Origin of the sequence: Rothia nasimurium, assembly GCF_004569295.1 — a bacterium.
GTDB classification, from domain to species: Bacteria; Actinomycetota; Actinomycetes; order Actinomycetales; family Micrococcaceae; genus Rothia; species Rothia nasimurium_B.
The window spans coordinates 1-50696 of record NZ_SPQC01000020.1 but is presented as its reverse complement, the minus strand read 5'-3'; the positions used below and the strand labels follow the sequence as shown (position 1 = coordinate 50696).

The following is a 50696-nucleotide window of genomic DNA, read 5'->3' as shown; positions in this document are numbered from 1 at the left end:
CTCCCGGCCCCTGAATCAGAGCGGTTTCACGTAGGCTGACACCGCGGAACTTCACCCGCATGGGCAGAGCCACTACACGGGTTGCCGACAAGATTTCTTCAAGCGGAGGCAGGGAAATATTAAGGGGCAGGGCGCTAGCTGTCATACCTTCTAATCTACTCTTCTACCGCTTCTGCGGGGCTGTGTGCAGGTGCTCGCGCAACATTAGGGGTTCTCTCAGGAAAGTCCCATGTGAGTTTGTCACAATAGCAGTGCAGGCTGAGCCTGTCAGCTCCTAGCAGGGTCTAGGGCTGAAATAGCAGGCAGGGGTTGGTAGGCTCGTTGAGGTGTCTACACGCGGCAGAAAGGTCTTTGGCGATAACTGTGAGTTTTGAAAAGCGCGATTCTAACGCTGTTTCTGGCACACCCGACGATGCCACCGAGGTGCTAACGCCCCAGGCCTACGACGACCGCACGGTCGCTCTGCCGGTGAGCCCCGGTGAAGACGCTACCGAGGTGCTTCCCGCTTCTCAGGCCCGCGCCGCTTTTACGGACGATGACGCCACCGTGGTGCTCCCTGCCTCTGTACGGTCGCAGTCTGCCCAGCTGCACCCGGTGACTCAGCCACTGACTAGGACCGTGTCCGCTCCCTCGGCTGACCCCGACCGCACCCAGCTTTTAGAGGCCCAGCCTGCCGTGCCTTCTGCACCCCAGGGTGAGGCCATCAAAGCTAAGTTGCAGGCCGGTCCCGCCAGCGGGCTGGCAGCAGCTAAGACCGGTTTTGCCGCCGCGCAGGCAGCGGCCCAGGAGGCAGCCAGCCGGGTAAAAAAGGAGCGTGCCGCCCGCGCCGCTACCAAGGCCCGTGCCCAGGCCGCGGCCCCGCGTCCGGACGCCGTCAGCGCCCACCGGGCCCCACAGGCCGCCTACAGCGCCCCCGCCTCTGCTAGGCAAGGACGGCCTGCCCCCGGCTGCCCTGCCCAAAATTATCGTGCCCCGGGGCAGCAGGCTCCGGGCTACGGCCGAACCCCCTATGGTAGCCAGGCTCACTCTGGCGAAGATTCCCCCTCGGGCCGTCTGCATATGCTCACCCCCTCGCATATTAGGCAGACCCGCCCCTCCCTCTGGACCCTGATTCAGCACTTCTTTGCGGCAGGCACCCTTTTCTGCCTTCTGGTGGCGGCCTTTATTTTCTTTATTACAACGCCAACCGGCCAGGAGCTCGACGAGATTTCCTTCCAGGAGTTCTCCTACCAGTTCATGACCTATACCGAGCAGACCTCTACTCTGCTTGACTTCATCCCCACCGCCGCCGGTATTACCGCGGCTATCGGTATTCTCTTTGTGCTGCTGTGGAAGCACCGCTTTGTGCCTGCCCTGGTAGGTGTGGCCATTGCCGCCGGTGCTAATCTCACCACCCAGCTGCTGAAGAACTACATCATCGTCAAGCCCAACCTGGGTATTCAGGAGGCCCTGGGCAACTCAGCGCCGTCCGGCCACACGACTTTCGCGGCTGCTGCGGGCCTGGCCCTCTTCCTGGCCTCCCCCAAGCGTTTCCGTCCCACTGTGGCCCTGATCAGCATGGTCTTTACGGTAGCGGCAGGCTATTCCACCGTAGTCAACGGCTGGCACCGCCCAGCCGATGTGGTCACAGCTATTCTGGTCACCGGTCTCTGGGGTGTGCTGGGGCTCGTGATTCTGCGCTTCATGCGCTCAGAGGAACTTGATATGAGCGATACCCAGCGGTCAGGGCTGATTCTGGTTCCTCTGCTTTCTATCTCAGGGTTCTTCTCGGGTTTCTGCGCTCTGGCCCTCTACTGGGTCACCTACACCAACCCGATTCCCGGCTCTGCCTTTATGGCAGCGATCTGCCTCATCGGGGCGGTAGCGGCCCTGACTACCAGCACCCAGGTCGCCCTGCTGCGCCCCCAGAACAAGAAGCGCAGCGCCTACCGGAAGGTCTGGGCCTACTAGGCCCTCAGGGCCTTTAGCCCTGACCCAGGGTAATGGGGCCGGTGAGGCCGGACGCGGCGTCCCCCTCGAAGGTGACGGTTGAGAGCCCCTGCCCCTCAGCCTCACAGGCTTCAAGCTTCATCAGGCGGTCAAGCAGAATACGGGTGGACCCGCCCGAATAGGGTAGCTGGTACATGGAGGCTGTAGTGGCCCCCTTGACCTTCTTCAGGGCGGAGTCAGCAATTTTCTGAACGGCATCTTCCATGGTGTCGGCCATACGCTCGATAAAGGTGCTCTCCACCGGGGTGCCGTGCCCGGGAACGAAGATACGGTAGCGGTCGAGCCCTGCCAGGGTGCGTAGGGTGCTGACCCACAGTTCGGGGTAGGAGTCGTCGAAGGCAGGGTCTGAGCCCTGCTCGATGATGTCACCGGCAAACAGGACGTCGTCTACGCCTACCAGCACGTCCCCGTCAGTATGGGCTAGGCCCAGGTACATGAGGGTCACGGCCCGCTGGCCTAGCTCTACGCGGGTAAAGGCCGGGCGGGTGCCGTCACCGGGCAGGAAGCGGGTGGGCACCACAAGCTCGGTGTTGGGGCCAGCCTGGTGAGCCATCTCGGGTTCTAGCACCTCAACATAAAGACGCTGGCGGTCGCCGTAGCTTTCGATAGCGCGGGCTGCGCGGGGGTGGGCCCAGATATCGGTGACCCCGTCGGCGGCGAACACAGCATTGCCCATAAAGCGGTCGAAGTGCGCGTGGGTGTTGACCGCGACCAAGGGGAGGTCGGTGACCCGGCGGACCGCTCTTAGAATCTCAGCGCCCTGACGAGGCCCGGCACCGGTATCAATCACCATAGCCTTCTCTACGCCCACAATCAGGCCGGAGTTAAGACGGTAGTTATCCGTTGAGATCTGATAGATACCATCGGCAATTTCAAGAGTTCTAGCCATACTCTCTAAGGTACTGGACTCAGGCAGGTGAGCAGCCTGTTTAAACCCCACTTGCGGGGTTATTTCTTGCCACACTGCACTTTTTGACAGCTCTCTGCCTACTCAGCGCAACCTTCTGTCATATTGCAGAAGCCTGTGAGCTACTAGACTAGAGGGGTGATGTCTTCTACTTCCTCCCCCGCTTCGCCCCCGTCCGCTCCCCTGCCCTGCGGCCGCTATGCGCCTTCCCCTTCCGGTGACCTGCACCTAGGTAACCTGCGTACCGCTCTGCTGGCCTGGATGATGGCCCGTACCGCGGGAGACCGGTTTGTGATGCGGGTGGAGGATTTAGACCGGGTCAAGAAGGGGGCGGCAGAGCGTCAGCTGGCCGACCTTGCCGCCCTGGGCATCGACTGGGATGGAGAGGCGCTCTACCAGTCCACCCGCCTAGATGCCTACGCGAACGCCCTGATCCGCCTGCGCGAGGCAGGGCTGGTCTACGAGTGCTACTGCACCCGCAAAGAAATTCAGGAGGCCTCCAGCGCCCCGCACGGCGCCCCCGGCGCCTACCCCGGCACCTGCCGCAACCTTACCGAGGCTGAACGGGCCGAGCGCAGGCAGCTGAGGCCGGCGTCCTTGCGCCTCAAAGCCCAGGTGAGCGAATGGACTGTCACCGACCGTTTCGCCGGGGAATACACCGACGCGGTCGACGACTTTGTGCTGGTGCGGGCCGACGGGGTCTACGCCTACAACCTGGTATGTGTGGTTGATGACGACTACCAGGGGGTCACCGAGGTGGTGCGCGGCGACGATCTGCTGCCCTCGGCTCCCCGCCAGGCCTATCTAGCTCACCTATTGGGGTTGCAGGTGCCCACCTACGCCCATGTCCCCCTGGCCCTTAATGCTGAAGGCAAGCGCCTGGCTAAACGGGACGGGGCCGTGACTCTCGCGGAGCTCACCGCTGCCGGGGTCAGCACCGACCACATCATGCGCATGATTGCTGCCTCTATTCCGTTGCCCCCGGTCACCGGGGCGAGCGCGGGCGAGAAGGGCCCCCACCTGCCCGAAACGGCTGCTGAGATGCTCTCTGTCTTTAGCCCCGACCGTATCAAACAGGCCCCCTGGACGGTGGTAGACCCACTGCTTGAAAGCACCTGCGCGCCCTGATTGCCGCTGTGGTCCTGTGGGCGCTGGTACGCCCTAACCCTCTTGCCCTGAGGCGGCGAGACCTTCCCCAGGTACTGGTCTACGGGCTGGCTACACTATCTTCTCGGCCCGCATGGGCTCAGCGTCCGCCGCGACCAGCGGCCTGCGCGGCACCACCATGTCCCTGGCTTTTTCGGCGCTCATCCAGCTTCCCCTATCGGTGCCCGCCATGGTGGGGCTAGACGCGGACGCCTGGTTCAAGCTGGCTCTCTCCGCCATCGTGGGCGTAGCCCTTGCCTATTCTGCCGATAACATCGCCGGGCAGCTTACCAGCGCCACCGTCATCGGGGTACTTTTCTCCATCGACCCTGTGGTAGGGGCCATCGTGGGTACCTTCATGCTGGGTGAGGTACTCTCTGCCTGGTCTTACCTGGGCATTGTGCTCATCGCCGCCTCCGGCGCCTACATCGTCTGGCGCACCAACAGGTCAGCCATCGCGGTAACTCTGCACACGTCGGCCCTACCCGTGATAGACCCTCGCGCTCAGGGGCACTCTTAAGAAAAGCTCACCGGTTTTGTAGGCAGATTCTAAATAGCTTCAGGCGGGGAGATAGTGTCACCCAGACCCTCAGGGTGTAAGCTAACCCACAGACCAAAACGTATGCTTCAGCAAATACCTCAAGTAATCTAAACAAGATACTTTAGAGAAACTGCACAAAAGGGAAGGTGCGCCGACGCACCCACCCCAACCCGCACGTCCTTGCCCACAACCCAAGGGGAGCTCATGAGCAACACCACCTACCAGCTGATAGCCCTGGCTATCTACTTCGCCGCCATGGTCGGCATCGGCATCTGGGCCAAGTCCAAGAACAACAACCTCGACGACTACGTGCTCGGCGGGCGCTCTCTCTCACCCACCGCAGCGGCCCTGTCAGCGGGTGCCTCGGACATGTCGGGCTGGCTCCTCATGGGCCTACCCGGCGCCCTCTACATCACCGGCCTGGCTGAAGCCTGGATTGCTATCGGCCTAACTGCCGGCGCCTGGCTCAACTGGAAGTTCGTAGCCCCCCGCCTGCGCGCCTACACCGAGGTCTCCCGCAACTCGGTGACCGTCCCCTCCTTCTTCCACAACCGCCTGCGCGACCCCCGCGGTATCATCCGCATTTTTGCCGCCCTGGTCATCCTGATTTTCTTCACCTTCTACGTCTCTTCCGGCATGGTCGCCGGTGGCGTCTTCTTCCAGTCCTCCTTCGGCGGTAACTACCACACCGGCATGCTGCTGGTCGCCGGCATCACCGTTGCCTACACCCTCTTCGGCGGCTTCCTAGGTGCAACCTACACCGACGTCGTCCAGGGCCTGCTCATGCTCACCGCCCTCATCGTCCTGCCGATTATGGCCCTGGTTTACATCGGCGGCTTCTCCGGCCTTGAAACCACCATCGAGTCCGTCAACCCTAACGCCCTCTCCCTCTTTGCGGGCACCACCGTGCTGGGTATTCTTTCCTCAGCTGCCTGGGGTCTGGGCTACTTCGGCCAGCCCCACATCATCGTGCGCTTTATGGGTCTGCGCTCAGCCCAGGACGCCACTGCCGGCCGCCGCATCGGCATCACCTGGATGATCGCCACCCTGGTCGGTGCCATGAGCGCCGGTCTCATCGGCATCGCCTACTTTGCCCGCCACCCCGAAGCCACTCTGACCGACACCACCAATGCGGAGTCGGTCTTCCTGGATATGTCCCAGATTCTGCTCCACCCCCTACTGGCCGGGTTCGTGCTGGCAGCGGTGCTGGCGGCTATCATGTCGACCCTTTCCTCCCAGCTGATTGTCTGCTCCTCAGCCCTGGCCGAAGACCTCTACAAGCTCACCAGCGGCGGTAAGGAACTCTCAGACGCCAAGGGTCTCTGGCTGGGCCGCGCGGGCGTGCTAGTTATCTCTGTCATCGCAGGTCTGCTGGCCTGGAACCCCAATTCATCTGTGCTCTCCCTGGTCTCCTTCGCCTGGGCTGGCTTCGGCGCAGCCTTCGGCCCCATCGTGATTCTCTCCCTCTACTGGCGCAAGCTCACCGCACTTGGTGCCGTAGCGGGTATGGTGGCAGGCACCGTCACTGTCTTCATCTGGGGCTACAACGAAGTGCTCTCAGGCTACATGTACGAGATTGTGCCCGGCTTCCTGGTCAACCTGCTCTTTGCCTATCTGGTGTCGGTTGCCACCTACAAGGGTGACTCCGCCACCGCCCGCGAAATCAACGAAGAGTTCGACCGCGCCGTGGAGCTCTCCCGCTAGGGGTAGCGTCCGCTAAATGTCGTCGAAAGTTTCATCTGCGCGTGCATTGAACGCGCAGATGAAACTTTCAATTACATACAAGGAACCAGCCCGGGGCACCCCTGGGTAGACTGGTGGCTATGACTAACGAACTGCCTGCCAAGGTTTCTGACATTTTCGACCCCCACCAGTGGCGCCTGGTTGAGGGCTTTGAAGACCTGACCGACATCACCTACCACCGCCAGGTGGAACGCAACGAGGCCGGTGAGATTCTGCGAGATCTGCCAACCGTCCGTATCGCTTTTGACCGGCCCGAGGTGCGCAACGCCTTCCGTCCGCACACCGTCGATGAGCTCTACCGGGTGCTGGATCACGCCCGCATGACTTCCAACGTGGGCACCGTGCTGCTGACCGGCAACGGCCCCTCTGCCAAGGACGGCGGCTGGGCCTTCTGCTCCGGCGGCGACCAGCGCATTCGCGGCCGCGACGGCTACCGCTACGCCGAGGGTGAGACCCACGATTCGATTGACCCGGCCTGCGCAGGCCGCCTGCACATTCTGGAGGTGCAGCGCCTGATTCGCACCATGCCCAAGGTAGTCATCGCCCTGGTCTCGGGCTGGGCAGCCGGTGGCGGCCACTCCCTACACGTGGTGGCCGACCTGACCATTGCCTCTGAGGAGTATGGCAAGTTCAAGCAGACCGATGCAACCGTGGGGTCCTTTGATGCCGGCTACGGCTCTGCCTTACTGGCCCGCCAGGTGGGCCAGAAGTTTGCCCGCGAGATTTTCTTCCTGGCTAAGGAGTACGACGCTCAGCGCATGTACGAGATGGGCGCTGTGAATGACGTGGTGCCCCACGCCGAGCTGGAGACCAAGGGCCTGGAGTACGCAGCCCACATTGCCCGCCAGTCTCCCCAGGCGATTCGCATGCTCAAGTTCGCTTTCAACCTTCCGGACGACGGCATGGTCGGCCAGCAGGTCTTTGCCGGCGAGGCCACCCGTATGGCCTACATGACCGACGAGGCCGTCGAGGGCCGCGACGCTTTCCTTGAGAAGCGCGACCCCAACTGGGAGAACTACCCCTACTACTTCTAGCCGCCCACCGGCGTCCGCGCGCCCAGCTCAGAGCCGCGCAGGCTAAGTGCCCACCAGACTCTCGTACTGCCCACAGGGAAGGTGGGCAGTACGAGAGTCTGGTGGGCATCTGTTGGGGTCTTGCCCCATAGACGCTCCACAACGAATTGCGTATGCCTCTTCAGTATTCGCTCTGCTGCGATGGTTTAGAGTTGATACACAGTCACCATTACCACGCACTTTCTTCGAAGAGTTCCATATCAACCGCCCCTCGCTCACCCAAAAACCTACGAAGCGATATACAAGCCCTCCGAGAAATCGCCGTCACCCTCGTCATCGCCAACCACTTCTGGCCGAACTTCATCACCGGCGGATATATCGGGGTAGATATATTCTTCGTTATCTCGGGCTACCTCATCACGCTTCATCTTCTCAAAGAGCTCAGACAACGCAATACCGTCAGTTTTAAACACTTTTACGCGAACCGGGCTCGACGTCTGCTCCCAGCCGCGGTTTTCGTCGGTGCAGTTTCTTTTATCACAACGCTGGCACTTGCACCTGTAAGTTATTGGGGTCGCACCGCTTGGGACTTCTTTGCAGATTGGTAGCAAGTACAGTCATGGTTAGGCTCCCTTGTCGGTGTTACCTGTGGCATTCTCGCCCAGGCCCAGGCGCTTACGAATCACCCGAATCTCGGTCTTATTTTTCTTGTGAAACCCCAGCAGCACTACGAAGAAGAGCACCAGCAGGGCCAGGTACAGTAACAAAAGCGCGATTTCAACGCCGGTTACCTCAAGCATGGGATGGCTCCTATCTCGACCTTGAGAAGCAGAAGGTGTCACCCACAAGATTACCAAGTAGGCGTACTAACTGGCAATTATCACCAGGCGTAGACTAAAAAGAGCCATGACACTAGATTCCTTCATACCTCTCCCCTCACCCGCCCTGCCCGGGCCGGGAAGCGCCGTCCGTGTCGGAGCAGATCAGCCCGCCAGCCCCGCCCAGCAGGTTACCGAAGCCCTGCACACTTTCAGCACCCGCTTTGCAGAGCTAGAGAGAGGGCAGGACGCCCCCGCCCTGGTGGTCACGACCAGCGGCTCCACCGGCGCCCCCAAGCAGACGGTACTCGCGTCTTCGGCGCTACGTGCGTCGGCTCAGGGCACAGAAACAGCTACCGGGATAAACAGCGCCCAGTGGCTCCTGGCTCTGCCCCTGCAGTACGTTGCCGGGGCGCAGGTAGTGGCCAGGTCTGCCCTGGCAGGTACCACCCCCGTCCTGACCGATTCAGTCAGCGAGGGTACCCGCTTCACGGCTCAGGATTTCGTCAGCTCCGCTGAAAAGCTCTCAGTCCCGCACCGGCTGGTCTCCCTGGTACCCACCCAGCTACACCGCCTGCTCGAAACTCCGGAGGGCTCCCTCCACGAAGAAACCCTCGCTGCCCTGCGCTCTTTCTCCGCAATTCTGCTGGGCGGGGCGCCGGCCAGCGCCGACCTCATCGCGACCGCCCGCGCCCTGGAGCTCCCTGTAGTGCGCACCTACGGGTCGGCTGAAACCGCCGGGGGTTGTGTCTACGAGGGCAAGCCGCTGCCGGGCGTCCGCGTGCAGATAGAAGCCGATGCCGCCGACCCGCAAGCCCCCGGGCGCATCTGGCTGGGCGGGCCAACCATTGCCATCGGCTACGCCAAGGACCCGCAGCGCACCGCCGCCCACTTCTTTGTAGACGGTCAGGGAACCCGCTGGTACCGCACCGACGATCTGGGCACCCTTGACTCGCATACCGGAACCCTCACCGTAGCGGGCCGCGCCGACGACGTGCTGATTTCCGGCGGTATCAAAACCAGCGCGGCAGCCGTAGCTACCGCCCTCGAAAGCCACCCGACCGTGCGTGAGGCCCTGGTGGCAGGCCTTCCAGATGCCCGCTGGGGTACCGCTATCGCCGCCGCCGTCACCCTGGTGGTAAGCAACAGCGCATGCGCTTCTGAGCTTGCGGACGCCCTCCCCCAGCTGGTGGCAGAAAAGCTGGGAGCAGCGTCCGCCCCCAAACTCGTTGAGGTGCTCCCTGAGCTGCCGACTCTGCCCACCGGCAAGCCTGACCGGCGGGCCGTCCAGGCGCTCCTTGCAAAAGCCTGGAAAGCCCAGTTAGCAAATCGGGATAGGTCACGCGACCACTAGCGGGCGCCCACCACTAAAAAGTGAGAAAATGGTGTGTATTTGTGGCGTAGCGACGCCACATCGAAACTTGGGTTGATAAGGAGCACAACAGTGGCAACGGTTGCACAGTGGATTGAAGGGGCGCGTCTGCGCACGCTCCCCTTGGCGGCAGCTCCTATCATTGCTGGTTCTGCGGCCGCCTACGAGGTGCACCAGTTCAAACCCGGCCGCGCCCTACTGGCCTTTCTCGTGGCCTTCTTCCTGCAGGTAGGCGTCAACTACGCCAACGACTACTCCGATGGAATTAAGGGCACGGACGAGGTCCGCGTGGGCCCCCTGCGCCTGGTCGGCTCGGGCGTAGCCAAGCCCTCCCACGTGAAAATGGCTGCCTTTATCTGCTTCGGGCTGGCCGGTTTGAGCGGGCTGGCCCTGATTATGCTCTCGCAGCAGTGGTGGTTCCTGGCCATCGGCGCCTCGGCTGTGCTGGCTGCCTGGGGCTACACCGGCGGCAAGCACCCCTACGGCTACATGGGCCTGGGCGATGTTTTCGTCTTTATCTACTTTGGCCTGGTCGCCACCCTAGGCACCATGTTTACCCAGAGCAACCAGCTGACCCTGAGCTCCTGGGTCTTCGCTGTAGCCCTGGGGCTTTTCTCCTGTGCCCTGCTGATGGCTAATAACGTACGCGATATTCCCACCGACATTGATGCGGGTAAGAAAACCCTGGCGGTACGTCTGGGCGACCGAGCTTCGCGCATCACCTACGCCGTAGAGATGGGCCTGGGTCTGGCTCTGACCGCCCTGCTGGTTCCGCAGAACCCCTGGTACACCCTGGCCTTTATTCTGATTGGGCCGGTCGTTCATTCGGCCCTGGTGGTGCTCTCGGGCGCCCTGGGCCGCGACCTGATTCCGGTGCTTAAGCAGGCTGGCATCATTGCCCTGATTTATTCACTGCTCATTGCCCTCGCGGTAGCCCTGCACCCGCTTGAAATCTTTGCTGAGCGGGCCACCGTCTTTACCGGCTACTAAAGGCCCTGGCTGCGGCGGGCTGCTTCGTCCAGCTCGTCTTCAATCGCCTGGTTCTCGTCTTCAACGGTCGTTTTCTTGGGCTTGTTCTTGCGGCGGATTATCCGGTTAAAGTCGGCAGCTGCGGCGTCGTGCAGGCGGGGGAAGGCCAGGTAGCAGATGGCAAAGCCAATGAGCGCGCCGAAGATGATGGCCAGGATAAAGCCCACGCCAAAGTAGTAGGAGGCGAAGAAGGCGGCAGCTGAGAACAGCAGGCGGAGCAGGGAGTACTTCAGAAAATTCACCCCTCCATTCTACCCAACCCACTGCGGGCAAGGTCTGCACGGCGAGCGCCTGCTCAGCTGGCACGCTGTGAGCGCACAAAGCGGGGCGGGCGGGCCTGTTCATGGAAAAATGGGGGTATGGGTAGAGCTATTTTGATTATTGGCGGCGCCGCCCTCCTGCTGGGCGTGTGGATTTATTCGATTCTGGATGCTGCCCAGACCGACCGTTTGCGCGTTCGCACCCTGCCCAAGGGGGCCTGGCTTGCTGTGCTGGTGCTCTTTCCGCTGCTGGGGTCGATACTTTGGTTCTGGCTGGGGCGGCCGCGCGGGTCGCGCCACGGGTCTTTTGGGGCGCCTGTTGCTAAGCCGCCGGTAGCTCCCGATGATGACGCTGAGTTTTTGAAGTTCCTTGAGGCCCGGGCCCGGCGCGAGCGCCAGGACGCCGAGTGGCAGCAGCGCAAGAACCGTAAGGACGCCGGTGGGCAGGGCCCTGCCCCTGGCAAGCAGGCCCCCGGGCAGGGCGACGATGCTACCGGCCCCACAGACGATAAGGATCGCCCAGCGTCAGAATGAGCTGGACTGCGCTTTCGCCTGGCGGTAGGCCCGGTAGTGCCTTCTGGTTTCAAGTACACCCCCGATGACAATGACAACTAAGAGTGGCAGGCGCCAGGTCAAGCTAGCGTAGTCATCAGTCGTGTAAAGTCCGTAGCCCCATATACCGAATATTGCGAGCATAAGTAGGGAGTGCAGATAGAGACGGTAGGGCTTGACCTTCTTTTGTTCTGAGAGGGAACGGGCATAGGCTACCGGGTGGCCGAATTCTTCGAGGTAGCTACTTCCGGTGTTTTGGGTGTACTCCTGCACCCGGTTTATTTCTTCCTTTACTCGATTATCGCTGATATCTCCCCGAGCTCGGAGAGCCTGAACAAATGCATCCTTCCACTCAACGTTATCGCTGAAATCTACGCTAGAGGCATGGGCATAGTTGGACTCAGGCAGTAATCGGTGAGCTAGGTAGGCAAGGGCGAAGCTGGCAGCTCCTGCAACGGGTAACATCCACCATACTGAGTAACGCCCCGTATTCTCTGAGAACCATGCAAAGAGCAGGGCAAGGCAACAGGCTATAGCTCCAATAACGAGGCCAGTCAGCCCTATAGCAGCTACGAAACCAAAGCGGCGCTGAGACCTCTGGAAAGTGTACTGACTGCTGGATATCGCTAGCCCCAGCAGGATAATCCCTAGTAGCAGTCCCAGGTGGGCAGTATCAGGCCTATTGCTGGGCAATGCATACACCAGCATGAAGAAAATAGAAAATATCCCGCCTGCTGTCAGCCCATAGGTAATAACCGTTTTCAGGTTGAGAGGTTCGCTCTCTTCAAAGGCCTGGGTTCCCTTTTCCTTCCAGCCCGCTATTTTGCTGTAGGCCCACCCCTCTGGATTACCGTAGAGGTCCGTGGCGCTTTCGCCGCTTTCTGCAACCTGTCTAATGACGCGGTTGATAGTGCTTTCGCTGGTGAATGCTTTGACACCGTTCGTAGCGAGGGTCGCAAAGGCAGTTTGTACCCAGTCTTTGTCTGCCGGGTTGTCGCTGGCTTCTTCGATTGCGACGGTCAGGCGTTCGTAGGGGCTGCTTGTCATGTCTCCTCCTTGAGTCATGTTGAAACGGTTCGGGTGGGTTTAGGCTCCGAGGGCGCTAGTGAGCCGGGCCAGGGTGGCGCGCTCGTTGGCGAGCTGGCGGGCACCTGCGTCCGCCAGCCGGTACTGACGGCGGGCAGGGCCGTTCTCCCCTTCCGTCCAGCTGGTGGTGACGTACCCGGCTTCTTCGAGCTTGGAGAGGGCCGGGTAGAGGGAGCCGCCGCGCAGGCGTCCGTAGCCCATCTCTTCCAGGCGGGTAGCCAGGCCGTAGCCGTGCAGGTTTTCTTGAGCCAGGCAGGCTAGGACGGCGGTGGGTAGGGTTGCCCGCACCAGGGCCGGCGGGTAGGTGGTGGGGTTCATGAGCACCTCCTTCTGTACCTAAGTACAACATCTACCTAGATAGGTTTCAAGACTTTTGTCGATTATTACCGAATAACATCTACACAGAAGCCCCCGCACACAATGTGCGGGGGCTTTTTTGAACCTGTGGAAAAGCGTCAGCGATAAACCGGTTTACAGACCCGAGTAGGAGTGCAGGCCCGAGAAGTACACGTTGACCACGGTGAAGTTGAAGATGATGCAGAGGTAGCCTGCGATGGAGAGCCAGGCGCTGGGCGGGCCTGACCAGCCGCGGGTGGCGCGGGCGTGCAGGTAGGCTGCATAGACGACCCAGATGATGAAGGTCCAGACTTCCTTGGTGTCCCAGCCCCAGTAACGGCCCCAGGCTTTCTCGGCCCAGATGGCGCCGGCGCCCAGGGTGAAGGTCCACATGGCGAAGCCTACGGTGTTGAGGCGGAAGGAGAAGTTTTCGAGGGCGGTGGATGAGGGGATGAGGCGCATGAAGCCGAGGCGGGCCAGGGAGCTGTCGTTACCTTCGATGATGTGGCGTTCGCGGGAGGTTTGTACCAGCTGCAGGATTGCCATGGCGAAGGTGATGGTGAAGATAGCCGAGGCGAGCACTGCAATGGACACGTGGATGACCAGCCAGTAGGACTGCAGGGCGGGCACCAGCTGGCCTACGGGAGTGGGGTAGGCGATGGTGGCTGCGGTCATCATGGTCAGGGCGAGGCCAGAGACCAGGGTGCCTACAAAGCGCAGGTCGCGGAAGATGAGGAAGCCCAGGTAGACCCCTACGACGAGCAGGGCGCCGGTGGTGCAGAACTCGTACATGTTGCCCCAGGGCACGCGGTTAGCGGCGAAGGCGCGGGAGAGCACACCGGCTAGGTGGATGAGGCAGCCCAGGGCCAGGATGACCACACCGGCGCGGGCGGCGGGGCGGCGTTCGCCGGTGCCGTAGCGCATTTCTGAGTCGGCAACGTGGCCGGAGATTTTAGCGGCAGCTGACCGCTTGTAGCCCATGCCGCGGGCACCGGTGCCCTGTTCGGTACCGGTGATGCGGGCAGATCGGGCGTTCTTGACGGCTGCGCCCGCGCCCACGAGTTCCTTTTCAGGTTCGGGGGCGTTGGCTGCTTCTAGGCGCTTGGTGGTGCGGGAGTGGGAGGCGACGTCCCAGGCGAAGGCGACGAAGGCAACCATGTAGGTGATGGCTGCTAAGTACATGAAGAGTTCGCTCCAGCGGGCGAGCTCTATGTTGACTTCTGACATGGTGTTCTCACTTCACAGGTTGAGGTAGGGCGCGGACGCCGGTGCCTGGCCGGGTTGCCCCGGTGCGGGTGGTGGGTAGGTTAGGCTTCATCAAATTCTAGTCCCCACCGCTCTGCGAAGAGGTCGGTGAGTTTGTCGGCTTCGGTGGCGAGGCGGGAGTCTTCGCCGCGGGCCAGTAGGCCGTATTCGACGGTGAGTACGCGGTCTGCTCCAGTGCCGCTTTCGGTGGATCGCACCCAGACGCGACGGCGGGCAACGAAGACCGAAATGAGCAGGCCGCCAAAGAGTAGCGTCGCTGAAACCAGGGCGATAGGACGACCGGGGTCTGACCTAATCTCAATGCCAGCGTAGCGCTTAACACCCAGGAATTCGATAGTTCCGTGGCCATCGGGCAGGGTGGCGGTATTGTCGCTGGCATCGAGCACAATACCGTTACCGGCGGCCATGGTGTTGAGCGGGGTCAAGCTATCAACGTCAAGCACGTACACGTTTTGGGGCACGCCGTTATCAAGCCCAAGGTCGCCCGCGTAGCTTTGGAGCACCAGCATGGGGTTGAGTAGGTCTGAGTCGATAGAGGTGGGGGCGCTTCCGGTGGTGCGTTCGCCGGTGGGCAGGAACATGCCAACGAAGCCCAGCTGGTCGGGGTGGGCGTCCGGAACCTTCAGTACGATAGATGAGAGGTAGCTACGGCCCGAGGGCAGGCCCACCACGGGCCCCTCGTAGGCGACAGAGCCGTCAATGTTGGTGATACGGACGACCGGCGAGTAACCATTGCCCAGCAGATAGATAGAGGTTCCCTCAAAGTAGATGGGTTCATTGACCCTGAGAGTCTGCTCGCGCTGTTCACCGTCTGCACTGGTGAGGGTAAAGTCAGCTTCGTAGTTGATATCTGACCCGTAGGTGGGTGAGCCTTCCTGGCGGTCGTATTCGACGGTCAGGTTATTGAGGGTGGCTGAGTAGGGCACCAGCCAGTCGGGGTTGTAGTTGGTGCCAGGGCTGAAGGAGTCATAGGCAACCAGAGAGTTGACGAAGGTTTCGTCCTCGGTCACCACACGCTGGCCGCTGTAGCCAAAGAGGGAGCCAATCGCTACCGCAATCAGCACGCCGATCATGGCCAAGTGAAAGAGAATGTTGCCCAGTTCGCGCAGGTAGCCGCGTTCGGCGGCAACGTTCACGACTCCCGGGGCTTCTTCGCGCACCTCGATACGGTAGTGGCGCTTTTTCAGGACGGCGGCAGCGTCCTCAATAGCGCGGGCTGCCGTCAGTTCCCCGACACCGGCGTCCACGGGAATGGTGAGGGTGCGGTGCTGGGGTAGGCGGGAGAAATTCTTGGGGGTTCGGGCGGGGACAGACCGCATCGCCTGATAGTGCTTGGTAGCGCGGGGAATGACGCAGCCAATCAGGGACACAAAAAGCAGAATATAGATAGCCGCAAACCAGACCGACGAGAAGACATCAAAGAGCTGGAGCTTATCAGCGATAGGGCCCCAGGTGGGGTGCACCTCGATGTAGTCGGCTACAGCGGCGGGGTCCTGAATACGCTGGGGAAAGACCGAACCGGGCACAGCGGCGACCGCCAGCATGAGCAGCAGGAAGAGGGCGGTGTTCATCTTGGTCAGCTGCGCCCATGCCCAGCGAAGCATTTCCAGCGGGCCTAGGGCCGGGGCGTCCTGAGTCTCTGCCATGTTTTCCTTGCTATCTTCGGTTCGATGCGTGAGTGTGGGGTGTGTTTAGATGGGGAGTTCGTAGACCGGCATGCTGGCCTGGAACCAGGACATCAGCTGTGTCCAGAGGCCGGTCGCCAGAAGCAGACCGATGATGATGAGCATGATGCCGCCCAGGCGCTGGAGTAGGAGTCGGTTTCGGCGAGCCCAGTCCATGGTGTTGATACCGCGGGCAACGCCCAGGGCTACCAGCAGGAAGGGGATTCCTAGCCCCAAGCAGTAGGCCAGGGTCAGCAGCACCGCCTTAGTGTTATCGGAGCCCCCGGTGTAGACCAGGGTCTGCACGGCCGCGAAGGTCGGGCCGATACAGGGAGCCCAGCCCAGGCCAAAGGTGATGCCCAGAATCGGGGCGCCCCAGAGGCCAGCCGGGGGTTTGGCTTCAATTTTGCGGTCGCGCTGGAAGAAGTCGAAGCGGCCCATGAAGACCAGACCCATCACAATCACCAGCAGGCCCAGCACCAGGTTGACCCAGCCCTGCCCGCGCAGCCAGGGGGCCGCCCCCAGCTGGGCCAGGATCACAGACATGAGCACAAAGATAAAGGAGAAGCCCAGCACGAACAGGACAATCCCGGTCACCATACGCAGGTTGCGGCGGCGGGGGCTCATCTCTCCCCCCGATAGGCCGGTCACGTAGCCCAGGTAGCCCGGCACCAGCGGCAGCACGCAGGGGGAGGCAAACGAGACCAGGCCCGCCAGCGCCGCAAGGGGCAGGGAGAGCCAGAGGGAACCGTCGAGAACGATATTGCCGAAGCTAGGCACTGACCTGGTCTTCGAGCAGGGTGCCCAGCACAGACTTGTCGATTTGCCCCAGAATACGGGCCGCTACGCGTCCTTCAGTGTCGAGGACGACCGTGGTCGGCACCGCCTGGGCAGGCACGTACTTGCTCATGGCAAGCAGCACCTTGCCGGTCACGTCACGGAAGGAGGGGTAGGGCACGGAGAAGTTCTTCTCAAAGGCCTCAGCGGTACCTTTTTCGTCGCGCACGTTGGCCCCGTAGAAGGCGACCTTCTGACCGTAGGTGTCGTAGAGTTCGTTGAGCAGGGGGGCTTCAGCCCGGCAGGGGGCGCACCCGGCGTACCAGAAGTTCAGCAGGACGGGCTTGCCGCGCAGGTCTGCGGCGGAGACGACGGTGCCGTCGAAGAGCTCGCTTTCAAAGTCAACGGGTTCACCGCGCTCACCGGCGGGGTACTCGGTAACACTGCCGTCGCCTGCAATGTAGCCCTTGGAGTCGCCCGCATCGGCCTGGGCAGCCAGGGAGTCCTGGCTTGATGAGCAGGCAGAGAGCAGGCCAACGGCTCCCAGAGCGGCCATGCTCAGGGCCTGCTTACGGCTCACGCGGATAGGGAAAGAGGTAGACATGAATTACAGGTCTTTCAGGTCAGTGTGGTGTGCGCTTGTAGTCGGTGCCATTATGACCCCGGTAACTGAATAACACCTGAATAGAGTTCGGCAGCAGGCTCAACATAGGAGAGTTTTGGCTTGCCAGGGGAGAAAATATTGGGGAAGGTAAAGCTTGTAATGGAAGCTAAATTGCACTGACGGCTGCGCGGGTCATGCGGCAGCGCCCCGCCCTCTACAGAGGTGCGGGCCATCCAGATGGGTAGCTGGTGCGAGACGATAATCGCCTCAGCGCCGTCCCCGCCCTTTTCGTAGGCGGTGCGGGCTGCGTCCTTAATAGCCTCAGCCATGCGCTTCACCTGGTCCCGGTAGGGTTCACCCCAAGACGGACGCAGGGGGTTGAGCAGGTGCTTCCAGTGGCGGGGATTGTTCAAGAGCTCCTGCTTATTCACGTGCAGACCCTCGAAGTAGTTCCCGGCCTCAATCACGCGCTCATCGGGCTGGGCAACCAGGCCCAGCAGTTCCTCGATGGGAGCAGCCGACTCGCGGGTGCGGGTGAGCGGGGAGCAGACCAGGTGCACGATGTTGGCACCTGCGTCCGCACGGCGCTTGAACTCTTCGGCAGACAGGCGCACCATCTTCTGCCCCGTCTCAGACAGGTGGTAGTTGGGCAGACGCCCATACACGATACGGTCGGGGTTATGCACCTCGCCGTGGCGCATCAGGTGCACGGTGACAGTTGCCGAAGAAGTGTTCATATCTCTAGTCTCTCAAACCTAGTCAGTAAGCGCTAACCAGCGACCCCGCCGGTTTACTCCGCCAGTTTCTTCTCAATAATCTTCGCCAGGCGCTTGGCGTTGACCTGCCAGAAGTCCTTAACCTCACCATCAACCCGCAACACCGGAATCTCGGTGCGGTGACGCTCCAACAGGTCGGGGTGCTCTTCAACGTTGATTTCTGTGTAGGTCAGCCCGTAGCTGCCTGCCACTTGACCGGTCGTCTCCCGGGCAGCTTCGCACAGGTGGCAACCGGGCTTGGTCAGCAGTTCAATCAGTGGTGTAGCCATTGCTCCACTCTAACCCGCCGCTCCCCCGCGAGGCGAGCGGGCCCGTCCGCACCGAAAAGTCCGGTGATACAGCGCGAGCCCCGCACCGAAACAGGTGCGGGGCTCGCGGTGAAGAATTTACTTCTTGTTGCGGCGCTGGTGGCGAGTCTTGCGAAGAAGCTTGCGGTGCTTCTTCTTAGACATACGCTTGCGGCGCTTCTTGATAACTGAACCCATTGGATTCACCTCACTTATTAAATAGTGGTCGATACCCGGCCGACAGCAACCACCCGGGGACGGTCGGTCGGTAGCTATCCGGGCGCTATACCGGTATAAACGCTCCAAAGCACGCATAAAGGGCATAGCAATACCCTCGGCGTGAAAAAACGCTCTCTCCCAAGCCTACAGGCAAACAGGGCTTTTCGCCGACTGTTCACCGACAAGTGAGAGCATTTTCTCGTTTTACCTACCCTCTAGCGGTCACTGGTGGCGCACTCGTAGCCCTCGCGCAGGACCGCTGCGGCATCTTCCCCCGGGTCTTCTTCCACTGCCCTGGCAGGTTCTGCAGCGTGGGGGTCTGTCGCCCTAGCCTCTGGGCTGGCGGTAGTGCTAGCGACGCGGACGACCGGGCTCACCGTCCCCTGCCTGCGGCGGGTTGCGCTCCCTGTAGGGGGCTGAGCGCTTGCAGGAGCTGCGCCCATGGGCTGGATACGGGTGAGGGCTTCAAACAGATCAGGCTCAATGGGCCCGCCCCAGTCTTCGGGCACCAGCTCCTGGGTCTCAACCTCGATGGGTTCAAGGTTGATTCTGCCCGCTTCCCTAGTCGGGGTCTCAAAATCGACCGAGTGCCCGGCCTCAGCAAAGCGCTCTTGCAGGTTAGCCTTGAGCAGGGTCTGAGCGAGGGCAGCGTCACCAGATCGGGCAGCATCAACAATAGCCCGATACTCCATACGCAGGCGCGAAGCGGTAGCGCTCCACAGGGGAACCTGGCTGACCAACTCGAAGCGGGCCTCAATCATGGCGTCACGCAGGGTCGCCAAGAGGGCAGAAATCAGGGCGTTGCCCGAGAGCCTTCCCAGCTGGATATGGAAATCAGCTTCCAGGTCATGAAAGTCGCTCAGGCTGGTAGCGTCGCCCTGCATGGCCTCCACGATGCGGTCTAGCTCTTCGAAGGCTGACTGATCGTAGTCGGGCCCTGTGAGGGCGTGATTTTCAAGCAGCAGGCAGGTTGCCAGCAGATCCTGGCGGGGCGAGAGGGAGCTGGCCAGATAGAGGCTGATGGCTGGCCCCGCCGAGGCCGCCGGTTCCCGCACCAGCTGGGCGATAATGCTCTTTTTCCGCCCCTCGTAGAGCCTGAGCACCCCGATTTCTTCGCAGTGCTTGAGACTCTCCCGCATGTGGTTCTGACTGATACCCACCTCACGGGCCAGCACCCTGTCGTCGGGCAGGTTATCGCCCAGGTGCAGGGTCTGGTTAATCAGTTCGTTCTCGATCCAGTCGAGAAGCTGCTGATGGTGTGCCATACAGTCTTGTGATGTCCTTTGAAACTAGCGGTTGGTGGGCAAGGGCCTAGCGGGAACTGCGGCGACCCCAGCGAGTGAGCTTGGCCAACAGGCCACGGTCATCACCCTCTTCGTCACCGGCCTGCTTGTGGGCCTGTTCATCATTTGCCTTGGCCGCTGCCTCTTGGGCAACCACCTGCTCAGGGGTGGGCACCTTGAAGCTGATGGGACCTTCATCTTTTACACCCAGGCTCAGGCTCTGTGCGAGCTGGCGCACCTGGTCGCTGACGGCGTCCTGCTCCACCTCGGCAGGCGCCTGGTTCTCCGCGACCTCTTCGTCAACCCGGTTATCGAGCACGGGGGTAAAGGGGGTCAGGGGGGTGAAGGTAATACCCGCGGTGTTGGGGTGGGGCACATCGACAGCCGGAGCGGACACCTCCTCCTGCTCATCGGGAACAGAGGTGGTTTCAGGCGCAGCAGGGTTTGCCTCATGGGCAGACTCGGAGCTCTCGTTAGCAACAGAGGTAGCCTCGGCGGCAGGTACCGCTTCGAGGGCGGGGGTGGTCTCGGCTACGGGGGCAGCGAGCAGGCCGTCGACCCAGTCGGTGACGGTAGCTAGAGGCGCGGGGGCAAGGGAGTAGAAACGCTTCTGGCCTACGGCTTCGGTTTCGACCAAACCGGCAGTGCGCAGTACCTTGAGGTGCTTAGATACGGTGGGCTGGCTGACGCCCAGTTCCTCGACCAGTTCGCCAACGGCTAGTCGTTCGACGGCTAGTGCCTGGAGGATGTGTCGCCGCGTGGGGTCGGCGATAACAGCAAATACGTCGTCTTTCATACTGACATCTTTACACATATATACCCACAATTGCATGTTTGACCAGCAGAAATGGGGACGTTCTTCGTCTATGCTCAGCTAGCACTCAGGCTGGGAACCCCACAGGCAGGGCCATCTGCCGGGCCCGGTGCCCCTCCCCTATACCGGCCTAGTCATACCAGGGATCAAGCCCCCAGAGGGGGAATACTTCCTTGCGGGTGGCCATAATACTGCGGTCTACACTGCTGGCTGGGTCGTAGCCAACCTCCCAGGAGTACCACCAAAGATCCACGGGATCACCCATCATGGTGGGCACCTTGGTCCCGTACTTTTCAAGCATATAAGCCTGCCACGATTCCGGTGTGGGCATATTTATGTCGAGGGGCTGGCCGGCCGCCACCGCAATAAGGTGGCTCCAAGAGCGGGGCACAGCGTTGTAGATGGAGTAGCCCCCTCCCCCGGTGGCAATCCAGCGGCCCTCACAGAGCTCGTCCGCCAGCAAGGAGATATGGGCGGCAATTTCTCGTTGCCCGTTAATGCTGATGTTCAGGTGCGACATGTCATCGGCCAGATGGGAGTCGCAGCCGTGCTGGCTGACGATCACCTCGGGCTGAAACTGTCGCAGAAGGCTAGGGACCACCGCATCAAAGGCTCGTAGCCACCCCGAGTCGGTAGTGCTTTCGGGCATGGCGATGTTAACCGAGGTTCCGGCAGCCAACCCTTCAGGCCCCACCTCGTTAGCGAAACCGGTACCGGGGAAGAGGGTCATGCCGCTCTCGTGCAGGGAAATGGTCATCACCCGGGGCTCGTCCCAGAAGATACTTTGCGTGCCGTCCCCATGGTGGGCGTCCACATCGATATAGACGACCCGCTGCACTCCCGCTTCAAGCAGGCGGGCTATGCCCACGGCGCAGTCGTTATAGATACAAAAGCCGCTGGCGTGATCGCGTGAGGCGTGGTGCATGCCCCCGCCGAAGTTAACGGCGTGCTTGACCTTACCGCTCAAGATAGCTTCGGCGGCCTGGTAGGTGCCCCCGGCGAGTCGGGCGGACGCCTCGTGCACCCCCTCAAACCCGGGGGTATCTTCGGTACCCAGCCCACAGCTGGCGATGGTCAGTGTTGGGTCGGCACTGATTTTTTGCACCGCGTCGATATATGGGTAGTCGTGGGTCAGCATGAGCTGGTGCACGGTGGCAATTTCGGGTTCTTCAAGCTCTACCTGCGGGAGGTCAAAAATCCCAAGGTCCCGCGCTAGGGAAGCTGTTGCATCCAACCGCGAGGGGTGCATGGGGTGATAGTCGCCAAAATAGTAGTTGGCCATGGCGGGAGTCCAGAGCACACGCACGTCGGTGGGTGTGAGGCTGTCGATAATAGCCACCAGCACTACCTCCTTTTGTAAGTTGAGTCACACTTACCATTAAACACATAAAACTCTGCGGGCACCACACCCCGCTTGTATGACACGCAGACTACGCTAGAGACGGCAGAAGAAAGCGAGGTGAAGAACGTGGGCAAAATTGTGCGCAAGGTCCAAGAGCGCAAGCGGGTTCTGGACGCCATGGAACAGGGGCAGCTGGAATACCAGCAACTCCTTCAAATTGTTAAGTTTTCGGCAGCCTTCCAGGCCCGCATGGCCCACCTGCGCGACCTGGTAGACCGCCTCTTCGGGTCGTCGTCCTCGCGTATCGCCATTGCAGCCTTCTTGCTGGTCATTATTTTCTTCTCGCTCATGCTCTACACCCCCTGGGCCTCACACGATGGCCAGCAGGTGGAGTTCCACCACGCTGTTTTTACAGCGACTAGCGCCGTGACCGTCACCGGTCTCACCACGGTTTCTACCGCCGAGCAGTGGACCTTCTTTGGCCAGCTCATGATTCTCTTAGGCTCGCAGATTGGAGGACTCGGCACGCTCACCCTCACCTCCATACTGGCGCTGGCAGTGGGGCGCAAGCTGGGGTTGCGCTCCAAAATTATCGCCCAGGAATCCCTCAATATCGGACGCCTGGGTGAAGTAGGCTCAGTGCTCCGCACCGTGGCCTTTACCTCCATCGCCATTGAGGCCCTGATTGCCTTCACGCTCATTCCCCGCTTCCTGGTGCTGGGAGAGCCCCTCTGGCAGGCGATCTGGCACGGCGTATTCTATGCGGTCTCGTCCTTCAACAACGCGGGCTTCACCCCCCATTCAGACGGTATTGTGCCCTACGGCCATGACCTCTGGATCCTCTTCCCCATCGCCCTGGGCGTTATGGTCGGCTCCCTCGGCTTTCCCGTCATTCTGGTGCTGCGCAACAACCTGCGCTTTAGCAAGTGGAATCTCAACGCCAGGCTCACCATCATCGGCACGCTGGTGCTCTTCTTCCTAGGCTCCTTTGCCTGGGGTGCCCTGGAGTGGGGCAACGACCGCACCATCGGCACCATGGGCGCGGGCGATAAAATCCTCAACGCTGCCTTTGCCTCGATTATGACCCGCTCCGGCGGCTTCAACCTGGTCGACATGGCAGACATTCACCCCGTCACCATGCTGCTCACCGACGTACTCATGTTCATCGGCGGCGGCTCTGCATCAACCGCAGGCGGCATCAAAATCACCACCATCACCGTGGTCTTCCTGGCGATTCTGGCAGAAGCCCGCGGTGACCAGTTCGTCGTTGCTTTCAACCGAACCATTCCCGACGCCGTCCTGCGCATCGCCATCTCCGTGATCATGATGAGCTTCATATTCGTACTGGCTGGAACCACCGCCGTCATGCTGATTGGCAAGGTCGGCCTCGACCGGGCCCTCTTTGAGGTCATCTCAGCCTATGCCACTTGCGGCCTGTCCACCGGGCTCTCAGCCGAGCTACCGCCGTCCGGAACCTACGTACTCTCTGTCCTCATGCTCATTGGCCGTATCGGCACCATCACCGTAGCCACCGGCTTGGCAATGCGCTCCCGACGCCGCCTCTACAAGTTCCCCGAAGAAAGGCCCATCATTGGCTAGAAAAGACTTCCGCCCAGCCCACAGCGCCCCCGTGCTGGTGATTGGACTAGGACGCTTTGGCTCGGCTACCGCTGCCCAGCTGGTCCGCCAGAACAAAGAGGTGCTTGCTGTTGAGAAAGACCCGGTGCTGGTGCAGAAATGGTCAGGCGGCCTCACCCACGTGGTGGAGGCCGACGCCACCGACATGAATGCCCTGCGTCAGCTGGGGGCCCAGGACTTTACCGCCGCCGTAGTGGGTGTGGGCACCTCCGTGGAGGCCTCGGTGCTGATTACCGCCAACCTGGTGGATCTGGGCATTGAGCGCATTTGGGCTAAAGCTATCACCCCTTCTCATGGCAAGATTCTCTCCCGTATTGGAGCACACCGGGTTGTTTACCCAGAGTCGGACGCAGGGGTGCGAGCAGCCCACCTGGTCTCCGGCCGTCTACTGGACTTCATCGAGTTCGACGACGATTTCGCCATCGTCAAAATGTACCCACCCAAGGAGACCCACGGCTTCACCCTGTCCGAGTCTAATGTGCGGTCTAAATACGGGGTGACCATTGTGGGAGTGAAATCGCCGGGTGAAGAAATTACCTACGCAACACCCGATACCCGGGTTTCTTCACGCGATTTATTGATTGTCTCGGGTCAGGTAGACCTTATTGAAAGATTTGCCGCACGACCCTAACAGGTTTATGCCTACAAGAAGCGGTTGACTATACCCGATACCCACCTGAGCATAGAAACCACCCAGGTGTCTTCCGAAATAATTCGTCTTTTTTCAGATTTCAGGGTGCATAAACTTAAAAACTGGCATATAGTTATAATTACCTCTAAAGGTGCGAGTGATTACTGAACGGTCCGCGAACCCGTTCAAGTAGCTCAAAGCCTGAAAATTTCCAGATGGTTCCCCCTAATCCCATCTACTTCAGGTTGCGAGCCTTCTCTTAAAGTCGGATCCCTACCGGCAGAAGAGAAAGCTGAAGGCCAGTCCGATTCCCTACGGACTGGCCTTTAGTGTATCTAGATTCCTTGTTCAGGAAAGACAAGGCAGGCTGCCCTACCCCACTCCACAAGGAGGTTTGGTAGCACAGCATGCTCTTATAGGGCCTTCTTTTTAGGCTAGGTCTGAACTATTTTTCGGAGCTGAACTCTTCTGTCATTTCCTCGTTTCGAGCCAGGCAGGCCCGCATAGCGGTCTCGGTCAGCTCGAAGAGGCCGCCATCGATGTAGGCGGTAATGGCCTTATCGGTAGTGCCCTTGGGGCTGGTGACAGCCTTACGGAGGTCCTGGGGATTGGGGTCAACATCTAGCAGGTAGCCCGCACCGGCTACCGTAGCGGCAGCTAGCTCGGTAGCAGTTTTTTCGTCCAGCCCCAGCTTAACCCCGGCAGCGGCCATAGTTTCTGCGAGCAAGAAGGCGTATGCAGGACCTGAACCAGATACCGCGGTCACCGCTCCCATCTGCTCTTCCTCAACCTCAATCACCCGGCCGGCTGCCCCCAGAACCGAAGCGGCGGCGTCCTTAAGCTCCTCGGTGACGGTCTGCCCCACCGAGATAGCCAGCACACCCTTGCCCACCCGCGAAGGAGTATTGGGCATGCAACGGATTGCAGGCTGCCCCTCGGGCAGGGCCCGCTGTAGGGCTTCCAGGGTAATACCGGCAGCAACCGACACCACTACGGTCTTCTCGCCCAGAGCCGGTGAAATTTCGCGGGCAAAATCAAGGATGGCGTAGGGCTTGACACCCAGCACCACCACGTCGGCCCCTTCAGTGGCTTTGAGGTTAGCCTGCACGCCGTCCTCACCAGCGAGGATGGTTACGCCCTGAGCCCCCTCCCCCAGCTTCTCACGCAGGGTAGAGATGCTGGCGTGGGAGCCAACGGTCGCGCGCACAGAGGTGGGGTCGGTGCCCGCAGCAAGCAGGCCCGAGGCGATCGCTCCGTTCATGGAACCGGTTCCAATAAAAGCAACAGTAGTCACGATGTTCTCCTAGCTAGGTGGGTGCGGGCGAACTGCAGGGTCTCGTAGAGCATATCGTCGCGGGCCCCCGCGCCCTTGGCCTTGCGGGTTGATACTTCAGCGCAGACAACGCCCGCGAAATCGCTGGCTGCGATGTACTGTAGGGTTTCGGCGACGGGCTGGGTGCCGTGACCGGGAACTAGGTGTTCGTCCATGACCTTATCGCCGGAGCCGTCGGTCAGGTGCACATGCCCCAGACGGGAGCCGATGCGTTTGACGGCTTCAAGGGAGTCGTCCCCGGCTGCGGCTGCGTGGGAGAAATCCCAGGTCATCCAGTCGTAGTCGAAACGGGAGGGGTCCCAGTGGGGGGCGTACATCTCTACCGCATGGCCTTTGATGGACCAGGGGTACATGTTTTCCACGGCGATTTTGACGTTTTCGAGCTCTGATATTTCGCGCACGCCCGCAACGAAGTTCTTGGCGTAGAGCTTCTGCCAGCGGAAGGGCGGGTGGGCCACGATGACGTCCGCCCCTACCGCCTTGGTCATTTTTGCGGCCATCTGCATTTTGTTCCAGGCCCGGCCCCAGACCTGCTGGGTCAGGAGCAGGGTGGGGGCGTGAATGGCGGAGATGGGAATCTGGTATTTCTGGATCAGGTCGAGCAGGTCGTGGGGCTCTTGGGAGAGGGCCGAGTGGGTGATCATGACTTCCACGCTGTCGTAGCCCAGGTCTACGGCGGTTGAGAAGGTTTCGGGCACACCGAGCGGGAAGAGGCAGGAGGTAGAAAGCGCTACCGGTACGGGCTTGCGGACGGACGGGTTCTTGGGTGCGTCGGTGCTCATGGCTAGTCCTGCACAAATTCTGCCAGGGAGCGGGGGGCAATCATGGCTTCGGGCCCCTGCTGGGAGAGGTAGTTCAGGCGGCGCAGCACCAACCCCTCGCGCAGGGCCCAGGGGGAAACGCGCATGCGGTCTACGCCGAAGACGTCCATGGCGGTTTCTGCCGCAATAGCCCCGGCTAGCATCTGTTCGGCGCGGACATCGGATACCCCGGGTAAGTCCTCACGTTCGCTGGGGGGCATGGCTTCCATGCGGCGAGTCCACAGGCGCAGATCCTGTAGCAGCATTTCACGTTTGACGAAGGGGCCTGCCGAGTAGGGGGCTGCCCCGCAGATGCGGGCGAGGGAGCGGAAGGTTTTGGAGGTGCCCACGACCATGTTGGGCTGCCCGTAGGCCAGCAGGGTCTCGGCGACGGATTCTAGGGTTTCACGCACGTACTTGCGGAGTTTTTTGATTTCCTTGGGGGACGGCACAGGGGCGCTGAACCAGTCGCCGGTCAGGCGGGTGGCACCCAGCGGCACGGAGATTGCGTCGTCGGGGTAGGCGTCCATGCCGGTGGAGAACTCGAAGGAACCGCCGCCGATGTCGAAGTTGAGAATGCGGCCGGCGCCCCAGCCCTGCCAGTGGCGCACGGCGTGGTAGGTGATGGCGGCTTCCTGGTCGCCGGTGATTTCGGTGAGGTTGACGCCGGTCTGGTTCTGCACGTGTTGCAACACCTCGGGGCCATTTTTGGATTCGCGGATGGCGCTGGTGGCAAAGGCCAGCAGGTCTTCTGCCCCGTGTTCGATAGCGTAGAGTACCGCGGACTTCACGAAGGCAGTGAGGCGGTCACGCCCCTCGTCGGTGATGTTGCCGTCCGCATCGATGTAGCGGACCAGCTGTAGGGGCTCCTTGTGGGCTGCGGTGTAGGCTTCGGGGCGGGAGCCTAGCTGCCCCTCAATGAGAAGCAGATGGCCGGTATTTGAGCCAATATCGAGCACGCCTAGGCGCATGGGTCCCCCTTGAGTGGTGACAAAAAGTTTTCCTGCCTACCAGTGTACAAGGACGGGACCCACGCTATAACCGACTACTCGCCCGCTTTCTGAGCGGTGCTCTTCTTGGTAGCGGTCTTCTTAGCCGTGGTTTTCTTAGCCGCCGGCTTCTTGGCGGCGGTCTTGCGCTTAACCGGGCCCTTAGCTCGTTTCTCAGCGAGCAGCTCAACCGCGCGGGCGTGGGTGAGGGACTCGATGGTTTCGCTGCGGGGCACCGTAATGTTGGTGACGCCGTCGGTGATGTAGGGGCCGAAGCGGCCGTCCTTCACCACGATCTTCTTTTCAGAGACCGGGTCTACACCGAGCTCAGCCAGCGGGGGCTTGGCTACGCCGCGTCCGCGCTGCTTGGGCTGGGAGTAGATCTCCAGGGCCTGCTCCAGGGTGATGGAGAAAATCTGGTCCTCGGTCTCCAAGGAGCGGGAGTCAGTGCCCTTCTTCAGGTAGGGGCCAAAACGGCCGTTCTGGGCGGTAATTTCGATGCCCTCGGCATCAGTACCGACCACGCGAGGCAGGGCCATAATCTTGAGGGCGTCGTCCAGGGTGACGGTTGCCAGGTCCATGGACTTGAAGAGGGAGCCGGTGCGGGGCTTTTCAGCCTTGGGCTTCTTCTTGGGTTTGGGCTTGCCGTTCTTGTAGTACTCGGTGGGCTGGGCGTCCATCCAGGCGGCGATTTCTTCCTCGGTCATCTCGGGGATAACCTCGGTGACGTAGGGGCCGAAGCGGCCGTCACGGGCCACAATGGTGCGGCCGGTGGCCGGGTCAACGCCGAGTTCACGGCCGTCGTTCTTACCGGCTTCTAGCAGTTCAGCGACCTTTTCTTCGGTCAGCTCATCGGGTGCCAGGTCGGCCGGTACGTTGGCGCGGACGGGGTCCTTAATTTCGCCGGTTTCGGTGTCGATCTCACCGCCGGTCTCAAGGTAGGGGCCGAACTTACCCACGCGCAGGTTGACCCCGGGGGCGACCTCTACAGAGTTGATTGCGCGGGCGTCGATGTCGCCCAGGTTGTCAACGATGAGCTTGAGGCCGCGCTTGTCTCCCCCACCGAAGTAGAAGTGAGACAGCCACTCGGGGCGGGCCTCTTCACCGCGGGCAATGCGGTCGAGGTCTTCTTCCATTTCGGCGGTGAACTCGTAGTCCACGTACTTAGCGAAGTGCTCTTCGAGCAGGCGGACGACCGAGAAAGCGGTCCAGGAGGGCACCAGGGAGCCGGAGCGGTTATTGACGTAGCCGCGGTCCATAATGGTCGAGATGACGGCTGCGTAGGTTGAGGGGCGGCCAATACCGAGCTCGTCCATGGCCTTGACCAGGGATGCCTCGGTGTAGCGGGGCGGGGGTGAGGTTTCGTGGCGGGCAGCTTCGATATCGCTACCGCGCAGGGAGTCGCCTTCTGCCAGGTTGGGTAGGCGCTTGTCGTCCTTACCGTCTTTGGCCTCGCCCTTGCCCTCTTCGCCGCGCAGGGCGTCCTTGCCTTCTTCGTAGGCGGCGAGGAAGCCGCGGAAGGTAATGACGGTGCCGGACGCTGCGAACTCGGCATCCCGGCCGTCGGCGGCGGTTACGCCCAGGCGGACGGAGGCGGTGGAGCCCTTGGCATCAGCCATCTGGGAGGCGACGGTGCGCTTCCAAATCAGCTCGTAGAGGCGGAATTCATCGATGCTCAGCGCATTCTTGGCCTCGGCGGGGGTGCGGAAGGAATCCCCCGCAGGGCGGATTGCCTCGTGGGCTTCCTGGGCGTTCTTGGACTTGGAGGTATAGACGCGCGGGGAGGCGGGCACAAAGTCAGCGCCGTACAGTTCAGCTGCCTGCTTGCGGGCAGCCTGGGTCGCCTGGTCAGACAGGGCAACCGAGTCGGTTCGCATGTAGGTGATGTAACCGTTCTCGTAGAGGCGCTGGGCCACCTGCATGGTGGAGCGGGACGAGAAGCGGAGCTTACGGGCGGCTTCCTGCTGCAGGGTTGAGGTGGTGAAGGGGGCAGCGGGACGGCGGGTGTAGGGCTTGGTGTCGACCGAGCGGACGGCGAAAGCGGCGGACGCCAGCGCGCTCGCCAGGGAGCTGGCGGCGGCTTCGTCCAGGTGGGCAACCTTGCCGCGGGCGCTGGTCTTGAGGGTGCCGTCGTCGGCGAAGTCCTTGCCGGTAGCCACGCGGGCACCGTCAACAGCAGAGAGCTTGGCGGTAAAGGATTCAGAGGCAGAGGTGGTGAAGGTACCAGTGAGGTCCCAGTAGGTAGCTGAACGGAAGGCCATGCGTTCGCGCTCGCGCTCTACGACCAGGCGGGTTGCCACAGACTGCACGCGGCCGGCTGAAAGGCCGCGGGAGACCTTGCGCCAGAGGACCGGTGAGAGCTCGTAACCGTAGATACGGTCGAGCACGCGGCGGGTTTCCTGGGCGTCCACCAGGTTGTTATCGATGTCGCGCAGTTCATTGAAGCCGCGCTGGATCGCTTCTTTGGTGATTTCGGGGAAGGTCAGACGGTAGACGGGCACCTTGGGCTTGAGCACCTGCAACAGGTGCCAGGCAATGGCTTCACCTTCGCGGTCACCATCGGTTGCCAGGTAGAGGGCATCGGACTCTTTGAGCAGGCGCTTGAGCTCGGTGACCTTCTTTTTCTTGTCGGGGTTGACCACGTAGTAGGGCTCGAAGCCTTCTTCTACGTTGACCGCAAACTTGCCGACGGGGCTCTTTTTGAGCTCATCGGGCAACTCGGAGGGCTGGGGAAGGTCGCGAATATGCCCCATGGAGGATTCAACGATAAAGGCATCGCCCAGGTACCCGCTGATGGTTTTCACCTTCGAGGGGGATTCCACAATCAGCAGTGACTTGCCGTGCTCGGTGGTTGCCTTAGTGGGCACTGAGGGCTCCTTGGGATCGGTTTTTCGCGTGTATGCACAACAATAGCCGACTTACGGGGCTTCGTGTCTACTTAGACCGATGTGACCTTAGATCGCGGGCGCGCGGGGCCAGCGCCGGTGCTGGCCCCCTTACTCCCCTTAAAGCTCGTCGGCAGGTTCTGCCCCGATTTCGAACTCGCGCCCGCTGACGCTCACCGGCTCTACCTCAACCCAGTTGGTCTTGTAGGTCGGTGAGTAGGTGCGCAGGCCCAGGGCTTCAACCGCGTCGAGGTCGGCTTCACTGGTGAGCCAGTGGGCGTTGCCGTGCACGACAACGGAGCGGGCAGTACCGTCGATGACCTCGTCAATTTCGAAGGCGGCCTTGCGGCTGATGACGACTTCTGAAAGTTTCTGGCCGGCTGCGGTGCGGAAGTAGATTTTCTTCTCGTGCACCACGAAGTTGACGGGGTAGATATCTACCTCCCCGCCAACAGCCAGGGCCAGGCGGCCGAACTCGTAGGCAGCTAGCAGCTCCCAGCAGCGGTCTTCGGTCAGGGTTTTAATAGGATTCTCTACCATGGCCCCAGTCTAGTCGCCCTGGTCAATCCGCAAAAAGCCCTTTTCAAGCAGTTCGCGCATGTTACTGATTAATACTTGTCTGGGTTCTTCGGTTTCCCAGCCCAGCAGGGCAGCTAGGGCACCGACGATTTGGCCAGCGGTCAGTTCCCCGTCGCAGGCGGAGACAAAGCCGGAGGTCTCTGTGGTTTCTAGGATGGTACGGCGCAGCCCGGCACCTGCACGCAGCAGGATCACGGAGGGGTGCTCGGAGCCGGGGGTGGCATGGCGTTCTTCGGTCACGTCCTCGGCAACAACCAGGTATTTCTCTAACAGGTCAGCATCGCTCAGGTCCGTGACCTGATCAAAGTGCTCCACCGCCTCGGTGATAAAAGGGGCGATAGGTTGCTGGATGGGGTAGGTGATTTCTTCGAAGCGGTGCAGGCGCTCCCCTGCGGACGCCGGGTTCGGCTTACGCAGCCAGATCATGCCAAACCCGATAGAGCCAACCCCGCGGGAGGCGAAGTCGCGCAAGTAGGCGGTGTAGGCGGCTTCAAAGTGGGCGGGGTCGCGGTTTTCGCTGGCGTCGCGCAGCCAGGTTTCGGCGTACTGTTCTGGTTCAAGTACCTCGCGCTGGATGAACCAGGCTTCGGTTTCCTCCCCCACCCAGGCGCGGGGGCGGTCTGCCCAGTCGGCGGGGCCGTCCTGCCCGTCAACGGGGATTTCCCAGTTACCCAGCATCTGGGCGCGCCCACCGGGGGCGAGCACGGTGGGTAGCTGCTGCACCAGGGTTGAGACGATACCGTCCCCTGCCATGCCGCCGTCGCGGTAGGTGAATTGGTCTTCGGGGCTCTCATGGTCGCTGCGCGGGGTGATAACAAAGGGCGGGTTAGATACCACCAGGTCGAAGGTTTCACCAGCAACCGGTTCGAGCAGGGAGCCCAAGCGCAAGCTCACACGCTCTTCGAGGTTGGCCACATCAAGGTTCAGGGCGGACGCATTGAGCAGCAGGTTAAAGCGGGTAAAGACCAGGGCACGCTCAGAAATATCGGTAGCGGTCACGTAGCGGGTATGGGCCAGCAGGTGGAAGACCTGGATGCCGCAGCCGGTGCCCAAATCAAGGGCCCGGTCTACGGGGGTTCGCTCGGTTAGCTGGGCCAGGGTAAGGGAGGCATGTCCGATACCCAGCACGTGGTCCTTACGCAGGACGCCGGGGCGCTGGTGGGCGCCCAAATCGCTGGCTACAAAGAGTTCGGTTCCATCGTCTGCGGCATGCGGCCGCAGGTCTACGGCAGCCTGCACCAAGCCCTCCTCGGTGGGCTCCGCCAGCCCCAGATTCAGCAGCAGGTCCAGACTACCTGCCCCCAGGGCGTCCTCAAGGTCCCCACCGGGCAGGGCAGTACCAAAGAGGAAGAAGCGCACCAGCTGGGCCAGGTTCCGCTGGGCGGTGGTAAAGGTTTCTGATGTAGCGTCCTGCCCCAGAATCTGGCTCACCCGGTAGAGGCCGGGCACCACCTGGTCGCGGGTCATGGCCTCAAAAGCGCGGGACCCCAGCAGCTCCTCGATACCGTCGTAGGTGTAGTTAAGCTCGGTCAGGGCAGTGTGCAGGCGGGTGAGGGCGGCAGTATCGGCGCTGACGGGGGCACCGGGAACACGAGAAAAATCAGAAGTCATCACGCTCTCTATTTAACCGTATGAGCGGTACGGTAGAGACATGTTATTTGCATTCTCTGTAGCCCCCACCGGCGGCGGCGACCCGTCCGGGTCCGTGCACGACGCCGTTGCAGAAGCCGTCCAGATTGTCCGCGATTCGGGCCTGCCCCACCGCACCGACGCCATGTTTACCACCATCGAAGGTGACTGGGACGAGTGCATGGCCGTCATCAAAGCAGCCACCGAAGCCGTTGGAAAGTACGGCAACCGGGTCTCTCTCGTGCTCAAAGCCGATATTCGCCCAGGTCACGACTCAGGCGAACTCACAGGCAAACTCGACCGCCTCGAAGATGCCATCGCCCGCAGAGCTGAGGGCTAGCTTCTAGGTAGACACCTAGCTAACAGGTTCTTGAACCAAGAGATAATAATCAAGGTGATTTTTTCTAGAGGTCTAGGTTATATTTACCTTATAGCAAATGCAGAAAAAATTGCCGAACTGGAAAAGTCCATCGCTGTCTGGAAGGAAAAGGCCGCTAACGGTGGTCCCGCCTTCATCGCAGAGATTATCGAGAAGCTTGAGGCCGAACTGGTCGTAGAGCAGAACTCCTAAAGATTTTTCCCTTCGGTATTACCACACCAGTTCAACCGTTATCCAGGGGCGCGCAAGCGCACATACTTTAGAGAGAAATACCTCCCGCATATCGCACTGCGGGAGGTATTTTTTGTCTCTTTAGGCGGCCTGCGGGCTTGTTACAGCCTGCCAGAGATACATACGGTAGTTCTCGTCGGTTATTTCACCGGGCCCGTACACTTCTAGGCAGACGCCGGTAGGCTCCAGCCCCTTCGAGGGGATAAAGGTACTGGCCAGGTGGTTGAAGCCTGCCTTGATATGGGCAGGGGGGACGCCCGGGGTAATGGCCCCCTGCACCAGGACGGTAGCGTACATAGCGGCCGGTACCATCACGCCGGTCAGCCCCAGGGCCGCGACGTCCTTAATACCGCCGGGCACCATGAAACCCGCCGTGTAGGTAAAACCGGTATCGTCGGCGTCCGGCATTACGACGCCCACCTTCTGCAGCTTTTCTACCGCAGCCAGGCGCTGGGCGGCCAGGTCACCCCCGCCCGACTCAAGTGTGCTGTAGAGGCGTTCCCACCAGGAGCCGAAGTCGCTCTCTTCGGTCGCCGGGTCGGTAACACCGGCGACTATAAAGGTGCCGTACTCAATCAGAGCTGTTTCGTAGGCCGGGGTTTTCTGCTCACTCATGCTGACGTTGCCGCAGCCTCGCGCTCAGCCTCTGCCTTGGCCTGGCAGTCGGGGCACAGGAGCACTAGGTCGCGCACGCCGTCCACATCGAGGTTGACGAAGGTGTTAGCCTTAGCGCCGCAGTGTTCGCACTCGCCGATCGTGACGGTGTCGGGTGAGAAGTTCATGTGCTGGCGCTTGTCGAAGATGTAGAGTGAGCCCTCCCAGAGGCCAGAGTCGCCGTACTTTTCGCCGTAGCGCACGATGCCGCCGTCGATCTGGTAAATCTCTTTGAAGCCGCGGTTCTTCATCAGGGCCGAAAGAATTTCGCAGCGGATACCGCCGGTGCAGTAGGTAATGACGGGCTTGTCTTTGAGGTCATCGTACTTGCCCGATTCGATCTCTTGAATGAAATCGTGGGTGGTGCGCACATCGGGCACAATGGCGTTCTTGAACTTGCCGATTTTTGCTTCGAAGGCATTGCGGCCGTCGAAGAAGACGACCTCGTCGCCGCGTTCTTCAACTAGCTTGTTCACTTCTTCAGGCTTCAGGTGTACGCCGCCGCCCACCACACCGTTTTCATCGACGATGAGTTCATCGGGGGTACCGAAGGCGACGATCTCGTTGCGGGCCTTCACCGAGAGGCGGGGGAAGTCGCTAGCGCTACCGTCAGACCACTTGAGTTCGAGCTTTTCGAAGCCCGGGTACTGGCGGGTAGTCTTACCGTACTGTTTCAGGGCGTTGATGTCGCCGCCCAGGGTACCGTTGATGCCATGCTTAGAGATCAGGATGCGGCCGGTCAGGCCCAGCTTCTCGCAGAGGGCACGCTGCCACAGCATCACGGCCTTGGAGTCGGTCACAGGGGCGAAGCAGTAGTAGAGGATAATTTTTTCTTGAGACACACCCCTATTTTAGACCTTATGCCTCTCGGCCGGGCGGCAATCAACGCTCCTAGCCCAGGCGGAAGCGGCGCCCGGTCATTTTCTGCGGGGTCAGCTCCACAAACTCCAGCTTCTCGGTATCGAGCCAAGGCTCAAGGTTGAGCTTGCCAACGTAGTCAATTTCGCGGGTTTCGGTCAGCAGACGGGCGGTGGCAAAGACATTGACCGAGTAGGCGTGACTGCCCTCGGCCCGGTCGAACTGCACGGTTACTTTCTCGTTCATCAAAAGCTGGGTGAGCTTGCTACCGGAAGCGGTTCGGAAGAAAATGCGAACCCCGTCGGTCACAATGTTGAGCGGGGTGATGTGCACGTAGCCGTCCTCACCTACCGTACCCAGACGGGCAAACCGGGTGCCTTCAAGCAGCTCCCAAATCTGCTCTTCGGTGAGAACCGTGACCACAGGCTCCTGCTCGGTGGCCTTCTTACCCTGAATGTTCATTGGAATACTCATAGAGCCCATTATCCCACCCCTTATAGTGCAGGTCACAGATAATGGGGCAGAAAGAGCAAATATTTACTCCCGCCCTCGCGGTGCCATAATAGACGGGTGCCTACCGATGCCCTTCCCCCGCGCTCACACCCAGCCGGAGCCCAGTCCACTCACGCTCCTCAGCCCGGTGAGCTGGCTGTGGTGCTTGACCAGCTGGGGCTGGCTTCCTTACCTGAGCAGGTCACCCATGTGCGCACCCTACCTGTCCGGCGCGCAGAAACTGCCCCCTGGCCATCCTGGGCCCACCCGCGGGTGGTCGAGGCCTACCAGAACCTAGGGGTTGCCGAGCCCTACCTGCACCAGGTGCAGGCGGCGACGGCTGCGCACGACTCCCCCGGCAACCGGCACGTTATTCTGGCAACGGGAACCGCCTCGGGTAAGTCCCTGGCCTACCAGCTACCCGCCCTCGACGCTATCTACCGGGGTGAATTCGAAGCCCAGGCTAGCGGCTTTGATTCAGGGCGGGCAACGGCCCTCTATCTCTCCCCCACCAAGGCCCTAGCAGCAGACCAGCTGGCCTCCCTGCGCAACTTAGGACTTCCCGGGCTCGTGGCCGAGAGCTACGACGGTGACACCCCGCAGGCCGACCGCCGCTTTATTCGCGAGCGCGCCAACTTTATTCTGGCTAACCCGGATATGCTGCACCACGCTATCTTGCCCAATCATGCCCGCTGGTCTGGTTTTTTGCGCAAGCTCAAGTATGTGATTGTGGATGAGGCCCACGGCTACCGGGGCGTCTTTGGGGCCCATGTTTCTCTGCTGATGAGGCGATTGCGGCGGGTGTGCCGCTACTACGGTGCCACCCCGGTGTTTATTGGGGCATCTGCTACCAGTGCGGAGCCTGCTGAGTCTTTTGCCCGGCTGATTGGGTCGCGGCCCACCGCGGTTACTGCGGTAACTGAGAGTACCGCTCCGCGCGGTGCTACCCATGTGCTCTTGTGGGAGCCGGAGTTTACCGATGCGGCTGCGGTCAAGGATAAGCTCTCTGCCCACGCCAACGGTGTGAGCGTTCGGCCCGGTGCCCAGGGCAATGGTGCGGGTGAGAACGGGGCGCCGGTGCGTAAGTCGGTTATTACCCAGAGCGCTGAGATGCTCACTGACCTGGTGGTAAACCGTACCCGCACGATTTCCTTTATTAAGTCCCGTCGCGGGGCTGAAGCTATCGCTCAGACCGCTGGCCGCTATCTCGATGAGGTTGAGCCCGGCCTTTCTGCCCGTATCGCAGCCTACCGGGCAGGCTACCTGCCCGAGGAGCGGCGGGCTCTTGAGGCTAGCCTACGCCGGGGGGAGATTCTGGGCGTAGCCTCGACCAACGCCCTGGAGCTGGGTATTGATATTGCGGGGCTGGATGCCGTATTGGTGGGCGGATGGCCGGGGACGCGGGCGTCCTTCTACCAGCAGATAGGGCGAGCGGGCAGGGCAGGGCAGGACGCTTTTGCCGTCCTGATTGCTAGCGAAGACCCCCTCGATACCTACCTGGTGCACCACCCCGAAGATATCTTTGACCGGCCGGTTGAAAAAACCATTTTCGACCCTGAGAACCCCTATGTGCTTAGTCCGCATCTGTGTGCTGCGGCAGCTGAGATTCCCCTGCGCCGGGAGGAGCTCATGGTCTTTGGGCGCACCACCGAGGCGCTGTTGGGCCGTCTGGTGGAGCAGGGCTACCTGCGGCAGCGGGCCACCGGCTGGTTCTGGCCCCATCCCGAGTCTGCCAGTGATTTTGTGAACCTGCGTGGGGGTGGTTCTCCCCTGCAGATTATTGACTGCGAAACGGGTGCTGTGATTGGCAGTATGGACGACGGCCACGCCCACTCCCAGGGGCACCCCGGCGCTATTTACACTCACCGGGGCAAGACCTATGTGGTGGAAGATCTTGATGAGGACAACAAGGTTATTGCGGTCTCTGCGGTGAGCCCCGATTATTACACCCAGTCTCGTGATATCACCGAAGTTACCGTGCTGGGTGCTGAGGAAACGCGGCAGCAGGGGCAGGTATCGTTGAACTACGGCAGGGTGCGGGTCCGGTCCCAGGTGGTGGGCTACCAGCGGAAGTCCCTGGTGGGCCAGCAGGTTCTGGGTGATGAGCCGCTTGACCTTGCCCCGCAGGAGCTTCAGACCAGGGCTATCTGGTGGGCTATGCCAGCTACCCTGTTGCACGCTGCAGGTATTCATGAGAGGGATATCCCCGGGGCTCTGCATGCAGCTGAGCACGCTGCTATTGGCTTGCTCCCCCTGGTAGCTACCTGCGACCGGTGGGATATCGGTGGTTTATCGACCGCCTTTCATATCGATACCGAACAGCCCACGATTTTCGTCTACGACGGCCACCCTGGTGGGGCTGGCTTTGCCGAGCGGGGCTTTGAGCAGGTGGGCCACTGGTTGCGGGCCACTCTCGATACGATTTTGGCCTGCGAGTGCGAGCTGGGCTGCCCTTCGTGTGTACAGTCCCCCAAGTGCGGTAACCGGAACGAGCCCCTGCATAAGGCGGGTGCAGCCCGGCTTTTAGCTGCCCTGCTCGTTGAAGCCGATGAACTCACTGATGAAGAGCGCAGAAGACTACTCAAGCCCTTAGGCCCGGTGGTTAAAAGCCAGGTAGCTGGGGAAACAGGAGCCGAGAGTTACGCGGTGGGGCACCGGGCGGAGGGGAAACCTACCCCGGTGAGTGTAGCTGAGTCTTTGACCGGCTTCGACGTTACCGACGACCCCTTCTAGCCTTGATATAGCGAGCGGGGCTGGCCTCGGTTATCAGGAAGCAGGTGGCCCAGCCCGGGATAGACCCTCAGCAGGGCCGAGGAAGGCAAAGGGGCCAGTGATATCAACGAGGGTGCGGACGTCCACCGTCCCACCCAACCCGGAGGGCTGGCTGCAGCCACCCAGCTGAGCCCCGTTGGATTGGACAACACGCTCGGCTACCGCGCAGGGCTCCCCGGGAGCAAGGCCACGGGCTGCGTCCGCTGCGGCAAGGGCGGCTAGATCCGCTGCTGCCGCTGCTCGGTGCTGCGCGGTAATGACCCCAATGAGTCCGGCGCAGGTAGCCCCGAGAATAAGAAGAGCGCAGACCAGGCCCACCGTGGCAACGGTGCTGCTCCCCCGCTCAGAGTCGGTGGACTGCTCAGTGTCAGTGGGCCGTTTAGCCCCGGTAAACGCCATCATGGGCTGCCACCTTCTGACGCAGGGCCTTGCTCCGTGAGGGCCCGGGCATCGGCGGTAAGCGTCCAGCCGCTGACCTTTCCCATAACTCCCGGAGCCTGCCTGCTCACCGTTACGACCGTCATGTCGTCGTTCTGAGCCAGGGTGACGGTAGCTGCGGGGTCTATCTCCTGCACGATGCGGGTTACGGTCTCGGCTGTTTCCCCGCGGGCTGCTGCCCGGGCTCCCAGGCGAGCGCCCTCTTCCAGTTTGAGCTGCACGATGCCGGTTGCGGCAGCTCCCAGCACCAGGGCCAGAACGAATACAAGAGCCGGGAGTATGACCGCAAACTCGGCGGTGCTTGACCCTCTCTCATCTTCTGTTGCAGCTAGGGTCTGCACGGTATCACCACCTTATATAGTGCTGAGGGTTCCAGGGCTTTCAGGTATCGATTATGGATTTTCCTGTCTCTGTACCCGGGCAGTTCAGCCCGGGTACAGAGACAGAAGGCGGTCTATGCTCCGGTTGAGAGGGCTGTTTGCACCAGCCCCAGCAGCATCTGGCGGACTTCTTCAGATTTGAGGATGACCACGAGCAGACCTGCAAAGCCTACGGCCGCTAACATGACGATTCCGTACTCGGCGGTCGTAGCGCCCGCTTCGGGGTCGTCGAGACCGGCCTGAAAGACCTGGCCTTCTGCAAGGTCCGGGGCACTTGCCCGCTGCTGGAAGTGCTTCTCAGGTGCAAGCAGGTTCTCTCCCTGGCGGGAGAGCTTGCTGCCAACGACAGGTGATGTGGGGTGAGTGTTCGACACGGTTTCCTCCTTGATGTGGCGCTCCTCGGCAGCCTTGCCGAAGCGCTGTGTTCTTTCGGGTGAGCTCGGGTGAAGACGGGGTAAGGGGCGGGTTGAGGTAGTGAGAAAGACGCCGGGGCCTTCACCCGAGGTACCTGTAGCTTTCCAGTCGCCTGAGATGGCGTAAAGAGAAGTGTTACCTGTGGATAAAGGCAGCGGGTCTGCTCTCCTGTCTTTTTAGGTAGCAAGGCTCCCGGCCTCCGCTTCAGCGGTGCAGCCGTGACACCTTTATGACGCCTCGGAGCCCTCCACCGGGCGCCTGTGGACAACCTGTCCGTACCGCCTGCCCGCTTCTAAAAAAGCGCCGGAAACAGGGCGATGAGAACGGGCACCACTCCCAGGCAGATAAAGGACGGTAGCGAGCAAGCTCCCAGCGGCACCACCAGTTTGACGCTCAGCCGGGTAGCTGACTTCTCGTAGGCCCGTTGCCGGTGGCGGCGCTGCCGCTGGGCCAGTACCCTCACCAACTGGGCGCTCGGTGCACCCGTGCTCAGCGTCAGCCCCAGTGCCTCATATAGGCCAAGGAGCCCTGGGGCAACCGGCTGCTCCCAGGCGTCCGCCCAGCTCTTCCCCTGATAGAGGCGCTCCACCACAGCGGTCAGTTCCGCCTCGTATCTGCCTTCTTCAAGCTGGCCCAGCTGGTGCAACACCGCAGGGATCGAAAGCCCTGCCGCGAGCATGGTCGCCGCCATATCCAGGTAGAGGGCAGCATCTAGTTCAGGAGCGGACGCCCGGGGCTGCTTCTCCGCTCTCGGTAAAGCCAGCATCACTGCCCCTCTTCCGCACGGCGAATCAGGCGGGCCGTCCAGCGGTTGCCGCACCAGGCCAGCGCCAGCCCCAGGCACCCGGCAAGAGCTCCGGGAACTGAGCCTAGAAGAACCCCTAAGGGATCCGTACCCATCAGGATCCCCAGCCCCAACCCCACAAAAGGCAGCCAGGAAAGGATTCGCCCGGTAGCCCGCGGCCCGCTCAAAGCCGTCTCCCGCTGCTGGCGCAAATCAATTTCCGTCTCCAGGTAGCGGGCTAGGCGCTCAAACACCTGGGCTAGTGAGGCGCCCGTCCGCTCCCCCACCTGCCAGCAGGCTGCCACCCTGGCGGCTCCCTGTCTCACGCTCTCGCGCAGCTCAGCCTGCCCGGCAGCCTTCAGATACACACCGGCTAGGGGCAGGCCCTTCTGAGCTTGAGCGCTTGCGGTCTCAAAAAGCTGGGCCATCTGGGCCCGGGCACCTTCGAGGCCCTGCTGCTGACGCGCGGACAGCCGCAGCTTTCCCACAATTGGGAGCAGGCCGGATTTCTGTTCGGTACGCTCCTCCTGTTCTAGCCCTACCAGATAGGCCGCCACGTGGGTGCAGGCCTGCGCCGGGGAGCACCCCGCGCGCAGCAGGGCGGCAAGACGCCAGATGGCATCGGGCCATAGCTCCAGCTCTTCTAAACCCACAGAATCGCTGCGAGCCCCAAGACTTTTCAGACTATCGACCGGCATTAGGCACCCATTCCTGCGCTCTGAGGCAGCCCGGCTGCCTGCTGGAGCTCTTCACTACCGGGGTGCCAGCGCAGGTAGGTGCCACGGCGGCGCGGCTCCACGGTACAGACCGGCTCAACGGCAAGGTTGTGCCCGCCTACCAGCCGGTAAACCCCGCGTACCATACGGTGCTTACCCTCGCGTTCAAGGTGCACAATATAATCCAGTGCTGTCGCAGCCTGTAGGGCCACAGCCTGGCCACTTACCCCAGCGAGGGCCCCCATGGCGTAAAGCCGGGCAGGCACAGACCCTGCTGAGTTAGCGTGCACCGTGGTACCGCTTCCGGAGTGGCCGGTGTTCATAGCCGTCAGCATGTCCATGACCTCAGCACCGCGGCACTCACCCACCACCAGCCGACTGGGCCGCATACGAAGGGCCTGCCGAATCAGCTCGGCAAGCCCCACCTCGCCCTGGCCTTCGGCGTTAGCTGCCCGGGCCTGCAGGCTCACAGTATGCGGGTGATCTAGGCGCAGTTCAGAAGTATCTTCTACCAGCAGTAGCCGCTCACCGGCGTCCGCCTCCTGCAGCAGGGCACCCAGCAGGGTGGTCTTGCCGGTACCCGTTCCCCCGCTGACCAGCAGATTAGCCCGCGAGCGCACCAGCTGCCGCAGCACCTGCTCCAACTCGCGCCCCATCATGCCGCGCTCTTGTAGTTGCCGTAAGGACGGGCGCTGGGCCGGTTGCAGGCGCAAGGAGAGCAGGGTGCCGGAGCGGCTCAGGGGCGGAAGCAGGGCGTGGATGCGGATTCCCTGCTGGGTTTGGACGTCGGCAGCCGGGTAGGCGTCGTCCAGGCGGCCACCTGCCGATAGAATCAGCCGGGTAGCAAGTGCCCGGACGGCTTCGTCGTCGGGGAAGGTAATGGCAGCCCGGTGCAGGGTACCGGCAGTCTCGTACCAGATATCCTGGGGGCCGTTAACGAAAATATCGGTCAGCCCTTCCCTGCTCACCAGGGGTGTGAGCGGGCCCAGGTCGGTCTCGGCCGGTTCTACCGCTAAGAGCGGCACATCATCGGGTAGGTCTGTGGGGAGGGGCTCAAAGAAACGGCGCCGCGACCGGCGCACACGCATCTCAGTATCGGGCATGGCTACCTTTCAGGGTAGGCCCCTGCCCCGGCATCTTTCTCTTGCCTCTCTTTATGCCACAGAAGAAGTGCCGTGTCTAGCCCTGTGAACAGCGCAAACGGCATAATAGAAAGATGTACATCGTACTTGGCCCAGCAACCTCACCCGGCGATACGCCCCTGTGGGAGGCCATTACGCTGAACGACACCAGCTCAGGCACCCACCGGACCTTCCCCTTCACTAAGCTCCCCGACTTTGTGCGGGCGGTAGAAGCCCAAAACCCGCACCGGGTGATCCGCTGGGCCTGGGCGGACGCCCGCGAGCTCATGCCCGCCCTGCTGGCAGCTGGCGTCTCACCGGCGTCCTGCCACGACCTGCGCCTTACCCAGCGAATCCTGCTCACCGCCGCCACCCGAGCCCAAAACCGGCTGCCCTACACGCCCACCATCGACCTCACCCCCGAACCCGCGCCCCCGGCAGGAGTGCTACCCGCCAGGCTACAAATCGAGGGGCAAACCTCCCTCTTTGACGACCTAGACCCAGCCTCCCCCGAACAGCACGAGGCCGCCGGTCCAACCGCGTCCGCCCTGCTCACCGAACTCCGTACCCAGCTAGAGGCCGTCGCCGCCTGCCCAGCCCCAGCCCGGCTCTCCCTCCTACTCGCCGCAGAATCCCAGGGCGCCCTCATCGCAGCCGAAATGAAGCACTACGGCATGCCCTGGAACCGCACCATCCACGAAAAAATCCTCGAACACGCCCTCGGCCCCCGCCCCACAGGCTACGACCGCCCCTACAAGATGGAGCGCCTCGCCACCCGCATCCGCGAAGAACTCGGCGCCCCCAACCTCAACCCCGACTCACCCCAAGAAGTCCTCAAAACCCTCCAGGCAGCCGGCCACTCAGTCACCTCCACCCGCAAATGGGAACTCACCGAATGGGCCAACGCCGTCCCCCACCTGCGCGAAGAACGCTGGCAGCTCGTCCGCCCCCTGCTCGACTACAAACGCCTCGCCCGCCTCTACACCGCCAACGGCTGGAACTGGCTCGACACCTGGGTAACCAACAACCGCTTCCACCCCACCTACGAAGTCGGCTCCGCCGCCACCGGCCGCTGGGGCGGGCACGGCGGCGGCGCCATGCAAATCCCCAAGGACGTCCGCCCCGCCATCCGCGCCGAAGAGGGCATGATACTCACCGTCGCAGACGCCGCCCAAATCGAACCGCGCATCCTCGCCGTCATGAGCGGCGACCGTGCCCTCGCCGTCGCCGGACGCGGCACCGACCTCTACCTCGGCATCGCCCACATCGGCGAACGCACCGGCAGCGTGCTCAACGACCGCTCCCACGCCAAAATCGCACTGCTGGCCGCCATGTACGGAGCCACCACCGGCGAAGGCGGACAACTCATGCCCCACCTCAAAAAAATGTTCCCAGCCGCTATCGGCCTCACCGAACGCGCTGCCGACGTAGGTCTCCGCGGCGGGCAGGTCACCACCTATCTGGGGCGTACCTCCCCCGCTCCCTCCCACGCCTGGTTCCAAGCCCAACGCAACCAGGTCACCGCTGCCGACGAACGTGCCGCCCGCTCAGCAGCCCGCGCCCACAGCCGCTTCACCCGCAACTTCGTTATCCAGGGAACCGCCGCCGAATGGGCCATCATCTGGATGGCCCAAATCCGCAAACGCCTCCGCACCGAACGCCGCTTCGGCAAACGCATGCAAACCCGCCTGGTCTACTTCCTCCACGACGAAATCATGCTCTACGGGCCAGTCGGCGAATCAGCCCGCGCCGCCGAAATTGTGCGCGAATCAGCGCAAGCCGCCGCCGAACTCATCTTCGGTCCCACCGACGTCGAATTCCCCGTCACCGTGGTCACCACCGACGATTATTCACAAGCTAAGTAGGGCAGATAAGGCAGGCGGACAGGCGCAGACAGACGCGGTTCGCCAGCTGACCCTCTCGGAGCTCGCGCAGAGCGCTCGCCCCGATTCACGCCAGACCCAGCCAGCTGGCTACACCGCGCCCGTCCTACTGCCCTGGCCGGTGTAGCAGATTTTAGCTTCCAGCTTCCCGGGTGCGCTTCTTATCCCAGGGCTCTTCCCAGCCCAGCTCTTCAAAGACACGGGAGAGCAGGTTGCCGGTGAAACCCCAGATGGTAAAGGGGGCGAAGTCGCCGGTCACCTCAAAAGCCGGGGACTTGTGCCTGGTCCGGCCGCGAGTCACCGTCATGGTCAGCCGGTTAGCCGGGTTCAGAAGGTCTGCCACCGGTACACGCACCACCAGGGTTGACTCGTTCCGGTCTACTGCCTCCACCGGGGTCGGCAAATCCCACCAGCCCAGTACGGGAGTCACCCGGTAATTACTGACCGGTAAATCAACCGCCGGGAGCTGACCCAGCAGGCGCACCCCCTCAGCCTGCAGGCCGGTCTCTTCCACAGCCTCCCGCAGGGCAGCTACCTGCTGGACGGTTCGGCCGGTACGGGCTGCCTCGTCGTAGTCCTCAGGGTCAATCCGCCCACCGGGTAGGGCAGGCTGACCGGCATGGTGGCGCAGGGCATCCGACCGCACCAGCACCAAGAGGTCAAGGTCCGAAGCAACCGTGCCGCACCCGGTATTCTGCGCCGGAGCCTCATCAAGCACCCCCATCAGCACCAGCACAGCGGCCTCTTTAACGGTGCCCGGGTCCATCTGCCCAATCGGCCACGAATCCTCGGGGCGCACAACGCTCGGGGCCCGTTCCGCCAACTCCTGCAGGGCTGCTAGGGCGGAGTGCTGTCCCGCTATCTCTTCCCCTGACATCTCTTCCCTAGGCACTGAGCGTCCACCCCTCTTCCCGCAGCTGGCGACGGGTAGCGCCCTGCACAAAGCGCAGGTGCAGGCGCTCGCGCCCCGGAGCCATCTCGTACTTGAGCAGTTTTTCTGCCGCCACCGGGTCGGTTTCACCGGCACCGTAGGCCGGGCAGAGGTCCGCAACGGGGCAGGCCCCGCAGGCCGGTTTTTGGGCGTGGCAGATACGGCGGCCGTGGTAGACCAGGCGGTGGGAAAGCCGCGTCCAGTCCTTGGGTTCAAACAGCTCAGCGACGTCGTGTTCGACCTTAACGGGGTCATCTTCGGTGGTGAAGCCAAAGCGGCGGGCTAGGCGGCCGAAGTGAGTATCGACGGTAAGACCCGGCTTGCCAAAGGCATTACCCAGCACCACGAAAGCGGTTTTTCGCCCCACCCCGGGGAGCTTCACCAGCTCCTCAAGCCTGCCCGGTACCTGCCCGCGGTAATCTGCCATCAGCTGGGCTGCCAGGTTCACGATTGCCTTGGCCTTGGAGCGGTAGAAGCCCAGGGGCCGCACGATGTATTCCACGTCTTCAATCCGCGCGGACGCCAGCGCCGCCGCATCGGGGTAGCGGGCAAAAAGTTCGGGGGTGGTGGCATTCACGCGCACGTCGGTGGTTTGAGCCGAGAGGACTGTAGCTACCAGGAGCTCAAAGGGATTATCAAAGTCGAGTTCGGCAACCGCATAGGGGTAGGTCTCCCCCAAAATACGGTTAATTTTGCGGGCGCGACGGGTGAGGGCTAGGGGGCTTTCGGTCTCACCATGAGCTGCCGCGCGGGCGTGCTTTCGGGCGGACGCGCGCGCTTTGGGCTCGGGTACAGAGCGGGTTTCAAGCTGGGCGAGCTCGTCAGGGCTAAGAGGTACATCGGCATGTAGGGGCATATACCCAAGCCTACCGCCGCCCGTCCTTGCGGCGCCCCGGTTAGCTGCCACCGGCGTCCTGATTTCGCGTAACACGAACGCACAAATTTGTGACTAGCGCTACAGGGTGCGCTAAGGTGAGAAAAAGTCCATTTGTGGCGCACATCAATGACGCGCCCCACAGAACAGGAAGGCAAACCATGACCGACACCCAGGACGTCTTCGCCCCCAGCGCCGAGTTCTCAGCCCAGGCCAATGCCCAGCCCGGCATTTACGAAGAAGCCAAAGAAAAAGGCACCGACTTTTGGGCAGAACAGGCCCGTAACCTGCTCACCTGGTACAAGCCCTTCACCGAAACCCTCGACTGGTCCAACCCGCCCTTCGCCAAGTGGTTCGCAGACGGCGAGCTCAACGCCTGCTACAATGCCGTAGACCGCCACGTCGAAGCAGGCAACGGCGACCGCACCGCCATCCTTTTTGAGGGTGAGCCCGGCGACACCAAGTCCTACACCTACGCAGAACTCAAGGACGAGGTCTCCCGTGTAGCCAACGGCATCGAATCCCTGGGTATTTCTAAGGGTGACCGCGTCGCTATCTACATGCCCATGATTGCCGAAGCTGTAATCGCTATGCTGGCCTGTGCCCGCATCGGCGCTGTGCACTCCGTGGTATTCGGCGGCTTCTCAGCCGACGCGCTGCTCTCCCGCATCGAGGACGGCGAAGCCAAGCTGGTCATCACCGCCGACGGCTCCTTCCGCCGCGGCAAGCCCTCCATGCTCAAGCCCGCTGTCGACACCGCCCTGGCCAAGGGTGGCTCCTCGGTTGAAAAGGTGCTGGTCGTCAAACGCAACGGCGAAGACATCAACTGGGTTGAGGGCCGCGACGTCTGGTGGCACGAGCTGGTTGCCGAACAGTCCACCGAGCACGAGCCCTCCCGCCAGAACGCCGAAGACCCCCTCTTCATCCTCTACACCTCCGGCACCACCGGCAAGCCCAAGGGTATTCTGCACACCACCGGCGGCTACCTGACCCAGGGCGCTTTCACCCACAAGAACATCTTCGACCTCAAGCCCGAAACCGACATTTACTGGTGCACCGCCGACGTCGGCTGGGTCACAGGCCACTCCTACGTCGCCTACGGCCCCCTGATTAACGGTTCCACCCAGGTCATCTACGAAGGCACCCCCGATGCCCCGCACCGCGGCCGCTTCTGGGAAATCGTGCAGAAGTACGGGGTGACCATCATGTACACCTCCCCCACCGCTATCCGCACCATGATGAAGTGGGGCGAAGACATCCCCGCCCAGTACGACCTGTCCACCCTGCGTGTGCTCGGCACCGTGGGCGAAGCCATCAACCCCGAAGCATGGCGCTGGTTCCACCGCGTCATCGGTGGCGGCAAGTGCCCCATCGTCGATACCTGGTGGCAGACCGAGACCGGCGCGATTATGGTCTCCCAGCTGCCCGGCATCACCGCAGCCAAGCCCGGCAGCGCCCAGCAGCCCATTCCCGGCATCACCATCGACGTGGTGGACGACCTGGGCGAGTCCCTACCCAACGAGCAGTCCGGCTTTCTGACCATCCGCGAGCCTTGGCCCTCCATGCTCCGCACCATCTGGGGCGACGACGACCGCTTCGTCGACACCTACTGGTCCCGCTTCGAAAACATGTACTTCGCTGGTGACGGCGCCAAGCGCGATGCCGACGGCGACCTCTGGGTCCTGGGCCGCGTGGACGACGTCATGAACGTCTCCGGCCACCGCCTCTCCACCCCCGAAATCGAATCGGCCCTGGTCTCCCACCCCGCCGTCGCCGAGGCAGCAGTTGTTGGTGCAGCCGACGAAACCACCGGCCAGGCCGTCATGGCCTTCGTCATCCTCAACGACGAAGCCAAGGCAGCAGAGCACGACGAGACCGAGCTGGCAGAGCAGATTCGTGCTCACGTGGGCGTTGAGATTTCCCCGATTGCCAAGCCCAAGCGCGTGCTGATTGTGGATGATCTGCCCAAGACCCGCTCCGGCAAGATTATGCGTCGTCTGCTCAAGGACGTCGCCGAAGACCGCCCGGTCGGCGACACCACCACCCTGGCAGACCCCACCGTCATGGAAACCATCGAGGCTAACTTCAAGAAGGGTTAGAACGCACGACACAACAGGATGAGGCCAGTGTTTTTGATTAAACGCCCGCCCCATTGTGCTCCATCTATGGCAGCAAGCTGGAGGCGGGCGTTTTCGTGTGAAAAACTAAAAGCTATGGCAACACCACAGACTGCACCACGACATATCTCCGTGATCAACGGACCCAACCTCAACCTGCTCGGCGTACGCAAACCCGAGATTTACGGGCACACCACCCTAGCCGATATCGAAGCCACTCTGCGCGCCCAAGCCGCTGAGCTGGGCTACGAAGTGAGCTTCATGCAGTCCAACCACGAGGGCGACCTCATCGACGCAATCCAGGCAGCCCGTACCGCGTCCGCCGGTATCATCATCAACCCGGCAGCCTACACCCACACTTCTGTGGCCCTGCATGACGCCCTGGAAGCAGCCGAACTGCCGGTCGTCGAAGTACACCTCTCTAACGTGCACAAGCGGGAGCCCTTCCGCCACCACTCCTACGTATCGCCCCAGGCGATCGCTGTGATTGCCGGTGCAGGTGCCCAAGGCTACGAGCTAGCCCTCACCTTCCTAGCCCGCCACCTGGGCTAGTCGCGCCCAGACCGCGAAGCCCTAGTTAGGTACGCACTGGCCGGTGGCAACCTCGGGTGAGGCAGCGCTGACCTGGGCCAGAGCCTCAAGAATTTGCGAGGCCGGAACAGCGTAGCCGGTCTGGCTCTGGGTCGACTTGGCAAAGACCATAGCCATGACCTGCCCATCCTCGGTGAGTACAGGGCCGCCCGAGTTGCCCTGCTGGACCTGGGCAGCTAGCTGGTAGACCAGACGGGAGGGGTTGGTTTCGCCGGTCTGCGAATTGATGGTTTGGGTGTAGCCGAGCCCCTGGACGATTGCGGCCCGGCTGGTGAAGGGGCCGCCGCCCGGGTAGCCCATAAAGGCAACCTCGGTGTCCGAAGCGACCTCGGCTCCGTTGACGGTCAGGGGGGCGAGGGCCAGGTCTGGGGCGCTGATAATGGCGATATCGCGTTCGGTGTCGTAGTAGACCACATCGCCGGTGACGGCCTGGCTGTCGCGGCTCAGCAGGGTTGGGGTGCTGACTCCCGCCACCACGTGGGCATTGGTGACGACCAGGCCGCCGTCCACCACGAAGCCCGAGCCCTCAGATGTGTAATTACAGGCCTGGGCTGCGCCCACGACCTGCACTACCGACCAGCCGGCTTCTTCCAGAGCGGCTGTTTCGATGGTGCCGAGCGGGGCGGACTGCTCAGGGTAAAGCGGCTGAGAAATCTCGGGCAGGCCGGTAGCCTGCACAATCTGGCCGCGGATTTCGGTGACCTTCTCCTGGGCGGACGCCGGGGTCACCTGCATCATCCAGGTCACCACCTTAGATTCCGCGGTAAGGGCAGTCACCGCGGGGATGCCCAGGGGGCGGACGACCAGCACCACGGTCACGATGACCAGCGAAGCCAGCACCATGTTGAGAACACCGCCTGCAAGTCGCTCTAGGCCGCGCAGGGGTGTGCGGTCGCTTGCCCTACGGATTGCGCTACCCAGGGTCATGCCCAGGGTCTGCCCCAGCACCAGGCAGGCGAGCACTGTCCCCAGTCCGGCAAGAAGGTGCCACCGCGAATTGACCTGGTTAATCACCCAGGGGGTAGCATAAATAGCGGCAGCTGCGCCCAGCACGAAACCTACGAAGGTGCCGAGGGTGACAAAGAGGCCCTGCCGTATACCGGCTAAAAAGTAGAGGGCGATAATAGCGATAATGACCCAGTCAAGTACGGTCATGACTCTCCATTCAACGGGGAGGGCCGAGCGGGCCTGGCTCCGCTATCTATCGCAGCGGCAAGACACACCGAGGCAAATAGAGCGGGCCCTGCCGGTGCTCAGCCCTCACAGGAATACCACAGCCTACACTCCCAACCTGAAAAAATAGGCGGAAACTAGGGAAAAATTCTCGGTGATGCACCCTATGCCCGCAGTCTTTGGGTATCGAAAGCACCAAATATCCTGTAGGCTCGTAATAGTTGAATAAGTCACAGATAAAAGTGCTGTGTGATGAACCAGGCAAAGACTATGCTTAGAAGTCTGCCCGCCCTGTACGTACAGGGCACCGCACTCGAATCGCCCTTTAGATCCACCATTTCAGGAGTAAAAGAGAACCATGGATATTGAAGTACTACGCCGTGCTCCGCTGTTCGCTTCACTCGACGACGAAGCCTTTGCAGCACTGACCGAAGACATCACCGAAGTTGACCTTTCACGCGGCGCCACCCTCTTCTACGAAGGCGACCAGGGCGACCAGCTCTACTTCGTTATCTCAGGCAAGATGAAGCTGGGCCGCACTGCCTCTGACGGTCGTGAGAACCTGGTAGCTATCATGGGCCCCGGCGAAATCTTCGGTGAGATGGCCCTGTTTGACCCCTCACCCCGTTCAACCAGCGCAACCGCTGTCTCTGAGACCCGCCTGGCAGGCGTGAAGCACGAGTCCCTGCGCAAGGCCATGGAGAAGTCCCCCAACATCTCCGCTCAGGTTCTGCAGGCTCTGGCCCGCCGCCTGCGCCGCACCAACGAGAACCTGGCCGACCTGGTCTTCTCAGACGTTCCCGGTCGCGTTGCCAAGGCCCTGCTTGACCTGGCTGACCGCTTCGGCCGTCCTGCTACCGACGGTGTGCTGGTTGCCCACGAACTGACCCAGGAAGAGCTGGCCCAGCTGGTCGGCGCTTCCCGTGAGACCGTCAATAAGGCTCTGGCCGAGTTCGTTTCCCGCGGCTGGATCCGTCTGGAAGCTCGCGCTGTGGTCATCCTCGACCTGCAGCGTCTGCGCCAGCGCTCCCGCTAAGGTGGGGCTGGCGTCCTGACTGCTCTCAATACTCTAAAACCGGGTGGTCAGCTAGAGCTGACCACCCGGTTTTTTGCACCTGCCCGGGGGCAGGGGGCGGACGCCGGTGGTTAGCGGGTCTGCCAGGTAAGGCCGTCGGATGAGGTGATGAGGGTGGTGCTGCTTGAGGGCACCCAGGCCGGGTAGCCAACTTCGAGGGTGTAGGTTTCGTTGGTGTAGTAGGCCTCTAACAGGTAGGAGGCGGCTGGGTCTAGCTCGTGGGTGGTCCAGGTAAGCCCGTTATCGGCGCTGGTCAGCAGTGTGGCCCCTTCGGCACGGGCTTGGCAGTAGACCAGAACTGTCTCGCTGAGACGCTGATGGCCGCAGAGCTCTAGGGATTTGGCTCCAACCGTAGAGATTTTTCCACCCATGAGCCAGTGGCCCCGGTCGGGGCTGTAGGTTGCGGCGTAGATGTCGTTGCTGTTGGCCAGAACCAGGCCGAAGGTTCCGCTCTCGTCGATGTCGGTGACGTTTTCAGCCTCAACCGGGGTGAGCGGGGTGGGAG

52 protein-coding genes and 1 pseudogene are annotated in these 50696 nt (G+C 61.8%); 18 read left to right on the top strand and 35 right to left on the bottom strand.

Translation table 11 applies throughout. The features are described from left to right. A pseudogene (locus E4U03_RS06865) lies at window positions 1–145 on the bottom strand (o-succinylbenzoate synthase); the annotation flags it as partial. 218 nt (window positions 146–363) lie between these two features. On the opposite strand from E4U03_RS06865, the gene E4U03_RS06860 reads away from it, so the two are divergent. Then, window positions 364–1950: a phosphatase PAP2 family protein gene (locus E4U03_RS06860; protein WP_135012729.1), complete on the top strand. Its 1587-nt coding sequence runs from the start codon at window positions 364–366 to the stop codon at window positions 1948–1950. A 13-nt stretch (window positions 1951–1963) separates the two neighbouring features. Here E4U03_RS06860 and E4U03_RS06855 read toward each other — a convergent pair whose 3' ends face one another. After that, on the bottom strand, window positions 1964–2878 hold the full coding sequence (locus E4U03_RS06855; RefSeq protein WP_135012727.1) for an MBL fold metallo-hydrolase: 915 nt from the start codon (window positions 2876–2878) through the stop codon (window positions 1964–1966). A gap of 159 nt (window positions 2879–3037) precedes the next feature. Between E4U03_RS06855 and gluQRS the strand changes: the two genes are divergently transcribed. The 5 genes from gluQRS (at window position 3038) to E4U03_RS06830 (ending at window position 7947) form a co-directional block, all read left to right on the top strand. Continuing rightward, complete coding sequence (gene gluQRS, locus E4U03_RS06850; protein ID WP_135012725.1) at window positions 3038–4024, top strand: tRNA glutamyl-Q(34) synthetase GluQRS; 987 nt, start codon at window positions 3038–3040, stop codon at window positions 4022–4024. 97 nt (window positions 4025–4121) lie between these two features. Further along, the gene (locus E4U03_RS06845) at window positions 4122–4562 is read left to right on the top strand and encodes an EamA family transporter (RefSeq protein WP_280741492.1); all 441 of its coding nucleotides are present in this window, start codon (window positions 4122–4124) and stop codon (window positions 4560–4562) included. Window positions 4563–4787: 225 nt separating this feature from the next. Next, the gene (putP, locus tag E4U03_RS06840; protein WP_135012721.1) at window positions 4788–6287 is read left to right on the top strand and encodes a sodium/proline symporter PutP; all 1500 of its coding nucleotides are present in this window, start codon (window positions 4788–4790) and stop codon (window positions 6285–6287) included. A 119-nt stretch (window positions 6288–6406) separates the two neighbouring features. After that, window positions 6407–7360, top strand: coding sequence for a 1,4-dihydroxy-2-naphthoyl-CoA synthase (locus tag E4U03_RS06835; protein ID WP_135012720.1), 954 nt, complete (start codon window positions 6407–6409; stop codon window positions 7358–7360). A 152-nt stretch (window positions 7361–7512) separates the two neighbouring features. Then, entirely contained in the window at window positions 7513–7947 is a 435-nt protein-coding gene (locus E4U03_RS06830; protein WP_135012719.1) for an acyltransferase family protein, read from the top strand. Between the two features lie 15 nt (window positions 7948–7962). Here the strand turns inward: E4U03_RS06830 and E4U03_RS12835 are convergent, their stop codons facing one another. Beyond that, on the bottom strand, window positions 7963–8139 hold the full coding sequence (locus E4U03_RS12835; protein ID WP_167752349.1) for a hypothetical protein: 177 nt from the start codon (window positions 8137–8139) through the stop codon (window positions 7963–7965). A gap of 106 nt (window positions 8140–8245) precedes the next feature. Between E4U03_RS12835 and E4U03_RS06825 the strand changes: the two genes are divergently transcribed. Together E4U03_RS06825 and E4U03_RS06820 are read left to right on the top strand one after the other, a co-directional pair. Further along, window positions 8246–9511 (top strand): AMP-binding protein, encoded by a 1266-nt coding sequence (locus E4U03_RS06825; protein ID WP_135012718.1) that lies wholly within the window; start codon window positions 8246–8248, stop codon window positions 9509–9511. A gap of 90 nt (window positions 9512–9601) precedes the next feature. Continuing rightward, window positions 9602–10519 carry a 1,4-dihydroxy-2-naphthoate polyprenyltransferase gene (locus E4U03_RS06820; protein WP_135012717.1) on the top strand — a complete coding sequence of 306 codons (918 nt, stop codon included), beginning with the start codon at window positions 9602–9604 and terminating at the stop codon, window positions 10517–10519. Here the strand turns inward: E4U03_RS06820 and E4U03_RS06815 are convergent. After that, window positions 10516–10800, bottom strand: a complete 285-nt coding sequence (locus E4U03_RS06815) for a DUF4229 domain-containing protein (protein ID WP_135012716.1) — start codon at window positions 10798–10800, stop codon at window positions 10516–10518. The genes E4U03_RS06820 and E4U03_RS06815 overlap by 4 nt on opposite strands. Window positions 10801–10917: 117 nt before the next feature. On the opposite strand from E4U03_RS06815, the gene E4U03_RS06810 reads away from it, so the two are divergent. Continuing rightward, window positions 10918–11352 (top strand): PLD nuclease N-terminal domain-containing protein, encoded by a 435-nt coding sequence (locus E4U03_RS06810; protein ID WP_135012715.1) that lies wholly within the window; start codon window positions 10918–10920, stop codon window positions 11350–11352. Here the strand turns inward: E4U03_RS06810 and E4U03_RS06805 are convergent. The 12 genes from E4U03_RS06805 to E4U03_RS06750 form a co-directional block, all read right to left on the bottom strand. After that, entirely contained in the window at window positions 11344–12417 is a 1074-nt protein-coding gene (locus E4U03_RS06805) for a hypothetical protein (RefSeq protein ID WP_135012713.1), read from the bottom strand. The two genes, E4U03_RS06810 and E4U03_RS06805, sit on opposite strands and share 9 nt — an antisense overlap. Window positions 12418–12456: 39 nt before the next feature. Beyond that, window positions 12457–12774: a PadR family transcriptional regulator gene (locus tag E4U03_RS06800; protein WP_135012711.1), complete on the bottom strand. Its 318-nt coding sequence runs from the start codon at window positions 12772–12774 to the stop codon at window positions 12457–12459. Window positions 12775–12927: 153 nt separating this feature from the next. Continuing rightward, a complete protein-coding gene (gene ccsB / locus E4U03_RS06795) occupies window positions 12928–14019 on the bottom strand; it encodes a c-type cytochrome biogenesis protein CcsB (protein WP_167752348.1) in 1092 nt (363 codons plus the stop codon). Window positions 14020–14099: 80 nt separating this feature from the next. After that, complete coding sequence (resB, locus tag E4U03_RS06790; protein ID WP_135012709.1) at window positions 14100–15704, bottom strand: cytochrome c biogenesis protein ResB; 1605 nt, start codon at window positions 15702–15704, stop codon at window positions 14100–14102. Window positions 15705–15749: 45 nt separating this feature from the next. Continuing rightward, window positions 15750–16502, bottom strand: a complete 753-nt coding sequence (locus tag E4U03_RS06785) for a cytochrome c biogenesis CcdA family protein (RefSeq protein WP_135012707.1) — start codon at window positions 16500–16502, stop codon at window positions 15750–15752. After that, window positions 16495–17103, bottom strand: a complete 609-nt coding sequence (locus E4U03_RS06780; RefSeq protein ID WP_135012705.1) for a TlpA family protein disulfide reductase — start codon at window positions 17101–17103, stop codon at window positions 16495–16497. Before E4U03_RS06780 ends, E4U03_RS06785 begins: the two co-directional genes overlap by 8 nt. A gap of 50 nt (window positions 17104–17153) precedes the next feature. Next, window positions 17154–17840 (bottom strand): histidine phosphatase family protein, encoded by a 687-nt coding sequence (locus E4U03_RS06775; RefSeq protein ID WP_135012703.1) that lies wholly within the window; start codon window positions 17838–17840, stop codon window positions 17154–17156. A 53-nt stretch (window positions 17841–17893) separates the two neighbouring features. Next, window positions 17894–18148: a glutaredoxin family protein gene (locus tag E4U03_RS06770; protein ID WP_135012702.1), complete on the bottom strand. Its 255-nt coding sequence runs from the start codon at window positions 18146–18148 to the stop codon at window positions 17894–17896. Window positions 18149–18265: 117 nt separating this feature from the next. Continuing rightward, window positions 18266–18364: a 30S ribosomal protein bS22 gene (locus tag E4U03_RS06765; RefSeq protein ID WP_005504750.1), complete on the bottom strand. Its 99-nt coding sequence runs from the start codon at window positions 18362–18364 to the stop codon at window positions 18266–18268. A 236-nt stretch (window positions 18365–18600) separates the two neighbouring features. Next, entirely contained in the window at window positions 18601–19650 is a 1050-nt protein-coding gene (locus tag E4U03_RS06760) for a FadR/GntR family transcriptional regulator (protein WP_135012700.1), read from the bottom strand. Between the two features lie 46 nt (window positions 19651–19696). Continuing rightward, a complete protein-coding gene (locus tag E4U03_RS06755; protein WP_135012698.1) occupies window positions 19697–20464 on the bottom strand; it encodes an ArsR/SmtB family transcription factor in 768 nt (255 codons plus the stop codon). A 148-nt stretch (window positions 20465–20612) separates the two neighbouring features. Beyond that, complete coding sequence (locus tag E4U03_RS06750) at window positions 20613–21764, bottom strand: acetoin utilization protein AcuC (protein WP_135012741.1); 1152 nt, start codon at window positions 21762–21764, stop codon at window positions 20613–20615. 309 nt (window positions 21765–22073) lie between these two features. Here E4U03_RS06750 and E4U03_RS06745 point away from each other — a divergent pair, with 309 nt between their 5' ends. Next, window positions 22074–23423 (top strand): TrkH family potassium uptake protein, encoded by a 1350-nt coding sequence (locus E4U03_RS06745; protein WP_228065979.1) that lies wholly within the window; start codon window positions 22074–22076, stop codon window positions 23421–23423. Then, window positions 23416–24093, top strand: a complete 678-nt coding sequence (locus tag E4U03_RS06740) for a potassium channel family protein (protein WP_135012696.1) — start codon at window positions 23416–23418, stop codon at window positions 24091–24093. The genes E4U03_RS06745 and E4U03_RS06740 overlap by 8 nt, the downstream gene beginning before the upstream one ends. A gap of 445 nt (window positions 24094–24538) precedes the next feature. Here the strand turns inward: E4U03_RS06740 and proC are convergent, their stop codons facing one another. The 6 genes from proC to E4U03_RS06710 all read right to left on the bottom strand — a co-directional run bounded on the left by proC (window position 24539) and on the right by E4U03_RS06710 (window position 32290). Next, complete coding sequence (gene proC, locus E4U03_RS06735; protein ID WP_135012694.1) at window positions 24539–25390, bottom strand: pyrroline-5-carboxylate reductase; 852 nt, start codon at window positions 25388–25390, stop codon at window positions 24539–24541. After that, window positions 25384–26208 carry a sugar phosphate isomerase/epimerase family protein gene (locus tag E4U03_RS06730; protein WP_135012692.1) on the bottom strand — a complete coding sequence of 275 codons (825 nt, stop codon included), beginning with the start codon at window positions 26206–26208 and terminating at the stop codon, window positions 25384–25386. Before E4U03_RS06730 ends, proC begins: the two co-directional genes overlap by 7 nt. Before the next feature lie 2 nt (window positions 26209–26210). After that, complete coding sequence (locus tag E4U03_RS06725) at window positions 26211–27197, bottom strand: Ppx/GppA phosphatase family protein (RefSeq protein WP_135012690.1); 987 nt, start codon at window positions 27195–27197, stop codon at window positions 26211–26213. A 74-nt stretch (window positions 27198–27271) separates the two neighbouring features. Beyond that, window positions 27272–30082, bottom strand: a complete 2811-nt coding sequence (topA, locus tag E4U03_RS06720; protein WP_135012688.1) for a type I DNA topoisomerase — start codon at window positions 30080–30082, stop codon at window positions 27272–27274. 138 nt (window positions 30083–30220) lie between these two features. After that, on the bottom strand, window positions 30221–30640 hold the full coding sequence (locus E4U03_RS06715) for a pyridoxamine 5'-phosphate oxidase family protein (protein ID WP_135012686.1): 420 nt from the start codon (window positions 30638–30640) through the stop codon (window positions 30221–30223). A 9-nt stretch (window positions 30641–30649) separates the two neighbouring features. Beyond that, window positions 30650–32290 (bottom strand): DUF7059 domain-containing protein, encoded by a 1641-nt coding sequence (locus E4U03_RS06710; RefSeq protein ID WP_135012684.1) that lies wholly within the window; start codon window positions 32288–32290, stop codon window positions 30650–30652. Between the two features lie 40 nt (window positions 32291–32330). Here E4U03_RS06710 and E4U03_RS06705 point away from each other — a divergent pair, with 40 nt between their 5' ends. Together E4U03_RS06705 and E4U03_RS12830 are read left to right on the top strand one after the other, a co-directional pair. Continuing rightward, window positions 32331–32648 carry a thiamine-binding protein gene (locus E4U03_RS06705; protein WP_135012683.1) on the top strand — a complete coding sequence of 106 codons (318 nt, stop codon included), beginning with the start codon at window positions 32331–32333 and terminating at the stop codon, window positions 32646–32648. A 54-nt stretch (window positions 32649–32702) separates the two neighbouring features. Next, a complete protein-coding gene (locus E4U03_RS12830; RefSeq protein WP_167752347.1) occupies window positions 32703–32879 on the top strand; it encodes a hypothetical protein in 177 nt (58 codons plus the stop codon). A 120-nt stretch (window positions 32880–32999) separates the two neighbouring features. On the opposite strand, the gene E4U03_RS06700 is transcribed toward E4U03_RS12830, so the two are convergent. From E4U03_RS06700 to E4U03_RS06690, 3 genes are read right to left on the bottom strand one after another with little or no spacing between them, the layout of a single operon-like run. Continuing rightward, window positions 33000–33533 (bottom strand): GyrI-like domain-containing protein, encoded by a 534-nt coding sequence (locus tag E4U03_RS06700; protein ID WP_135012681.1) that lies wholly within the window; start codon window positions 33531–33533, stop codon window positions 33000–33002. Beyond that, window positions 33530–34414: a rhodanese-related sulfurtransferase gene (locus E4U03_RS06695; RefSeq protein ID WP_135012679.1), complete on the bottom strand. Its 885-nt coding sequence runs from the start codon at window positions 34412–34414 to the stop codon at window positions 33530–33532. Before E4U03_RS06695 ends, E4U03_RS06700 begins: the two co-directional genes overlap by 4 nt. A gap of 49 nt (window positions 34415–34463) precedes the next feature. Beyond that, window positions 34464–34904 (bottom strand): pyridoxamine 5'-phosphate oxidase family protein, encoded by a 441-nt coding sequence (locus E4U03_RS06690; protein ID WP_228065974.1) that lies wholly within the window; start codon window positions 34902–34904, stop codon window positions 34464–34466. A 177-nt stretch (window positions 34905–35081) separates the two neighbouring features. On the opposite strand from E4U03_RS06690, the gene E4U03_RS06685 reads away from it, so the two are divergent. Further along, the gene (locus tag E4U03_RS06685) at window positions 35082–37655 is read left to right on the top strand and encodes a DEAD/DEAH box helicase (protein WP_416220618.1); all 2574 of its coding nucleotides are present in this window, start codon (window positions 35082–35084) and stop codon (window positions 37653–37655) included. A gap of 33 nt (window positions 37656–37688) precedes the next feature. On the opposite strand, the gene E4U03_RS06680 is transcribed toward E4U03_RS06685, so the two are convergent. From E4U03_RS06680 to E4U03_RS06655, 6 genes are all read right to left on the bottom strand, one after another. Continuing rightward, entirely contained in the window at window positions 37689–38096 is a 408-nt protein-coding gene (locus E4U03_RS06680) for an Rv3654c family TadE-like protein (RefSeq protein WP_228065972.1), read from the bottom strand. Further along, the gene (locus E4U03_RS06675) at window positions 38093–38473 is read right to left on the bottom strand and encodes a TadE family type IV pilus minor pilin (protein ID WP_135012677.1); all 381 of its coding nucleotides are present in this window, start codon (window positions 38471–38473) and stop codon (window positions 38093–38095) included. Before E4U03_RS06675 ends, E4U03_RS06680 begins: the two co-directional genes overlap by 4 nt. A gap of 113 nt (window positions 38474–38586) precedes the next feature. Beyond that, window positions 38587–39081, bottom strand: a complete 495-nt coding sequence (locus tag E4U03_RS13740; protein ID WP_416220617.1) for a DUF4244 domain-containing protein — start codon at window positions 39079–39081, stop codon at window positions 38587–38589. 137 nt (window positions 39082–39218) lie between these two features. Further along, window positions 39219–39692 carry a type II secretion system F family protein gene (locus E4U03_RS06665; protein WP_135012675.1) on the bottom strand — a complete coding sequence of 158 codons (474 nt, stop codon included), beginning with the start codon at window positions 39690–39692 and terminating at the stop codon, window positions 39219–39221. Then, window positions 39692–40408, bottom strand: coding sequence for a type II secretion system F family protein (locus tag E4U03_RS06660; RefSeq protein WP_135012673.1), 717 nt, complete (start codon window positions 40406–40408; stop codon window positions 39692–39694). Before E4U03_RS06660 ends, E4U03_RS06665 begins: the two co-directional genes overlap by 1 nt. Beyond that, window positions 40408–41529, bottom strand: a complete 1122-nt coding sequence (locus E4U03_RS06655; protein ID WP_135012671.1) for a TadA family conjugal transfer-associated ATPase — start codon at window positions 41527–41529, stop codon at window positions 40408–40410. Before E4U03_RS06655 ends, E4U03_RS06660 begins: the two co-directional genes overlap by 1 nt. A gap of 113 nt (window positions 41530–41642) precedes the next feature. Between E4U03_RS06655 and E4U03_RS06650 the strand changes: the two genes are divergently transcribed. Further along, the gene (locus E4U03_RS06650; protein ID WP_135012669.1) at window positions 41643–43412 is read left to right on the top strand and encodes a bifunctional 3'-5' exonuclease/DNA polymerase; all 1770 of its coding nucleotides are present in this window, start codon (window positions 41643–41645) and stop codon (window positions 43410–43412) included. A 151-nt stretch (window positions 43413–43563) separates the two neighbouring features. Here the strand turns inward: E4U03_RS06650 and E4U03_RS06645 are convergent, their stop codons facing one another. Both E4U03_RS06645 and nth read right to left on the bottom strand, forming a co-directional pair. Next, complete coding sequence (locus tag E4U03_RS06645; protein ID WP_135012667.1) at window positions 43564–44307, bottom strand: NUDIX hydrolase; 744 nt, start codon at window positions 44305–44307, stop codon at window positions 43564–43566. Between the two features lie 7 nt (window positions 44308–44314). Beyond that, a complete protein-coding gene (gene nth, locus E4U03_RS06640) occupies window positions 44315–45217 on the bottom strand; it encodes an endonuclease III (RefSeq protein ID WP_135012665.1) in 903 nt (300 codons plus the stop codon). Window positions 45218–45396: 179 nt separating this feature from the next. Here nth and acs point away from each other — a divergent pair, with 179 nt between their 5' ends. Beyond that, window positions 45397–47334: an acetate--CoA ligase gene (acs, locus tag E4U03_RS06635; RefSeq protein ID WP_135012663.1), complete on the top strand. Its 1938-nt coding sequence runs from the start codon at window positions 45397–45399 to the stop codon at window positions 47332–47334. Between the two features lie 114 nt (window positions 47335–47448). Beyond that, window positions 47449–47904, top strand: coding sequence for a type II 3-dehydroquinate dehydratase (gene aroQ, locus E4U03_RS06630; protein ID WP_135012661.1), 456 nt, complete (start codon window positions 47449–47451; stop codon window positions 47902–47904). A gap of 21 nt (window positions 47905–47925) precedes the next feature. Here the strand turns inward: aroQ and E4U03_RS06625 are convergent, their stop codons facing one another. After that, the gene (locus E4U03_RS06625) at window positions 47926–49098 is read right to left on the bottom strand and encodes a MarP family serine protease (RefSeq protein ID WP_135012659.1); all 1173 of its coding nucleotides are present in this window, start codon (window positions 49096–49098) and stop codon (window positions 47926–47928) included. Between the two features lie 376 nt (window positions 49099–49474). On the opposite strand from E4U03_RS06625, the gene E4U03_RS06620 reads away from it, so the two are divergent. Continuing rightward, entirely contained in the window at window positions 49475–50152 is a 678-nt protein-coding gene (locus E4U03_RS06620) for a Crp/Fnr family transcriptional regulator (RefSeq protein WP_083091991.1), read from the top strand. Window positions 50153–50262: 110 nt separating this feature from the next. On the opposite strand, the gene E4U03_RS12825 is transcribed toward E4U03_RS06620, so the two are convergent. Continuing rightward, window positions 50263–50696, bottom strand: a 434-nt coding sequence (locus tag E4U03_RS12825) for a hypothetical protein (RefSeq protein WP_209304136.1), incomplete at its 5' end; no start/stop codon positions are given.

Excerpts from the sequence above, each read along its gene's own strand:
- E4U03_RS06715 (WP_135012686.1), bottom strand. The coding sequence starts at position 30,640 with ATGGTAGAGAATCCTATTAAAACCCTGACCGAAGACCGCTGCTGGGAG.
- E4U03_RS06625 (WP_135012659.1), bottom strand. The coding sequence starts at position 49,098 with ATGACCGTACTTGACTGGGTCATTATCGCTATTATCGCCCTCTACTTT.
- E4U03_RS06830 (WP_135012719.1), top strand. The coding sequence starts at position 7,513 with ATGCCTCTTCAGTATTCGCTCTGCTGCGATGGTTTAGAGTTGATACAC.
- acs (WP_135012663.1), top strand. The coding sequence starts at position 45,397 with ATGACCGACACCCAGGACGTCTTCGCCCCCAGCGCCGAGTTCTCAGCC.
- E4U03_RS06620 (WP_083091991.1), top strand. The coding sequence starts at position 49,475 with ATGGATATTGAAGTACTACGCCGTGCTCCGCTGTTCGCTTCACTCGAC.
- E4U03_RS06770 (WP_135012702.1), bottom strand. The coding sequence starts at position 18,148 with ATGGCTACACCACTGATTGAACTGCTGACCAAGCCCGGTTGCCACCTG.
- E4U03_RS06800 (WP_135012711.1), bottom strand. The coding sequence starts at position 12,774 with ATGAACCCCACCACCTACCCGCCGGCCCTGGTGCGGGCAACCCTACCC.
- E4U03_RS06755 (WP_135012698.1), bottom strand. The coding sequence starts at position 20,464 with ATGAAAGACGACGTATTTGCTGTTATCGCCGACCCCACGCGGCGACAC.
- E4U03_RS06705 (WP_135012683.1), top strand. The coding sequence starts at position 32,331 with ATGTTATTTGCATTCTCTGTAGCCCCCACCGGCGGCGGCGACCCGTCC.
- E4U03_RS06665 (WP_135012675.1), bottom strand. The coding sequence starts at position 39,692 with ATGCTGGCTTTACCGAGAGCGGAGAAGCAGCCCCGGGCGTCCGCTCCT.
- E4U03_RS06775 (WP_135012703.1), bottom strand. The coding sequence starts at position 17,840 with ATGAACACTTCTTCGGCAACTGTCACCGTGCACCTGATGCGCCACGGC.
- E4U03_RS06690 (WP_228065974.1), bottom strand. The coding sequence starts at position 34,904 with ATGAGTATTCCAATGAACATTCAGGGTAAGAAGGCCACCGAGCAGGAG.
- E4U03_RS06825 (WP_135012718.1), top strand. The coding sequence starts at position 8,246 with ATGACACTAGATTCCTTCATACCTCTCCCCTCACCCGCCCTGCCCGGG.
- aroQ (WP_135012661.1), top strand. The coding sequence starts at position 47,449 with ATGGCAACACCACAGACTGCACCACGACATATCTCCGTGATCAACGGA.
- E4U03_RS06805 (WP_135012713.1), bottom strand. The coding sequence starts at position 12,417 with ATGACAAGCAGCCCCTACGAACGCCTGACCGTCGCAATCGAAGAAGCC.
- gluQRS (WP_135012725.1), top strand. The coding sequence starts at position 3,038 with ATGTCTTCTACTTCCTCCCCCGCTTCGCCCCCGTCCGCTCCCCTGCCC.
- E4U03_RS06710 (WP_135012684.1), bottom strand. The coding sequence starts at position 32,290 with ATGACTTCTGATTTTTCTCGTGTTCCCGGTGCCCCCGTCAGCGCCGAT.
- E4U03_RS06780 (WP_135012705.1), bottom strand. The coding sequence starts at position 17,103 with ATGTCTACCTCTTTCCCTATCCGCGTGAGCCGTAAGCAGGCCCTGAGC.
- E4U03_RS06730 (WP_135012692.1), bottom strand. The coding sequence starts at position 26,208 with ATGAGCACCGACGCACCCAAGAACCCGTCCGTCCGCAAGCCCGTACCG.
- ccsB (WP_167752348.1), bottom strand. The coding sequence starts at position 14,019 with ATGTCAGAAGTCAACATAGAGCTCGCCCGCTGGAGCGAACTCTTCATG.
- E4U03_RS06650 (WP_135012669.1), top strand. The coding sequence starts at position 41,643 with ATGTACATCGTACTTGGCCCAGCAACCTCACCCGGCGATACGCCCCTG.
- E4U03_RS06645 (WP_135012667.1), bottom strand. The coding sequence starts at position 44,307 with ATGTCAGGGGAAGAGATAGCGGGACAGCACTCCGCCCTAGCAGCCCTG.
- nth (WP_135012665.1), bottom strand. The coding sequence starts at position 45,217 with ATGCCCCTACATGCCGATGTACCTCTTAGCCCTGACGAGCTCGCCCAG.
- E4U03_RS06660 (WP_135012673.1), bottom strand. The coding sequence starts at position 40,408 with ATGCCGGTCGATAGTCTGAAAAGTCTTGGGGCTCGCAGCGATTCTGTG.
- E4U03_RS06745 (WP_228065979.1), top strand. The coding sequence starts at position 22,074 with ATGGCCCACCTGCGCGACCTGGTAGACCGCCTCTTCGGGTCGTCGTCC.
- E4U03_RS06700 (WP_135012681.1), bottom strand. The coding sequence starts at position 33,533 with ATGAGTGAGCAGAAAACCCCGGCCTACGAAACAGCTCTGATTGAGTAC.
- putP (WP_135012721.1), top strand. The coding sequence starts at position 4,788 with ATGAGCAACACCACCTACCAGCTGATAGCCCTGGCTATCTACTTCGCC.
- E4U03_RS06835 (WP_135012720.1), top strand. The coding sequence starts at position 6,407 with ATGACTAACGAACTGCCTGCCAAGGTTTCTGACATTTTCGACCCCCAC.
- E4U03_RS06750 (WP_135012741.1), bottom strand. The coding sequence starts at position 21,764 with ATGGCCAACTACTATTTTGGCGACTATCACCCCATGCACCCCTCGCGG.
- resB (WP_135012709.1), bottom strand. The coding sequence starts at position 15,704 with ATGGCAGAGACTCAGGACGCCCCGGCCCTAGGCCCGCTGGAAATGCTT.
- E4U03_RS06655 (WP_135012671.1), bottom strand. The coding sequence starts at position 41,529 with ATGCCCGATACTGAGATGCGTGTGCGCCGGTCGCGGCGCCGTTTCTTT.
- E4U03_RS06725 (WP_135012690.1), bottom strand. The coding sequence starts at position 27,197 with ATGCGCCTAGGCGTGCTCGATATTGGCTCAAATACCGGCCATCTGCTT.
- E4U03_RS06810 (WP_135012715.1), top strand. The coding sequence starts at position 10,918 with ATGGGTAGAGCTATTTTGATTATTGGCGGCGCCGCCCTCCTGCTGGGC.
- E4U03_RS06765 (WP_005504750.1), bottom strand. The coding sequence starts at position 18,364 with ATGGGTTCAGTTATCAAGAAGCGCCGCAAGCGTATGTCTAAGAAGAAG.
- E4U03_RS06760 (WP_135012700.1), bottom strand. The coding sequence starts at position 19,650 with ATGGCACACCATCAGCAGCTTCTCGACTGGATCGAGAACGAACTGATT.
- E4U03_RS06855 (WP_135012727.1), bottom strand. The coding sequence starts at position 2,878 with ATGGCTAGAACTCTTGAAATTGCCGATGGTATCTATCAGATCTCAACG.
- E4U03_RS12835 (WP_167752349.1), bottom strand. The coding sequence starts at position 8,139 with ATGCTTGAGGTAACCGGCGTTGAAATCGCGCTTTTGTTACTGTACCTG.
- E4U03_RS06680 (WP_228065972.1), bottom strand. The coding sequence starts at position 38,096 with ATGATGGCGTTTACCGGGGCTAAACGGCCCACTGACACTGAGCAGTCC.